Raw genomic sequence first — 46,985 nt, forward strand, 5'->3', positions numbered from 1 at the left:
GTCAAAATGATATTGCTTAGCCATACGTAATCCCTCCAAATTATTCCATTTATAATGTCAGAATAACGAATAACTTTATGGTTTTTAAAATATCCTGCTTAACTTGACGGCTATGGGCCTTGCCCGCGGAAAACGATTATAGTTTCACGGTGCGGCGTGATAACATGATTATTCGTATTTTGAGTAAAGAAGTTGTGTTTTGTCCTAACCTCTTTCTTTATCTAAAATTCCTTTGTATCGACCTTTGAAAAGGTGAATAAAGCTTTCCTTTATTTAATAATGTCCTCTGGGGAAATAAACAGATTAAGAATTCCTTCAGGACTCGATAGACGAAACATTCCTTTGTTATAATCTAACCTCATCTTTTTCGCAAAAAATATGGCTTGTTGGTTTTCAACATATACCGTAAAATCTTTGTTTTTTATTTGTTGATAGTTGGTTTTCTGTTGATCTGTAAAGCGTAACGTCGGAATTCCGTTCACACCACAGCCACAGCCTTCTATATCATACCAAAATAACAAATAAGGATCGTGTTGCTTCTCTAACTCTGCTAATTTGTCTTTTGCTTTTTTAGATATATTAAGCTCAATTTCATTGTTCTTCATCTTTACGTCAACCCTCAATTATTTTTTGGCAAACTGCTTTTTTAATACTCGTTCCATAGGTCCAGGAAGCACCTGATATAATCTGCTTCCTGCATCCATCCACCATGGTAAATTGATTTCTCGTTTCTTTACAAACAAATAACGAATGATTTTTTGTGCCACCTGATCTGGATCAAGCATATATTTTTGAACGTTCTTTTGATAGGTTCCATCGGGATCTGCAGAAAGAAAAAAATTAGTTTGAACAGGTCCTAAATTTACGGCAGTTACTTCTATTTTACTATCCGTTAATTCTTGTCGAAGCCCATTAGTAAAACCCAATACTGCATGCTTGGTTGCACTATAGATCGCTGCCTTTGGCGTAGCAAGCTTTCCAGCTTGTGAAGCGATATTAATGATGTGCGCTTCTCCTTCAAGTGTAGCAAAATAAGGAAGTATCTGCTTCGTTATTTGGATTAGCGCATGAACATTTAATTGAAACATTCGCTCAATATCTTCTTCATTCATGTGCATGACATCTTCAAAAATTCCTATTCCCGCATTATTTATTAGACCTTGGATTTTTTGATGTTCAGTTAAGATATTGGCTATCACTTGTGTACGGTCTTTACGATGCTCTAAGTCCACCTTATAAACATAGCATTCTACAGAAAATTGTTTCTCTATCTGCTCCTTGATCTTTTCTAATTTATTTATAGAACGAGCCAATATAATTGGTATACCACCATTTTTCGCAATGTGCCATGTTAGCCTCTCTCCAATGCCACTTGAAGCTCCAGTAATGATAATCTTTTTACCTGATATCTTAGTTTGCATAATAAATAAGCTTTCCATCCTCCGTTTTTTTAGTAATACGTCCCTCGTTCTCTAAATAATCTAATTGGCCAATTGTTTCAGACATCGTGAGATCGATTTGATTTTTGAATTGCCTTGGAAATATTTGTGTGCATAATTGAAACGGTGTTTGCGGCTGAGTTATTAATAAATCAAAGACCTTATCTGCTCTTTCCTGCTGTTTTTTTAGTCTGTTTTCGATTAAGCTCTTAGGTTTTTGTACCACCTGACCATGTCCTGGTAACACACAGTCCACTCGCAAATCAATACATTTTTGTAAATTACGGCGATATTGAAGCATAGGCTTTGGTCTAAATTCGATCGACTCGCCCGGTGATGGTGGTTCCATAAGTGGGTTAGAAGAAATATGCTCTAATATATGATCTCCCCCAACTAGTAGCCGATCGGTTTTACGTAAAAAAGAAAGATGACTTTGCGCATGACCTTTCGTATCAATCACTTGCCAACCTGGATGACCAGGAAGTTCATCTCCTTCATCTATAAAACGGGTTAGTTCACCTTTTCCTACATAATTTAATGGCGCACTCAATTTATTTAAATACGGAAGAAATGTTTCTGGAATGCCAGAAAGCGAAAAATACTTCTCAAAAAATTGCTTATAATGCTGAAGATATAATTCATCACGTTGGATCCATGGATCCACATTAGCATGTGCAATTATACGCTCTGCTCTGGGAAACTGATCAATTAATCCTATATGATCAGGATGATGGTGCGTTAAAATCACTTGTTCAATGTCTTTTGGAAAATAACCCATTCGCTTTAGTTGTTCTTTGAGTGTCTCCCAAGCTTCCTTTGTCTTTACACCTGCATCTATGATAGAAAGCAAATCGCCTTTTAACAGATAGATATGAACATCACCTACTGCAAAAGGGGTGGGTACCGTTATTTGACTAATCGTTTTATCCATTACTTTCATACTTACATTCCTCCGAAATGAATGATCATTCATTTTTAATCTATTTTACCTTGTCACACCCACATTGTCGATTAATTACACTATCATTTTGGATAAACTCTTTCGGTACCTCGACGGATTGATCATACGCATCTCAATTTATTCAGTTACAAAACAAACGATGTATTGCTCTTTCTACTATTTTCGGCAAATACTCAAAACTATACGTGATCTCTAGTCGCTCTGTCCATTGATGAGGATCTTTTCCTAACGGACCTATATTTAAAACAGGCATCGTTAATTGTTCCATGACATCTTCCGGAATTTCAAAACCATTATTTTGTAATGGCATATTAGACGTATAGTTTTTTAAACTTCCTAGCGTTGAAGGAGGTCCAACGAAGCTTAAATCTGACAGACCAGTAAAAAACTCCGATACAGTTAAGTTAATTTGATATTTCTCTTTCGTATACGTCGTAATTTCCTTCATCACTTGCTGAATGTATGGATCTGTTCCTGAAGAAACTGCTGGGTAAAACGGTGGACAATAGAATAAAATGATCATTGGAGCTAAATCTTTACACATAGATGCTAAATCCTGGACAAGTAATGTAGAAAAATCCCTATCTCCCTCTGTGCGTTGACTAACCAATAAATTCTGCCTACGATTAATCTCTGCTTGTCCATAACGTTTGACAGCTTCCTGATATAATTCTTCATACATCATTACATTAACTTTAATTGGCGGCATGGTAAAATCGGTGGCAATTTCAGAGAAATGATCCGCTTTTTCCTGGATATAGTGCTCTATATTTTGGGCAGCGTCCATCGCACCTTGAAGCAATTTTAAATTTATATCATGTAAGGATTGTTTCATATATAAGACATTATACATGGCAATTGCTGATTGAGGGGTCTTTACGGAATAATTCTCTTTTAAATCTCGTTGCATCAGACTAACTGGTGGAGGCGTTACTTCATCACCAATTCTTTCTATAAAAGCTTCATCAAGCTCTAGCTGTTGTGACAAGAAACTAATCATTAAATTAGGATTAACGCCTGAAAAAGGTTCTCCCACATGCGACTCTTTACCGTAACAATAAAATCCCGGTAATATTTTTCCAATTGAACCAGTATATACATAATAAGCTTCATCGCCAGGATATTTGCTAAACATTGGCTCACCGTTTAAACATGCCAGATATGTTAGCTTCTGCTTTTCCTTCCATTCATGGAGTATAGGTAAAGCTGTTAACATTCCTTTTGAATTGACTTCTTCATCCGGAACAGTAAGTAATAGTATATTACCATCAAACTCACCGTCAATTGCTTTCTCGAGCATAGAAAGGTGTACTGTTAAACCTGCCTTCATATCCATTGTGCCTCTTCCAAACAACCAGTTTCCAGTCTCCATATCTTGCTGAACCGCTTTAGATAATCGTTCCTTTTGTTTATACAATTCTTTTGTCAATGCTTTTGGATGAAATGCAAGGTTTTGTAGTGATCCAAAATCTTCAACATCCACAACATCAAAGTGACTTAACAAGATTATCGTTTTGTCAGTTTCATTTTTACTCTTAACAAAGGCCGTCAGTAACCTTCTGCCATCATCCAAACCATGAAGCTTTAAATACGAAGGATTTGTTTGAAAATATTGGTTTTGTTCTAACAAATGATACATATACTCTGCTAAAGCAATCTCTGCTGAAGATCCAGTTACACTTTGATAATTGACGAGTGAGCATAACAGATTCGTAAGTTCTTCCTTTGTTTGCCATGTTTTCAAGCGTATCCCTCCAGTATTTAGTATAATTTACAAACTTTATAAGACATTGACTTTTACATGAAAATCAAACACAATGATTAAAAGTAAAGCACGATCGAATGAGAGCATTGCTCAACAGGACTTTGTGTGATGTCAAATGCAACTAAAGAGGTGGATAAGATTGAAAACCAACATATTTGCACATCGTGGTGCTAGCAAATATGCACCTGAGAATACAATGCCTGCTTTTCAGAAAGCGTATCATATGAATGCAGATGGGATTGAAACTGATGTACAGTTAACAAAAGATAATATCCCTGTACTTATACATGATGAAAATGTAAAACGTACAACCAATTCGGTAGGTCTTGTAAGTAAATTATCCTATCAAGAATTAAAAGAATTGGATGCAGGTAGCTGGTTTTCACCTGAATTTAAGGGAATTAAGATACCTACACTTGATGAGTTTCTCAATTGGATTAAAGATAAGCCTTTATATTTAAATATTGAACTAAAAAATAATAAAATAGATTATACAGATATAGAATCTATTGTTTATCAAGCAATCTCTAACTATCAGTTATTAAATCGTACCACAATTTCGACTTTTAATCCAAATAGCGTTAAGAGGTTGAAAGAATATTCTAATTCTCTTGAGGTCGCTTTTCTAACGTCCAAACGATATAAAAGTCCTATCCGTGTAGCTAAAGAGCTTGGAGCTAATGCACTCCATCTGAAATATCGACTCTTACACCGTGAATTAGTCGAAAATATTCATAAAGAAAATATGAAATTAAGAATCTATACCGTAAATAAACCAGTAAGAATTATGCGATCGTTCAACCATCAGGTTGATGGAATTTTCACAGATGTACCTGATCTGGCATTTCATTATCGAGAATCAGTAACCGATTAATTAATATAGGAGGCCAAAAATGAGCAAGTCATCACAACTATTTTCACCAATTGAACTAAAAGATGTATCATTAAAGAATCGAATTGTTATGTCTCCAATGTGTATGTATTCGTGTATACAGGAAGATGGAATGCTTACGTCATTTCATAAAACACATTATATTTCTCGTGCCGTTGGTCAAATTGGGTTAATTATGCTCGAAGCATCAGCAGTCCAAATGGAAGGTAGGATCTCCGCACAAGATTTAGGCATATGGAGTGATGACCATGTTTTAGGATTAAAACAACTGAATGAAGAACTACATAGTTACGGAGCTAAGACGGCTATACAGCTTGCCCATGCAGGAAGAAAAGCTGAACTATCTTCTGCTATTTATGCACCGTCTGCTATCGCATTTAATGATACTTTCCAAGAGCCGCTAGAAATGTCACAAAATGATATTGACGATACAATTAATGCATTCAAAGACGGTGCGAGACGTGCCGCTGAAGCTTCGTTCGATGTTATAGAAATACATGGAGCACATGGATATTTAATTAATCAATTTTTATCACCATTGACTAATCACCGTACGGATGCATATGGAGGAAGTAAAGAGAATCGATACCGCTTTTTAAAAGAGATTATTGCTTCGATCAAAACTGTTTGGAATGCGCCAATTTTTGTACGAATTTCCACAGATGAGTACGATAACAACGGAAATAGCCTAGAAGATATACTCTACTTTTGTTCTCAGTTAAAAGAGGACGGTGTCGACTTAATTGATTGCAGCTCTGGTGGAGTCGTCCCTGCAACGATCAATACTTACCCGGGTTACCAACTTAGACGCTGTGAAACAATTAAACAAGATGTCTCTATTGCTACTGGAGCAGTTGGTTTAATTACCTCAGGAAAACAAGCTGAAGAGATTATTCAAAACAAACGAGCAGACTTAGTCTTTATCGGTAGGTCATTACTGAAAAATCCTTATTGGGCTAAAGAAGCAGCTGCTGAATTAAACTATGACTTAAAGGCACCTAAGCAATATATCAGAGGCTGGAAATAATACTGGAGGTTATACGATGGAGTTGATTTTTCTTGGAACAGGAGCAGGTGTACCCTCCAAACAAAGAAACGTGTCATCCGTAGCACTTTCCATGCTACAAGAATTAAATAGTGTTTGGTTATTTGACTGTGGAGAAGCAACCCAACATCAAATTCTCCATACATCAATTAAGCCAAGAAAAATTAATAAAATTTTTATCACTCATTTGCATGGTGACCATATCTTTGGTCTACCTGGCTTCTTAAGTAGTCGATCTTTTCAAGGTGGTGAAGATCCGTTAACTATTTATGGTCCTAAGGGAATTCAGCAATTTGTTGAAACGAGTTTAGGTGTAAGTGATACTCATCTTAATTATTCATTATTGTTTGTGGAAATTGAGAATAATATGGTAGTGAAAGATAGTCACTTTTCAGTCCATATACAAGCGTTAGATCACGCAATTCCTAGTTTTGGATTTCGTATTATGGAGCAGGATAAACCTGGAGAATTACTAGTAAATAAATTAAAAGACATAGGGATTAAACCTGGACCTATTTACAAACAAATAAAAGAAAATGAAGTTGTGGTAACGGAAGCTGGTAGGAAAATTTATCGAAAAGATGTTATTGGACAGGATAAAAAAGGGAGAGTAGTAGCTATATTAGGTGATACAAGGTATTCAACAAATTACATATCTTTGGTTAAAGATGCTGACGTTCTAGTTCATGAAGCCACATTTAGCCATGATAAGTCTATTCTTGCTAAGCGATATTTCCACTCAACAACGACGCAAGCTGCAGAACTTGCCAAAAAAGGCAACTGCAAGCGCCTAATACTTACTCATATCTCATCAAGATACCAAAAGGAAGAAAATGAGCAACTTTTACAGGAGGCCCAAATGATCTTCCCACATACAGAAATTGCATATGACTTCTCTAGTTTTTTGATTAATTAAAGGAGGGCTTTCTATGTCACAAATTGAATCGATTATTGCTGACCAACGAGCATTTTTCTTAAATGGCAATACGATGAATTTTAATAGCCGCAAAGAACAACTTCAGAAACTTAAAAGTATGCTAAAGGAAAATGAACCTGCTATATATAAAGCATTAAAAACAGATCTAAATAAATCCAAACATGAAACACTAACAACTGAATTAGGATTTTTAATAACCGAATTAGATCATACACTGAAGCATTTAAGAGATTGGATGGAACCTATTAAGGTTTCTGCTCCAATCACCCATAAAGGAACAAAAAACTTTATTATGAAGGAGCCTTACGGAGTTTGTCTGATCATGGCACCTTGGAATTATCCTTTACAGTTAGCGCTCGCACCAGTAATTGGTGCACTAGCTGCAGGTAATTGTGCTGTAATTAAACCTTCTGAAGATGCACCAGCTACTTCAGCATTATTGCGTGAAATGATTAGGGAATACTTTGATCCATCTTATTTAACAGTCATTGAAGGCGCAAAAGAAATTGCTCAGGAGCTTTTACAACAGCGTTTTGATTATATCTTCTTTACTGGTAGTACCCAGACTGGGAAAATTATTATGAGAGAAGCAAGTAATCACTTAACTCCTGTAACACTTGAATTGGGAGGTAAAAGCCCCGTTATCGTTGATAAAGATGCTAATATTAATCTAGCAGCAAAGCGTATTGTCTGGGGTAAATTTACGAATGCTGGCCAAACTTGTGTTGCTCCAGATTACTTATATGTACACGAAAAGGTTAAATTTAAATTATTAAAAGCCATGAAGAAATATATGAAGAGCTTCTATGGTAAAAGCCCTTTATCAAATAAAGACTATATCCGAATCATCAACGAAAAGCATTTCGATCGGTTACATACTTATTTATCTACAGGAACTATTCTACATGGCGGTGAATCGAATCGAAACCTATTAAAAATTGAACCTACGATTCTTGACAAAATCACGTGGGACGATCCAATTATGCAGGAAGAAATATTTGGACCAATCCTTCCGGTACTTACGTTTAAGGATATAGAAGATGCAGTTGGAGTAGTTAAAATGCAAGAAAAACCTCTAGCTTTATATTACTTTGGAGAAAATGAAAATACGCAACAACAAATTATGCAGTACTTATCATTCGGTGGTGGTAGTATAAATGATACACTTTACCATCTAGCTAATCCACATCTTCCGTTTGGTGGTGTTGGTGCAAGTGGCATGGGAGCATATCATGGAAAATATAGCTTTAATACGTTTTCTCATAAGAAGAGCATCTTAAAACAAACAACAAAATTTGATATTCCATTCCGTTATCCCGGTGGAAAACTGTCACAAACAATTATAAATAAAATTATGAAATAATGACAATGTAAAAATCTCGAGTAATATACATTAAAGAAAAAGCCGAACTTAAATTCGAAACACACTGGTGCGGGCCCTGGTAGTTAGAGTAAAAATCTAACATCTAGGGATAATCACCACTGGAGAAATCGAATTAGTTCGGCTTTTAATTGGATCATCTTGTATATTATTCATTATTCAACTATACTATTTAAATCAGCAATCTGTGTAGAAATATTGAAATATAGCTGATTTCCACTACATTGTTAATTTCATCATTTCATATAAAATGGTGCTTTCTATAGCCTACTATCTTGTTAAGACAAGTATTTAGCTCAATATGTACCTGCCTCATTTTAACGCTTAAAATCATCCAAGAAATCTTTTTGAAAGCTCGTACTTGGACTTTGATTATCCGTATTGGTAGTATTCCATGAGATAAACGGATTTTTTCCGTATTTCTCAGATAGCTCATTAATCGTTTTATATAACTTTTCTTTTCCCGCCACTTTTTCATATGAAAATAGATCGAGTTGCTGTGCAATATTTTGCTTCTCTTCTACATCCTGTACAGTAATTCCCAATAGTCTAATTGGTTCTAGATTCCAATGCTTTTGCAATAATTCATTTGCGATTATTAAGATATCTTCTTTTGACTCAATATAGTTTCTTAATTTTTTGCTTCGTGTAATAGTCTTCCGATCATGATAGCGAATCATTACTTGTATGCTACGTCCAACTGCTTGTTTTCGCTTTAATCGACGTGCTACATTTTCGGCGAGGTAATGCATCAATGCTCTAATTTCTGTTTCATCTGTAGTATCCTGCGGTAGTGTTTTTGAGTTACCAATACTTTTAAATTCATAGACAGCATCAGGATCTACAGGACGTTGATCCACACCATTTGCTCGATTTTTTAGTCGTTCACCATTAATTCCAAGTATTTGTTTTAATTCGTAGACATTCCCACGCGCAAGATCACCTATTGTCTCTATCCCTATTCCTTTTAATTTAGTGGCTGTTTTCCCTCCTACTCCATACATTTCTTCAATTGGTAACGGCCACAGCATTGAGGGCATCTCACGCTTTCTTAATACTGTAATTCCCATTGGCTTCTTCATGTCGGATGCCATTTTTGCAAGAAATTTATTTGGTGCTATCCCAATACTGCATGGCAAATCGAGCTCTCTAGCTATTCTTTTCTGTAAATTGGCTGCTATATCTAAAGGTGTACCCATTCCTTTACTTTCCGTTACATCCATATAGCCTTCATCGATAGATACGGGTTGTACAAATGGAGTTATTTCTGAAAGCATTTTGAAAATCTCTCTAGAGGCTGTTCGATAGCGTTCAAAATTAGGGCGTAGGACAATTAATTCAGGACATAGTTTTTTAGCCTCCCATAGATTCATTGTCGTTTTTACCCCTTTAGCCCTTGCTTCATAACTGCTTGTTACAACAATTCCTCGTCTCTCTTCAGGATTACCAGCAATGGCTACAGGCCTGCCCTTAAGTTTCGGGTTATACGCCATCTCAACTGAAGCATAGAAGCAATTCATATCAATATGGAAGATAACTCTTCGCTTCGTAGCTTGATTCGTCATACATATACTGCTCCTTAATACGGACAATTTAATATCACTTTTAATCCATTATAACATACCAAAGAAAAAACCCTTTAAGCGTTGCACTTAAAGGGTTTACTTTGTTAATTTTTTGCTGCTTCCTGGATAATTGCTGTAACTAACTCTGTTACTTTAACCAAATCTTCTACTTTGATCCGTTCATTTGTTGTGTGGATTTCTTCATAACCAACAGCAAGATTGACAGTCGGGATTCCGTGACCTGCTATAACATTTGCATCACTACCCCCACCACTTTTTAGCAATTTACTTTCTCGACCAATGGCCTTGGCAGCATTACGTGCAACTTCAACTACTAAATCGCCTTCCTGTTGTTTATATCCAGGATACATGACCTTAACCGATACTTCAGCGGTACCACCAAATTCTTTAGCAGTATTTTCAAAAGCATCCTTCATTTTTTTAACTTGTACTTCCATTTTTTTCGGATCCAATGACCGGGCCTCAGCTAAGATCTCGACATGATCTACAACGATATTCGTTTGCTTACCGCCTTCAAATCGACCAATATTAGCTGTTGTTTCATCATCAATTCTTCCGAGTGGCATTTTAGCTATTGCCTTCGCAGCTAAGGTTATAGCTGACACTCCTTTTTCAGGAGCTACGCCAGCATGAGCTGTTTTTCCTTTAATTACGGCAAATACCTTTGCTTGGGTAGGTGCGGCTACAACGATATCACCTACATCTCCATTACTGTCTATTGCATAACCGTATTTTGCATGGAGCATGGATGGATCCAGTGCCTTCGCTCCTACTAAACCAGATTCTTCACCTACAGTTATTACAAATTGAACATCACCATGCTCTAAATTATTTTCATTAACTGTACGGATAGTCTCTAGAATTGCGGCCAAACCCGCTTTATCGTCCGCACCTAAAATGGTGGTTCCATCCGAAATAATGTAACCATCTTTAATACTAGGGTTAATGGCTTTACCAGGAACTACAGTATCCATATGTGAGGTAAAGTAGATTGGGTCTACACTATCTTTGGTGCCTTTCCAATTACAAATTAAGTTACCAGCACCATGCCCTGTTGTTGATTTACTGGCATCCTCTATAACCTCTAATCCTAAATTAGAGAACTTCTCCTTTAACACTTTTGCTATTTCTGTTTCTTGTCCTGTCTCAGAATCAATTTTAACTAGTTCAAAAAATTCTTCTAAAAGACGTTCTTCATTAATTAGCAAAACAAATCCTCCTATACATCAATTATAATGGGATATTACCGTGTTTCTTACTAGGACGATCCTCTGTTTTATTTTGGAGCATTTCCAAAGCTTCAATTAGCTTTAATCTGGTGTCACGAGGATCAATAATATCATCCACCATTCCTAAACTAGCAGCCTCATAAGGATTTGCAAAACGTTGCAGATATGTACGTATTTTTTCTGCTTGTAACTGATCCGGATCATGACTCGTATCAACTTCGTTAGCAAACATAATAGGGACAGCTCCCTCGGCCCCCATAACAGCGATTTCTGCATTCGGCCATGCATAGACAATGTCTGCTCCAAGTGATTTACTATTTAATGCCACAAAGGCACCACCATATGCTTTTCGCAGAATCACTGTTACTTTTGGAACCGTTGCTTCTGCATATGCGTAAAGTAGCTTAGCGCCATGACGTATAATTCCATCATGTTCCTGTTTAATACCTGGGATAAATCCAGTAACGTCTTCTATGGTTACCAAGGCTATATCAAATGCATCACAAAAACGAATAAACCGAGCCGCTTTATCACTTGAATTGATATCTAATCCACCAGCTAAATACTTTGGTTGATTACAAATCATCCCAACCGTTTGCCCATTAATTTTTGCAAATCCAACAACAATATTTTTAGCAAAATGTTGATGCACCTCAAAGAAACTACCTGAATCAACTATATTGTTTATTACTTTTTTTACATCATAAGGTGATCTGCTATCAAAAGGAACTATCTCTATTAAATCACTTCCATTGGATAATTCACAGTAATTTGCAATATCTTCTGCTTTTTCTTGATCAAAAGCAGGCAAATAATGAATTAATTGACGAACGGTTTCCAATGCTTCTTCTTCCGTATTTGTTTGAAAGTGAGCATTTCCACTCTGTTTATTGTGGATGGAAGCTCCCCCCAGTTCCTCTCCTGCTATTTGCTCTCCAGTAGCTTTCTCTATTACTTTCGGACCCGTAATAAACATTTGTGATGTTTGTTTAACCATTATAATGAAATCAGTAAGCGCTGGTGAATAAACTGCTCCACCTGCACTTGGTCCCATAATTACCGATATTTGAGGTATTAAACCAGAATACTTAACATTTCTGTAAAAAACTTGACCATATCCATCTAAAGAAGATACACCTTCCTGTATACGAGCACCACCAGAATCAATTAATCCTACAATCGGAATTCTATTTTTTGCAGCTAAGTCCATAACAGCAGTAATCTTCTTCGCGTGCATTTCTCCTAGTGCTCCACCATAAACGGTAAAATCTTGAGCAAATAGGTAAATAGATCTACCATTAACTTTTCCGTAGCCAGTTACGACACCCTCACCATTACTATCAACGGCTATGCTGTTACACGAAGAACAAACTCTCTGTTTCATGAAAGGATTTATTTCTACAAAAGATTGCTTATCTAGTAACACTTTAATTCTTTCCCTTGCTGTTAATTTCCCTTTTTCATGTTGTTTACGAATCCGCTCTTCTCCACCACCAAGCTTTATTTGCTTTCTCTTTTCATATAATTCCGTGATTTTATCATACATATCCACGATGTTCACTTCTCCTGACATAATTCAAATAATACACCATTTGCTACACTTGGATGAAGAAATGCTATTTGTTGCCCATCAGCTCCTATTTGTATTTCTTCATCTATTGCCTGAATACCTTTCTGCTTCAAAAGGTCTACCCGTTGCTGGATATCGTCGACTGCTAGTGCAATATGGTGCAAGCCTTCTCCTCGTTTGTTAATAAATTCAGCTACTGTAGAAGTTGTGGTGATTGGTTCGATTAATTCTAAATAAGCTTCTCCCACTTTTAAAAAGGCCACTCTAATGGATTGCGAATCGATTGTTTCCATTTGTGTCAACTTAAGACCTAAACACATCATGTAAAAAGGCAAAGATTCCTCTATATTCTTAACTGCTATTCCAATATGCGTAATGTGATTGACAGCTTTCGTATCAGACGAATTCATTTTCAGCCCCCTATTTGTATGTTTATATAAAGTGAAACTTCCATCCAGCTTTTACTAAAACAAATACGTACAAAGGCTTAAATCGCCACGTCCTGTGGCAACGCCTTTGTGACCTACTTCCATGTAGGCCCGAACCAATCGGACATTTACTGGCAGTCGTTTCCTCACTTATCATTAGTGATTTCATTTTATTGCTTGATGTGAGGGTTTTACGACAAGTTACATGTGAAATACATTCGTATGTTGATTCATCAATAAGCAATCACCTATACTAGCTTATTGATCATTTTCACGAGAAAGAACATTGGAGCTGAAAAACGCTTAAATAGTGAGATAAATGTTTATTACCACTTGTCCAAAAGTAGTTTTCAAGGTAAAATAAACGTAGTATTTTAGGAGTGAAGGAGGATTTGTATGTCCCAAAAATCAAAGCGTGCTCGAAGAACGAAAATTATTGTATATATTATGATAATTGCAATGCTCCTATCCACTTTGACAGCAGGTCTAGCATTGTTTATATAAGAATATTAACTATGGGATATCATTAAGAAGGACACTAGCTCAGAATTTCCTGAACTTATACCGCTTACTAATGTTTGTCCATAACGAATTACGTCATAAAATGAACAAAAGCGCAAGCGCCCGAATAGAAACGTAGCGACTGGAGCGAGTCAGCGGAGTTAAAGGAATCACGGTGATTTTGCGAACCGCTGATGACTTAGATTAGGACGATTCGTGAAGTCGGCTAGATTCTGGGCGCTGGAGCTAGTCGCGGCTCAACGCGCTCATATTTATCTACACGGTTTTCCTAGACTATTAAAAAAGACTGTACCACACATGGGTCCAGTCTTTATGCTTCTTTGCTTGTTCTTCTCTTAGGTCTAACATCACTTTCTTTAAACCTTTTTTTCAATAATAGATAGTCTTCAATATCATGTAATAATCGAAAAAGGTTTGCTCTCGTTTCAAATTCTTCTCTCGAACATGGAAGGTCCTCTCTATCGAAATCCTTTCGCAATTGCTCTAATTCCTCTAGGTAGATAATTGCTGTATTCCCAGGATGTACAGCTTTCGATAGCCCTTCAAAGAAGGAGGCAATTTTTTCCGTTATCGAGTCTTTTTTGGGCAATTTAGTTACAAGTGGAAGCATTCGCTGTAATAATTCAAATTGTCTTGATCGCATACGAAAATAATCACGATATGGGTGCTTATTGCGTAATATATGATTTTCTTTATCACGCTCTACTAAGTCCGCTGCTTCGACCAGTAGCTGTTCAATTCTTGTTATTTCATTTCCATCCCATACAATATTCCTATTGCGTACATATAATGCGATTTCATATAGCACGGACTGAAAATTTTCTTCCAATTCTCGTTGCTTTTCTTTTAACTTTTTATCTAGGCTTGGCATATATAAGTTTAGTAATAATCCAGTTCCAATACCAATGATTATTAATAGAAATTGATCAACTAAGAAATCATAATCTAAATAATGTGCACCGTATAAATTTAAAATAATAACTGAGCTTGTTGCAATACCCTGTGTAATATTTAAATACACCGTTATTGGGATAAAGATTGCTAGTAATAAGCCAACCACTGCTGGATGATAGCCTATATAATGAAAAAATAGAATGGACAGAATAGATGCAATAATACATGCTAAAAAGCGATTCCATGCACTTAAAAAAGATTGTTTTCGTGATGGTTGGATACATAAAATGGTAAGAATACCAGCTGATACAAAATTTGTTACTCCTAATAATTGAGCTATCCAAATAGCAATAGGTGTTCCTATAGCTGTTTTAATAGTTCGATAGCCTATCTTCACGTTCCATTCTCCTTTACCGTTCCACTCAGGTTACCGGAAAAAAAGGCTGACCTACGATAACATAGAGACAGCCCTCATTTCATATCTAATCAAACAATTTTTAGACTTCTTCACAATGCTTATCAAATATCGTTTGAAGCTTACTTATGACATCCATAGCACTATGTCCTTCAATATCATGTCGTTCTAACATGGTTACTATTTTACCATCTTTCAAAAAGGCAAATGAAGGTGAAGAAGGTGGATAACCTTCAAAATATTGTCTTGCTTTTTCTGTTGCTTCTTTATCTTGGCCAGCAAATACTGTCACTAATTGATCTGGGCGTTTATCATAATGTATGGAATTAGCAGCAGCTGGTCTTGCGATTCCACCAGCACATCCACATACTGAATTAACCATTACTAACGTTGTACCCTCTTTAGTAAGTGCTTGATCCACTTCTTCAGGTGTTGTTAGTTCTTGATAACCAGCCTCTCTAATATCCTTACGCGCAGCATCTACAACATCATTCATAAATATGTTAAAATCCATTAAAAATCAAACCCCTCACTTGAAGTAACTTTTATACTATAGATAGGATACCAGCATCAGTTTGATATTTCAATTAAATACGTTCTCCGAACAAGGAATTATATTGTTCTAATACACATTAATTGTATTTTCATTCATATTCTCTAAAATTTCTTTCACACGTGCGAGGAAGTTGCCGCAAACAAGACCATCCAATATACGATGATCTAAAGATAAGGATAAATTAACCATGTCACGAGCTGCAAACATATCATTAACGATCATTGGTCGCTTCACAATAGATTCAACCTGCAAAATTGCTGCCTGTGGATGATTGATAACGCCCATGGAGTGGATAGAACCAAAGGAACCAGTATTATTAACGGTAAATGTACCGCCCTTCATATCATCGCCAGTTAATTTGTTAGTTCTTGCCTTTATTGCTAGTTCATGAATTTGCTTAGCAATTCCTTTTATACTTTTATCGTCTGCATGATGAATCACAGGCACGAATAATTCTTCGTCTTTCGCTACCGCGATCGATAAATTAATATCCTTACGCTGAATAATCTTATCTTCTGCCCATGTACTATTTAGTTGTGGGAATTCTTTTAAGCTTTGAGCTACAGCTTTCACAAAAAATGCAAAAAATGTTAATCCGTAGCCTTCTTTTTGCTTGAACGAATCCTTTATTTTATTTCTGTATGTAACAAGATCTGTTACATCTACTTCAACAGTCATCCAAGCATGAGGAATTTCTTGTTTAGATCGAACCATATTTTGGGCGATCGCTTTACGCACTCCTGTAACTGGGATTTCGATATCACCTGTTTGCATAGTCGGCTGTGGTTTCGACGGAGATTCTTTTGCTTGTTTATTTTCAACAGTTGGTGTTACAGCTTTATTGTCATGTTCTGTAGGAGCTGGTATCTTACCAGAAGAAATTAGCTTTTCGATATCCTTTCTAGTAATTCTACCTGCTTTACCTGTGCCTTCTACCTGTTCAAGATCTATATTATTTTCTTGCGCCATTCGTAATACAGCTGGAGAATAACGTTTTTTCATAGACTGATCTTTTGCATCATTAGAGCTGTCCATATCGGTTTGCTGCTTATTCTCCTTGCTCGGTTCTGAACCTTTTGCGGCACCAGCACTACTTGCTTCCGTATCGATATAACACATTAAATCTCCAACTGCAATGGTGTCCCCTTCTTGAGCAACTAATTCCTTAATTGTTCCAGTAAAGGAGGATGGCACTTCTGCATTTACTTTATCTGTCATTACTTCAGCAATAGGATCATACTTATTCACTTTATCTCCAACATTAACGAGCCAAGAACTAATCGTCCCCTCTGTAACACTCTCACCCAATTGTGGCATATTAATTTTTTCTTTCGCCATTTGTGGTCTACCTCCTTTAATTAAAATTCTGCAAGTTCCCGCATTGCTTTTTCCACTTTGTCTGGATTAATCATAAAATATTTTTCCATTGTTGGCGCATATGGCATTGCTGGTACGTCCGGTCCAGCAAGTCGTTGAACTGGCGCATCCAAATCAAACAGGCAATTTTCTGCTATAATTGCTGCTACCTCACCGATAATACTACCTTCTTTATTATCCTCGGTTATAAGTAAAACCTTGCCTGTCTTTTTAGCAGCTTCAATAATGGCTTCTTTATCCAGTGGGTATACTGTCCTTAAATCTAGAATATGAGCATCAATACCCTCTTCCGCTAGCTTTTCAGCCGCTTGAAGCGCAAAATGAACACATAACCCATACGTAATAATGGTAATATCTGAGCCTTCACGTTTCACATCAGCTTTACCAATCGGTAATACATAGTCATCCTCGGGTACTTCTCCTTTTAATAAACGATATGCACGTTTGTGTTCAAAGAACAATACTGGATCGTTATCACGAATAGAAGCCTTTAATAATCCTTTAGCATCATATGGTGTTGATGGCATCACTATTTTTAGCCCAGGCTGATTGGCAAATACCGATTCAACTGATTGGGAATGGTATAATGCTCCATGCACGCCGCCTCCATAGGGAGCACGAATCGTCATTGGTACATTCCAATCATTATTTGAGCGATAGCGAATTTTAGCTGCCTCTGATATTATTTGGTTTACAGCTGGCATGATAAAATCAGCAAATTGCATTTCAGCTACAGGCCTCATCCCGTACATTGCAGCACCAATTCCAACACCTGCAATAGCAGATTCCGCTAATGGTGTATCTAAAACACGTTCCTCTCCAAATTCTTCAAATAGTCCATCAGTAGCACGAAATACGCCACCTTTTTTACCTACATCTTCACCTAAAACAAATACATTTTCATCTCGTTTCATTTCTTCTTTCAAAGCAGTTGTTACTGCCTGGATATATGACATTACTGGCATGACAATTTCCCCCTTTCTACTCTTCGTACACGTATTTTAAAGCATCTTCGGCAGGCGCATAGTCCGCATTCTCAGCATAATCTGTAGCCTCATTAACCTCCGCATTAATTGCATCATTTATTTGTTTTTCTACTTCCTCTGTTAATATGCCCTCATCTTTCAAATACTTAGCAAAGGTAATAACAGAATCTTTCTTTCTTGCTTCATCTACTTCTTCACTTTCACGATATAATCTATCATCATCATCACTTGAATGTGCAGTTAACCGATAGGACACCGCTTCAATTAACGTTGGACCTTCTCCAGCTAAAGCCCTGTCCCGTGCAGCTTTCACAGCCTCATAAACAGCAAGTGGATCATTACCATCTACAGTATATCCAGGCATTCCATAGCCTTGTGCCCGGTCAGCTACATTTTTACTTGCGATTTGTTTTTCAATCGGAACCGAAATAGCATATTTATTATTTTCTACCATTGTAATAACAGGTAAGTCGTGAACTCCTGCGAAATTTAAACCTTCATGGAAATCCCCCTGGTTAGATGAGCCTTCTCCTAGTGTAACAAATGAAACAATCGGTTCTTTTTTCATTTTAGCAGCAAGGGCTACGCCAACTGCATGGGGAAGTTGAGTCGTAACAGGAGACGAGCCTGTCAGAATTCGATTTTTCTTCTGCCCAAAATGACCTGGCATTTGACGACCACCAGAATTGGGATCTTCAGCCTTGGCAAACCCAGATAGCATCAATTCCTTCGTTGTCATCCCAAAGGCCAATACAACGCCCATATCACGATAATAAGGTGCAACATAATCACTTTTCCGATCTAATGCAAAAGAAGCCCCTACTTGTGCTGCCTCTTGTCCCTGACATGATATAACAAATGGGATTTTACCGGCTCGATTTAACAACCACATTCTTTCATCAATTTTCCTTGCTAAGAGCATTGTTTTATACATTTCTAATACCATTTCATCTGTAAGCCCTAAAGCTTTGTGGCGATTTTGTGCCATCACTTAGTCCCTCCTTTTATAAATTAACCATGTATTTGTTTACCATCTACTGCAAGTGCAGCTTCACCAATCACTTCTGCTAAAGTTGGATGTGGATGGATGGTGTGTCCCACTTCCCAAGGTGTAGCGTCCAGCACTTTAGCAAGGCCAGCTTCTGAAATCATATCAGTCACATGAGGACCTACCATATGTACACCTAAAATATCATCCGTTTGCTTATCTGCAATTATCTTTACAAAGCCATCAGCTTCACCATAAACCAGTGCTTTACCAACTGCCTGGAAAGGAAATTTGCCTATTTTAACTTCATATCCATTTTCTTTTGCTTGTTTCTCAGTTAAACCTACACTTGCTGCTTCTGGACTAGAATAGATACATGACGCTACCTGTGAATAATCAATTGGCATTGGGTTCTGATCAGCCATATGCTCCACAGCGACAATTCCCTCATGGGAAGCAACATGCGCTAGCTGCATACCACCAATCACATCACCAATTGCGTAAATATGTGCTTCCTTTGTTTGATAGAATGAATTCGTTTGGACAAATCCGTTCTCTACAATAATATCTGTATTTTCCAAGCCAATGTTATTTGTATTTGCTTTCCTACCTACAGAAACAAGCATTTTCTCTGCATGAAAGCGTTGATGTTTTTCATTGATTTCTGCTTCAATTTGAACTCCATCTTCTTTTAAAAGTGTATCAGCTAGTACTTTTGCACCTTTGACAAAATTAATTCCTTTTTTCTTCAATAATCTTTCTACTTCTTTGGCAACAGCAGTGTCCTCAGAAGGTAGAATATCTTCTAAGTATTCAATGACAGTTACTTCCACATCAAAATCCGCCAGCATCGACGCCCATTCTATGCCAATAACGCCTCCACCAACAATAATAATTGATTTTGGTAGCTCTTCTAACTGTAATGCGTCATCAGAGTTTAATACCGTTTTATGATCAATATCTAAACCAGGCAACGTTTTTGGAGTAGATCCAGTTGCAATCAAAACATTTTTTGGAACTAGCATGGTGTTCTCATCACCATTCGCATATTCAATAGAAATCGTTCCGGGCATCGGAGAAAATATACTTGGTCCTAGTATTCTTCCGTATCCATTATAAACATCAATCTTCCCCTTCTTCATTAACCCTTGGACACCCTGATGAAGCTGATCGACAATAGCTCCTTTTCTTTTTTGAACTCTCGTGAAATCAAGCTTTGTGTCCTTCGTTTCCACACCGAATTCATAAGCGTTTTTAGTTTGTTTATAGACTTCAGCACTTCGCAATAATGATTTTGACGGAATACAACCACGATGGAGACATGTACCACCCAATTCTCCCTTTTCAACAACTGCTACTTGCATCCCTAGCTGAGAGGCTCTTATGGCTGCTACATAGCCGCCAGTACCACCTCCAAGTATTACCAAATCGTAATCCTTAGCCATTTTTCAACACTCCTCTATCAAATTCTAATTAGGGTACGTTTTTGCTATTTCTTCCCCTCTGAGTATCCGAAGAACACCAGCATTTAAAGCTTGTAGCTCATCTTCGCCTGGGTAGACAACCGTATCAGCTATCCAATTGATCCGTCGAATAATCGACTCAGTAAACGATTTTCCATGTGCAAGGCCTCCAGTTAAAACAATTCGATCAACGTCCCCTGATAACACTGCACTCATGGAACCTATTTCCTTAGCTACCTGATAAGCCATTGCTTCATATATTTCCTTTGCCTTTTCATCGCCTGAAGCAATCCGTCGTTCTACCTCGATGGCATCACTTGTATGAAGATAACCCATCATTCCACCTTGCCCTACAATCTTTTTCATTACTTCTTCTCTATAATATTGCCCTGAAAAACAAAGTGCAATTAAATCCCCTGCTGGTACAGTACCTGCGCGTTCCGGTGAAAATGGTCCCTCTCCGTGTAACCCATTATTTACATCAACTACTTTCCCACGTTGATGTGCTCCGACAGTTATGCCACCACCCATATGCGTTACTATGAAATTCAAATCCTCATATTGTTTATTCATATCATTTGCGACTTTTCTAGCAACTGCCTTCTGATTTAAAGCATGGAAAATACTCTTTCTTGGTATTTCAGAAAAACCAGAATACCTAGCAATTTCCGCAAGTTCATCGACTACGACTGGATCAACAATATATGCAGGAATATTAAGGTTTAGAGCAATTTCATTTGCTATGATGCCCCCTAAATTGGAGGCATGTTCACCATTATAGCCAATTCGCAAATCAGTTAGCATTTGCTCGTTCACTTCATATGTTCCACCCTCGATCGGCTGAAGTAATCCGCCGCGAGCACAGACAGCACTTAATTTAGATATATTTATCCCTTCATAATCAAGCTGATTAAGAATGATATGTTTTCGATACATATGCTGTTCGATAATGGATGGAAATTGGTTTAATTCATCGGATTGATGACGAATTGTTTTTTCAAAAATACATGTTTCATTATCAAAAACCCCTATCTTTGTAGAAGTAGAGCCAGGGTTTATCACAAGATTTCTAAACTTAGCTAGCAATACATTTTACCTCCGTTGTCTAAGTTGTACCTTATCTTCTACTAAGAATATGATGTCCATTCAGCAAGAATTGACTTCTAGAATTACGTTCAGACTCAATTCTCTCCTCAGCCATCCGATCAGCCGCTACATAGGTTGGAATGTTATCTCTTTTGGAAATAGCAAATACTTTTTGTAGACTGTCGTAAATGGTTTCCACTTTTTTCATTGCGCGATCATGATTATAACCATGTAATTCATCCGCTACATTTATTACACCACCAGAATTAATGACATAATCAGGAGCATAAACGATTCCTTGTTCATGAATAATATCTCCATGCTTTGAAGACTTTAATTGGTTATTGGCTGAGCCTGCAATGACTTTCGCTTTTAATCTAGAGATTGTATCATCATTAATTGTAGCTCCTAATGCACATGGAGCGTAAATATCACAGTCAACATCATAGATATCGTCCGGATCAACAGCTGTTGCGTCGAAAGCTTCAACAGCTCGATTAATTGCTTCTTTATTTATATCTGTAACAATTAATTGAGCCCCTTCTTCATGTAAAAATTCGCAAAGTGCATAAGCTACATTACCAATTCCTTGGATTGCAATGGTTTTACCTTCTAAAGAATCATCACCATATGCCTCTTTTGCAGCAGCTTTCATTCCTTTGTAAACACCATACGCTGTTACCGGAGATGGATTACCAGATGAACCTGATTCTGGAGAAATACCTGTTACAAAATCTGTTTCCATATGAATTAAATCCATGTCATGAACAGTAGTTCCTACATCTTCCGCCGTAATATATCTTCCATTTAATCCTTGAATATATCTTCCAAATGCCCGAAACATTTCTGGATTCTTATCTTTTTTTGGATCACCAATAATTACTGTTTTTCCACCGCCCAAATTTAATCCAGCTGCAGCATTTTTATATGTCATACCTTTAGCTAAGCGTAATGCATCTTCAATCGCTTCTTCTTCCGATTTATATGTCCACATTCTTGTTCCACCAAGAGCTGGCCCTAAAGTTGTATCATGAATAGCGATAATAGCCTTTAAACCAGAATTTTTATCTTGACAAAATACTAATTGTTCATAATCATATTTTTCCATATAAGTAAATAGTTCCATGTTTATTCCTCCTAAAATGTATGAGCTGATACAAGAGCTAAAGAAAGTGAATATACTTTACTTTCAGCTGAATCTGCTCGTGATGTAAGTATAATCGGTGCTTTTGCACCACTGATAATAGCTGCCACTTTTGCATTAGCATAATAAACAAAAGACTTGTATAGTGCATTTCCCGCTTCTATAGATGGTGCTAATAGTATATCTGCATTACCAGCTACCTCTGATTTGATCCCTTTTTGCTGAGCTGCTTGATACGACACTGCATTATCAAAAGCTAATGGACCGTCAATCAGACATCCTTTTATTTGGCCTCTTTGTTGCATTTGGGTTAATACAGCAGCATCCATCGTCGACTGCATAGCCTCGTTTACCACCTCAACAGGAGTGATAGCAGCAACTTTCGGGACATTAATACCAACAGCGCTAGCAACTTGAACTGCGTTTTGAATAATCTCAACCTTTTGTTGTAAATCTGGCGCAATATTCATAGCTGCATCTGTTAGAAACACTACTTTTTGCTGATTAGGGATTTCAAAAAGCGCGACATGAGATAATACTTTTCCTGCACGAAGGCCATATGCTTTATTTAATACAGCTTTCAAGATATCTTTTGTAGCTATTTTCCCCTTCATAAGGATATCTGATGCCTTATCATTTATAGAGAGAACTGCTTGCTTAGCAGCCTCATGATTATTTTCTACATGACGAATAGTCATGTCGCTATTCCATTGACTAGGTATTAAACCTATATCAGTTGCTAATTCGGTTATTTTCGATTCATCCCCAAATAGCAAGAAAGTACATAAATCTTCTTCGAGTGCTTTTTTCACTGCCAGAAGCACTTCCTTATCAGCCGCATTTACCACCGATACGGTTCGCTTTCTTCCTTTTTTTACTTTAGCTTTTAATTCGTTTAACGATTCCATACATACCTCCTATCTCTGCCCCAAATATAATTAAGCAAAAACCGTGCCAACCTACAAACAATGAAAACGCTTCAATTTGTAGTGCAACCACCTTGCAAATTATTGCAACAATGCAAATTATTGCAGGTTATTTCTTTCAATTTTATACTTATCCATTTTATAGTATAAATTTCTTATCGAAATATGGAGATCTTTTGCTGTTTTCGTTTTATTGTAATGATTTTTTTCAAAAACGTGTTGTATATATTGTTTTTCATAATGTTCAACAGCTTTTTGTAACGGTAAATCAGTCGTAAGCTGTTCGCTATGATGGGAAATACTCTCCGTCTTTGTTGCTAATTCTGGAAGGTGCTTTAGCTTAATGATTTCTTCATTCATATCCATGTATATCATTGCTCGTCCAAGCACATTCTCGAGCTCTCGGATATTACCTGGCCAATGGTATCTCTTTAATTCAGCTAATACTTCATCTGAGACAAACCGAACATTTCTCCCATAATCTTGATTAATCTTCAAAATAATATGCTCCGTTAAGACCGGTAAATCAGACAATCTTTCCTCTAAGGAGGGAATGAAAATGGGTAATCGATTTAAGCGATAATAAAGATCCTCACGAAATGTTTTCGCCATGATCGCTTTCTCTAAATTTACATTTGTGGCGGTAATTATTCTAACGTTAATTGATATTGGTTGTGTGCCACCTACTCTTACAATTTCATTTTCTTGAAGTACTCGTAATAATTTTGCTTGCATATTTAAAGAAAGTTCGCCAATCTCATCTAGGAATATACTTCCATAATTCGCTTCCTCAAATAAGCCTTTTTTGCCACCATGCTTAGCTCCTGAAAAAGCCCCTTCTTCATATCCAAATAATTCACTTTCTAAAATGGATTCTGCAATGGCGGCACAATTGACTCTTATAAATTTATGGTGCTTGCGGTCACTCTCATTATGTATAGCATGGGCAAATAACTCTTTACCTGTTCCTGATTCACCACGAAGTAAAACAGTTGCTGGTGTTTTTGCCCCTACTTTAGCTTGCTCTAGGGCTAACTTCATTTCAGAAGAGGTTCCGATAATATCATCAAAGGTATATTTCGCTTCCAAATTCCGAATAATTTGTCTTGCTCGCTTTAACTCAGTTGTCAGTGCGTGTATTTCGGAAACATCATGAAGTACACCAACGCTACCTTTCATTTTTCCATCCACAATAATTGGAGCTACATTCACATATACCTCTTTCTTTTTAGGGCCAACTTTCATCGTAGCACCTCGGACAGCTCTTCGAGTCTGAAGTACTCTCATATGCATGCTTTCTCCCTCAGAAATATCTGTAGTAGCTGGTTTGCCTATAACATCTGATTCTTCTAATCCAGTGATTCTTGTATATGCTGGATTGATCATAATCCCAAAGCCATTTTCATCTACTACACTAATTGCCTCATCAGAAGAATGAATAATCGCCTCCAACATCGTTTTAATTTCTTTTAGGTCTGTGTTTTCTTCAGCCAAATTCATGACTTCCGTAATATCTTTAAATACTGCAAAAGCACCAACTAATAAGTCATCTGCATTAATAATCGGTATTCGCGTTGTAATAACTTGTTTTTTATTTTCCAGCGTTAATTTTTGATTAACCTCTCTACGTCGATTACGTAATACCTTCGGCAACCTTGTATTTGCAATTACACTCTCGATCGACTTACCTTCAAATTCTCGTTTCTCTTTCCCTACAATTTTTTCAGCGCCTTTGTTGACAAACGTAACGATTCCTTCATTATTAATAACAATCATGCCGTCTCTTATATTATTTAAAATGAGTGCTTGATTACGCATCTGAAGCTTCACTTTCTCCAACAATGTTTCCTTCTCATCAAATAATTCGGAAATAATATATGCGACACTTCCAGGAATAACTACCGTTTTTCGATTTCGTAGCTCAATTAATTTGTCTAATACCTGATCGTCACCAGTTGCTTCAATTATTATATCAATATCCTGATGAATCCAACTTGTCCACTCCACGCCTACTGGGATGTTATATTTTCTAGCTAACTTTAAGCCAGGCGCATCTTTGTTTGTATCAATTACTGCTACTATTTTCATTGTCTGTGTAGCATATAAGATATTTAGAAGGATACTCCCACCTTTACCAGCACCAACAATTAGTACCCGCTTCATTTCATCCCACCTTGCATTTTTTTGCATAGTACTATGATACGTCAGTCTGCACGATTTAGCAAACCGATTCTCTCCACTAATTCCTTTTTATATAATCTTCTGCTATACTTAAGAAAGAGCATACATAAGGGGAAATATAATGATTAGAATCATCGCCGCACTCACATTATTCATTCCTGGAGTCATATCTGCAATCGGAATAAAGCTTATGCGAGATGCATTATTTGATTCCTTTTATCCGATTTTCATTTATACAGGTGTGCAATTTTTTGTTGGATTTATTTTATTTCTTGCTGGAATTGCCTTTATCGGCGGATTTATTATACATCGAGACCGTAAAAGGCAACGCTTAAAGCAAGAGCAGAAAAAAATAATAGAGGATGAATAAGTAACATGAGATGGGATATTTTTCCCATCTTTTATTTTTTCATCCTAAATAAACAAATTCTTTCACCTTTCGCAATGTGCAAAAAAAACTGAATTTATGTTATGATTTTAATTAAAAATATCATCGGGAGGAATTAGCGTGAAAGTAGCAAAATTTGGGGGGAGTTCTGTAGCAAATGCAGAACAATTAAGGAAAGTAGGGAATATTATAAAAGCTGATCCTCAAAGAAGATTTATTGTAGTGTCAGCTCCAGGAAAAAGATTCAAATCAGATAGGAAGATAACTGACATGCTGATTGAATTAGGTGAAGTGCATTGTAATAATGGACAAACAGATGAATATGTCTACCCTATCATGCAACGCTTCAATGAAATTGTCGAGGAATTAAATATATCAGGAGAAATTCTTGAAAGTATTTCTCAGTCCATCCAATCTATTTTGCATAGTAAAAATTCAGACCCAGAAAAAATGGATGCATTGAAATCGATAGGTGAAGATAGTTCGGCAAAAATTTTAAGTGCTTACCTTAATCATATTGGTATTTCAGCTAAATATGTAAACCCCCAAGATGCAGGTATCTTAGTAAGTAATGAACCAGGAAATGCAAAAATATTACCTGAAAGTTATGAAAAAATTTACAATCTTAGAGACAGCGAAGAAGTTTTAGTAATACCAGGTTTCTTCGGGTATACGAAAAATGGAAAATTAATAACCTTCTCTCGTGGAGGTTCAGATATAACTGGATCCATTGTAGCTGCAGGAGTCAAAGCGGGTCTTTATGAAAATTTTACTGATGTTGATTCTGTATTTTCCGTCAATCCGGCGTTCGTGAAAGATCCTCAAAAGATCACTACATTAACTTATAAAGAAATGCGTGAGTTAAGCTATGCTGGCTTTTCTGTTTTCCATGATGAAGCATTAATTCCTGCATACAAAGATGAAATACCTGTATGTATAAAAAATACGAATAACCCAGAAGCACCTGGTACATATATTGTTTCTGAAAAGAAACCAAGCGAGAAGTGTGTTGTTGGAATTGCTAGTGATACAGGCTTCTGTAGTATTTATATTAGCAAGTATTTGATGAACAGAGAAATTGGCTTTGGTAGAAAGCTTTTTCATATTCTTGAGGATGAGGGTATCTCTTTTGAACATGCACCTTCAGGTATTGATGATATGTCTATCATTCTTCGTGAAAGTGGGCTGCCAATTGCAAAAGAAAAAAAAATATTACAAAGAATTCAAGCAGACTTACATCCAGATTTAATTTCCATTCATCGAAACTTAGCTATGATTATGATTGTTGGAGAGGGTCTTGTTAGAACCATTGGCCTTGCACAAAAAGCAACAACAGCTATTGCAAGTGCTAATGTAAATATCGAAATGATTAACCAGGGTTCATCTGAGGTATCGATGATGTTCGGTATCAAAGCTGAAGACTTAGATAAAGCTGTAAAGTCACTGTACCATGTCTTTTTTGAATAAAAACACTAACAAAAGAATGGGTCGAAAGCATTTTTAGCGATATAAAACCCGAACTTTATAGATAAAGTTCGGGTTTTTGGTTTGTGGATTTTGTGGTGACAGATAGTTCATTCATCCCTCGTCAACATGCTTCGCTTTCCGCGAGAATGACCCATAGCCTCCTCAGTTAGCAATTTCTTTCGGACTCGTACTGTCTCTCTGGATAGGAAAGCCTTCAGCAACAATACTTCGCACGTAAAAAACACTCTTCTGCCTAAAGGAGTCTACGGTTATTTTGGACTACCCTAAAGTATGCTTACAATTTATTATAATAAATCGTTCAACTGGCTTTATGCTCAAGTCGTAAGTGATCGGCAACCATCGCAATAAACTCAGAATTGGTAGGTTTTGCCTTTGTAATACTTATGGTATAACCAAATAGAGCGGAAATGGAATCAATATTCCCACGACTCCAAGCCACTTCGATAGCATGGCGAATAGCTCGTTCTACTCGGGATGCTGTTGTATTATATTTTTTTGCAATATCAGGGTATAGTACCTTGGTAATTGAACCTAATAATTCAATATCATTATACACCATCGTTATCGCTTCTCGTAAATACATGTAGCCTTTTATGTGAGCAGGGACACCAATTTCATGAATAATATTGGTAATACTTGCTTCTAAATCCTGTTTTTTCTTCTCTTTACGATTCACTTTTGACACACCAGTAGATATTGCATTATGACCTTGTACTTGCCTGATTTGCTCTGATAAATTATCTAGATCAAATGGCTTTAAAATGAAATAAGATGCTCCTAAGTCTACGGCTTTCTTCATTACCTCTTCCTGTCCAAACGCTGTAAGCATAATAACATGAGGTACTTTTCCAGATGAAGAACGTATCGTATTTAATACAGCAAGACCATCTACATGTGGCATAATAATATCTAACACTAATACATCCGGTTCTAATTCCTCTAGCATTGTTAGACAGTCTCTCCCATTATATGCCGTTCCGATCACCTCAATATCTCCCTGTTCTTCGAAATAATCCTCCATTAATTGAATTAATTCCCGATTGTCGTCGACCAAACATACTGAAATTTTTTCCACAAAAGCTCCTCCTTTTATGTAGTACAAAACTTTTCACTATTTTACATATTCTACACAATTGCTAAATATCCTTTTTTTATTTAAAAAACTTTGGTTTTTTTAATATTTTCTTTAATTTACTCATGTTTTCTCCTTTTTACGATATGATTCGATATTTATAGACACTCATGTCGAAAAATATTTACCTAATTATACCACATTTAATAAAGATTGGACAAAAGTTTTCGGATTATTAGAAATAATATTGCTATATGTTAAGACAAAAAAGAAAAAGACTTGTAATGGAATACTCCATACAAGTCAAGCCTTTAACTAGCTTTATTTGTTTGTTTTTCTTTTTTATAAATATCAATACCCGCATCTTGTAACATCCACTCAAGATGAACACCATAACCAGATGTAGGGTCATTTACGAAAACATGGGTAACAGCACCGATAATTTTTCCGTTTTGAATGATTGGACTTCCGCTCATCCCTTGTACTATTCCCCCAGTTTCATTAAGCAATTCTTCATCTGTAATTTGTATAACCATTCCTTTGGTTGCAGGAAATTTTTGCGGCACGCTACTTACAATTTCAATGTCATACTCTTGGACCTGTTCACCCTCAACAACAGTCAAGATTTTTGCAGGGCCTTCTTTTACTTCATGAGATAAAGCAACAGGCATAGGCTCATCCCACTTTCCATTAGACATTTCATCGTTTAATTTGCCAAATATTCCAAAAGGGCTATTCTTTGTAATCGACCCGATTTTATGATCTTCCGCAGAAAATTTTGCTTGTTTTTCTCCCGGAATTCCGTTATTTCCTTTTTCAATCGACGTTACTGATGAACGAACGATAGAACCATTATAGATCTCAATCGGTTTTTTTGTATCCATATCTGAAATCACATGTCCTAATGCACCGTATTTTTTTGATTTAGGTTCATAAAACGTCATTGTTCCAATACCTGCTGCCGAATCTCGAATATAGAGCCCGATTTTATAGTCGTTTTCCATACTATCTAGCGTAGGCTTTAGCTTTGTTGTTATCGTTTCTTTTCCTCTTTTTAACTTGATATCAAGTGAATTGCTTTCTTCACCTGCTTTTTCTACATATGGTTTAACATCCTTCATCTTTTTTATCTCATTTCCATTTATCTCTAAGATAACGTCCCCTACTTTTATATTTGCATTTTCTCCTGGGGAAGTTTCTCCTTGCTTACCATTAACTAAATGGTGTCCAACAACTAAAACACCCTTTGTGTGTAGCTGTACACCTATGGATTGTCCACCAGGAATAACCTTTAAATCGTCTAAAACATTTACATCAACATTCTTTATTGGTAAACCTGCAAATTCATAAAATGCTTGACTTTTCTCGTAATCATTGGCATAAACTTTATTTGAATTTGTAGTTTGTATTGTTTTTGTTGAGCCTTTTAGGTCGACATTTTCTCCTAGCGTCGGCAACGTAATTGGAGCATTATTATTTAGCGTGATAATCTCGCTAGGGATCGATAAATACTTCTGAATCGGGGCAAAAAAAGGAAATGCAAACACAATAATAAGGAGCACAAAACCTATCCAAAATCGAAATTTTCTTGTCTGTTTCCCGTTCAAATTATTTCACTCTCCTCGTTCCAACCCAAAACCACTTGTGTTTTTCTGTACTCCTAATTTGACCTACTAGCATTTGTTTTAAACTGGTGAAACATAAGTGTGCTACCTAACATTACCTTTGTTTAAGAAGTTTTCGTATGTATATGTAGACTTCTTGCGGAGGGTAACAAAAATACATGTATGATATTACTAACGATGGAATAAAGTAAATACCAATGCATATAAAAAAGCCAGATATTCTATTTTCTGGCTTTATCCTTCATATTATGCTTCTTTTTTGATTTATAATTCACAGCCATTTCCAACATTTCACGTGCATGCTCTACGGCTGTATCTGTAAGTTTGGTTCCCGTAATCATTCTTGCTAATTCATTTATTTGATAATCGATTGATAATTCACTAACCATCGTATGCGTTCGATCGTTCTGTGTCTGCTTTTCAATTAATTTATGCGTATCAGCCATTGCAGCTACTTGTGGGAGATGTGTGATACAAAGCACCTGTGATTCCTTAGAAATATGATGAATTTTCTCTGCTATAGCTTGTGCTACTCTGCCACTCACACCTGTATCTACCTCATCAAATATAACACTCGTAACACCTTGATTTCTAGCGAATATCTTTTTAAGTGCTAACATAATTCGTGACAGTTCGCCACCAGAAGCAACTTTACTTAGTTCTTTTAATGGCTCGCCCGGATTCGTAGAAATCATGAATTTAACCTGATCATATCCTTTTTGATGGAGATTTATTGCATGATATTCATCACTACGGATATATTGATCCATGTTTTCATGTTCGAATGATACAGAAAATGCAGCTTTATCTAAATATAGTCCTTTTAATTCATCATGAATTTCTTTCGTTAAAGCATTCGCTGCCTTTAAACGAAGCGCGTGTAATTCTTCCGCTTCTAAATAAGCATCCTTTGCTTTTTCATTTATTTGTTTTTCTAATTTTGATAAATGGGAATCCTTATTTTTTATTTCTTCCATTTCCTCTTCAATTTTAGCCATGTACTCTAATATTTCATCAACGCTTGAGCCATACTTTTTCTTTAAGCGGTTAATTTCGCTAAGTCGAGCTTCTATTTCATTTAACCGCTCTGGATCATACTGCATAGACTCTAGATAATTTCCTAAATCATGGGTTAGCTCTTCTAAGCCAAAGAAATAATTCCCAATTTCCTCTGCTTTTCCAGCAATAAATGTGTCGTACCTACCATTATCCTGTAAAGCTGTTTGTGCAGTTGTAACCCATTCAAGCCCTTTTTGATCACCATATAGAGCGTTATAGGCTATTTGTAACGCAGCGTAAATGCGTTCATAATTGGCTAAAGAGCTTCTTTCCTCTTCTAACCTTTGATCCTCGTTAGGCTCCAAATCCGCAGATGCCAGTTCCGTCATTTGAAATTCAAGCAAGTCAAGCCGCTGTGCTGTTTCTTGCTCGTTTTCGCTTAGTTTGCGATAACGAGTTTTTAAATTACTTAATTCCTCATATAAGCGAATATACTCTTCTTTAGCTCGTCCTATTTGTGCAGCATTATACTGATCCAATAAATCAATATGATTATCTGGGTCCATTAGTGATTGTGTTTCATGCTGGCTATGAATATCAATTAGCGCTTTTCCAAATTCACGTAGTATTGCCAATGTAACTAGCTTGCTATTTACGCGACAAATACTCTTCCCATTCGCAGTTATCGTACGCCGAAGAACAATTTGCTCATCTTGAATTTCAATACCATACTGTCTTCCGATTTCATAAATAGCATGCGACTTATCATCTATTGTAAACAAACCTTCAATATCAGCTTTTTTCGTTCCATACCTGACAAACTCAACGGAACCTCTTCCACCCGCAAGTAATTGCACTGCATCTATAATAATGGATTTCCCAGCACCTGTCTCTCCGGTTAATACAGTGAGACCATCATGGAAGGTAATTGAAATTTTATTAATTATAGCAAAATCCTGTATAGATAACTCTGTTAGCACGCCATCACTCACCTCATCCCAACTCTACAGCATCTCTATAAAACGTTCTTTAATAATTTCCGAGTCTGCTTCTGTTCTGCAAATGATTAAACATGTATCGTCTCCACAAATTGTCCCCATGATCTCTTCCCAATCCAAATTATCAATTAACACACCAACAGCATGGGCATTTCCAGGCAACGTTTTTAACACAATAAAATGGCTAGCATGTTCAATTTTCACAAATGCATCCATAATTAATCGCTTTAACTTATCTAACGGATTAAATCTTTGATCAGCAGGTAAGCTATACTTGTATTTCCCGTTCGTTGCTGGAACCTTTACTAAGTGCAATTCTTTTATGTCACGTGAAACAGTCGCCTGTGTAATATTATAACCTAAGCGTTTTAAGTGATCGACAAGTTCATCCTGTGTCTCTATTTCATTTTCTGTAATTAATGCACGAATCTTTATATGACGTTGTACCTTACTCATAGGGCGCCCCCATTTCCCATTTCAAGCTCATTTACTTTCTCTCTGCTTTTTGTAGTTCAGCATGTGCCTTTTTAACTACATCTTCTATTTCGACATCCGTAACTGTAATTCCTTTTTTTTCTTTTTGCCAGCCAAAGTGTGCCAGAAATTCTATGTTGCCATCACCGCCAGTAATCGGTGAGTGAGTTATATCAAATAGATCATATGATTCACTCATAGCAAAATCAACAATGGTTGACAATACAGACTGATGTACATTTTCATCTCGAACAATACCTTTTTTTCCTACTTGTTCTTTCCCAGCTTCAAATTGAGGTTTAATTAAAGCAACAATATCACTGTTTTCAGTAAGTAATCGTTTTAAGACTGGTAAAATAAGCTTTAAGGATATGAATGAAACATCAATTGTAGCAAAATTTGGTTTACCCTGTGTTAACATTTCAGGGGTGACATATCGAAAGTTTGTACGTTCCATAACTACTACACGATCATCATTTCGTAACTTCCAATCGAGCTGATTATAACCAACATCAATGGCATAACATAGTTGTGCCCCATTTTGCAAAGCACAATCAGTAAATCCTCCGGTTGATGAACCAACATCCACCATAATTTTATTTTCAGTAGAGATATCAAATGTTTGCAATGCTTTTTCTAGCTTCAGTCCTCCCCTACCAACGTACGGTAGTAATTTACCCTTAACGGTTAACGGAGTTTCTTCATCAATCTTCATTCCTGGCTTGTCCAATCGTTCATGTTCATTAAATACAAGGCCAGCCATGATCATACGTTTTGCTCGTTCTCTCGATTCCACTAAGTTTTTTTCTACTAATAATACATCTAATCGTTTTTTTTTACTCATTAGTCGTTTCCTTTATTACTAATTTTTGGGTAGTATTCTTATTTTTAATTTATTTTCTATAACAGATATTACTTTTCCAGCGAAGAAAATAATCGAGGTTGAGGCATTTATCGCAAAAAATTTGCCTAGCGCCTTACCTCCAACAGTAATAGCAGCAACTACACTTGTCAGTAGAACAGAAATCGTTATTTGAACGGTCGATCCTTCTCCATGACCTAATAAATTTGCCATTTGTAATACAACAATGGCTGAAGCTGTTCCACTCACTATACCTGAAATATCTCCTATCACATCATTACAAAAGCTAGCAAACCTATCAGCATTTCGGATAATGATAACCGCTTCTTTAGCGCCTGTTACTTTTTCTGCGGCCATTGCATGAAACGGTGCCTCATCAGCAGCTGTAGAAGCAATACCTAACATATCAAATACAACGCCGACAAATACTATCATAAATACAAGAAGTAAACCAATTATCCAAATAACTCCACTCAATATAGATGACGAGATAATTGAAAAAATAGCCGCTAACACAAAAGTGATAACGGCAATAGTTAGACTAAATTTAATCGATCGTTTTACGTGTGATTTCATTTCATACCTCTATTATATAAGATATTCATTCTTTTTATGTAAGAGAAGGAATGGTCATGTAAAAGGTAAAAACTGTGGCTTAGGTCCAGTAGGTTTTCCCAGTTGATTACCCCGTGTTGCCACGAAAGGCGGTTCCCCTTTAAAATCAACTTAGCTTCGTCGCCAAAAGCTAGACTGGATTACCACTTAGTCCACACTATAATCCCTTTTATATGTCATACGAACAGTCTAGGAGATTTCCTCAACAGTTCTTAACCGCTCCCTAGCCTCTTTTGCAGTGCTGATTTCATAGAGATGAAAATAAGCAAACTAGTGGCCATCTAATTTGTTATTTTAAGACTCTAATCCCCTCAGGCACCACTCAAGGCAGGCTACGCTGCATATTAGGTGTCCCTTACCATATCTGCAGGTTCATACCCCATTCCATAATGATAACTAGGCTTAGCTATCACTACAGAGATGGGCCTCCGCGGTAATCGGGTCAACGCCCACATGCCTTTGTGGATCGCCCGAAAACCTTAACTCCCAGCATAGACCCAAGGCTGGGCGCCTCAAGCCTACACAAGGAACTTCATCGATGTGCCCTTTGGCGGATTTTTAGGCCCGCCTTCAGGTACGGAGAACTGACTAGAATACTGCACCATTCCTTTGTTAGTTTAATTATAGCATATTTAAAAGGAAAGTTCTATTTCTGATTTTAATGGTCTCGTTGACTAAAATACTCCGTTAAATCCATTAACACCGATTCTTGTGCATTAGCTTTTTGTAATGCCGCTTTAGCCTTATCTACATACCACGTTTTCTTTTCGATAGCACCTTCAAGCCCTAGCAATTTTGGATAGGTACTTTTCTGATTTGATTCATCACTACCAACAGGTTTACCAAGCTTTGCTTCATCTCCCATTATATCTAGAATATCATCCTGAACTTGAAAAATTAATCCCAAATAATAAGAGAATTCTTTTAGATGCATGAGCTCTGTCCTTGATGCTCCTCCAAGAAATGCCCCAGCATAGACCGCAAACCGTAATAGTTCACCTGTTTTATGTGCATGAATTTGTTCAAGCTCCTCTAGGGTTACCGGTTGATTCTCTGCTTGCATATCTAAAATTTGCCCAGCTACCATACCTTTAGGCCCACTTGCTTCTGTTAATACCTGGAGTATTTCTACCTTTTGATCAGCAGTCAATTGAGAATCATTAGCTATTAGTTCGAAGCTGTATGTAAGCAATGCATCACCAGCTAAAATTGCTGTTGCCTCATCAAAAGCTTTATGATTTGTCAACATTCCTCGTCGATAGTCATCATCATCCATCGCGGGTAGATCGTCATGAATGAGTGAATAAGTGTGGATCATCTCTAAAGCTGCCGCAGTTGTCAGTGTAATAGCCGTTTTCTTTCCATAAACCTCATAGCTTGCTAATAATAAAATTGGTCTTAATCGTTTTCCGCCAGCTTTAACAGAATAAATCATGGATTGTTTTAACGTTTCAGGAATTTGGATGGTATCCAATTTTTCCAGAAGGGTTTTATCAATCAATTGTCTGTATTCCTGTAAATAATCTTTCATATTACGCAACACTGTCATTCTTCCTCCTGGATATGAAAAGGTTCAAGTTCCCCTTGCTCATTCATAATCTTTGTCATCTTTTCTTCTACGTGGATTAGCTTATCATTACATAGTTTAGATAGCTTCATTCCATCTTGATAGTAATCAATCGCTTTTTCTAAAGGTACGTCCCCTGTTTCCAGCTTTTCTACTATTTTCTCCAGCTGTGCCATTGCTTCCTCAAAGGAAAGTTCATTGTCCGACATTTTTATTATTCCTCCTCTACCCTTACAACATCACAAGTAATATCTCCATCCATCATCTTTACAGTAACTCGATCAGCTTTCTTTACCTGACTTACTGATTTAATAATAGTTCCATCTTCAGAATAAGAAATGGAAAAACCTCTTTTCATAATTTCTAAAGGATTTAGTAAACTTAACTTATCCAGATTATTTGCTAATCTTTCTGATTTTTGTGTGATAGTCTGTTGCATTATGTTTTGCTGTTGCTTCATTAGTTGTTTTAATTGCTGTTTGGATCTCTCCAACTGCTTGACTGGCTGTTGATAAATAAAACGTATATACAAATGCTGGTAGTTCTGATGACCCTCTCCTAAATGATTAGTCATTGATTTATTCAATTGATCCGTTCTTGTATCCAATTCCTGTTCTTTTTGTTTGAGCAATTGCACTGGATATCGAAAAGCATATGACTGTCGAAGTCTACTTAGATGTTGCTTATGTTGCTTTAACTGCTGATTTAAGTCTTTGATGAGCATTCGCTTTAATGTGGAAACCTTATCCTTTAATTCTTGTCTTGACGGAACCGCTAACTCTGCAGCACCTGTAGGAGTGGGAGCTCGCAGATCTGCAACAAAGTCACTAATCGTTACATCTGTTTCATGACCGACTGCCGAAATAATTGGAATTGTAGAGTTAAAAATCGCTTTAGCCACTATCTCCTCGTTAAAACTCCATAGTTCTTCAATGGATCCCCCACCTCTACCAATGATTAGTACATCGAATAGAGATTTTGTGTTAGCTACCTCTATAGCTTGACTAATGGACACTGGAGATTCCGTACCTTGGACAAGAACTGGTAAAACAGTAACTTCAGCGATTGGAAATCGCCGTTTAATGGTAGTAATAATATCTCGAACCGCTGCTCCTGTAGGCGAAGTAATAACACCAATATGAGTAGGTATCTCAGGTATTGGTTTCTTGTGGTGTTCATTAAAATATCCTTGTTTCTGTAGCTTTTCCTTTAGCTGCTCAAACGCTACGTATAAAGCTCCGATCCCATCAGGTTCCATTTGCTGAATATATAACTGATACTGTCCGTAGGCTTCAAACACACTAATTTCGCCTTTAATTAAAACGTTCATTCCATTTTCTGGAGTGAATTTCAACCTTCGATTATTCCCAGCAAACATAACAGCTTGTATTCTCGATTGATCATCCTTGATGGTTAAATACATATGTCCTCTTGAATGATGCTTAAAATTAGAAATTTCCCCGCGCAGCCAAACATCACTTAAATGCGGATCAGTGTCTATTTTTCGCTTTATATACTTTGTAAGCGCAGTAACTGTTAAATACTTATCATTCACAATTTCTCTAATCCTTCAGCTGCTTTTATTGTATTTTTTAAAAGCATTGTAATTGTCATTGGACCTACACCTCTGGGAACAGGAGTGATGAATGCCGCTTTTTCTTTTGCGCTTTCGAAATCTACATCTCCAGTTAATGAGCCATCCTCCAACCGATTTATACCGACATCGATGACCGTCGCACCTTCCTTTATATCGTTTGCATGAATAGCATTTGGCTTTCCAACAGCAACAATCAAGATATCCGCTTGTTTTGTAAACTGCTGTAAATCCTTCGTTCGAGAATGACAATATGTAACAGTAGCATTTTCATTTAATAATAACTGACCGACAGGCTTACCAACAATATTACTTCTTCCAATAATAACAGCATGTTTTCCTTCCATTGGAATATGTTTTGATTGGAGCATTGTCACTATTCCAAATGGGGTGCAAGGTAAAAATGTATTCATACCAGCCATCATTCTTCCAATACTTATAGGATGAAATCCATCTACGTCTTTATTAGGGTGTATTGTCTCAATAATTTGTTGTTCACGGATATGAGTGGGAAGTGGTAGCTGAACAAGGATACCATGTACCGCCGAATCTTGATTGAGCCTTTCAATCAGTGCTAGTAATTCTTCCTCAGTAATAGAAGTTGGCAACTCAATTAAATCCGAGGATATCCCTGTTTCCCTACAAGCTTTTTCTTTTCCGTTAACATATGATTTAGAAGCTGGATTATCACCAACTAATACAACGGTTAAATGTGGATATATTCCTTGCTTTTTTAGCTCTTCTACCTCTACTTTCATTTCATTTCGGAGTTCATCGGCTAACGCTTTTCCATTGATTATTTCTGCAGTCATTCACGACATCCCCTTCGTTTATTGAACAAATTTTGATAGAACACCATTTATAAATTTTCCTGAGTTATCATCTCCATATGTATTTCCTAGCTCAATTGCTTCGTTAATGGAAACATTATCAGGTATGTCCTCTACATAGCTGATTTCAAAGATAGCAATACGTAATATTGTTTTTTCAACAGACGCTATTCGATCTATCGACCAATTTTCTAGCTTCTCTGAAAGCATTTTATCAATTTCTTCCTTATTTCTTGCCACACCTTCTACGAGCATGGTTAAAAAGGCATCTTTCGTCTCATTTTCAAGAAAGTGCTCCATAGCCTCGGCTGGTTTATTGTCATTTACATCTAACTGAAACAATATTTGAAATGCCTTTTCTCTTGCTGTATGTCTGTTCATTGCTTATAGCTCCTTTTAACATATCTCTTACAAATCATAACATGATTATATCACCAATGCTAGAATCAACATTAAGACTGAATACCATGCTAATTATCAAAAAAAAGAGGTCAAAAAAGGATCTAATATTCCTTTTGACCTCTCTTCTTATTCATCTACATCGTCTGTTCCTTCCATTTGTATCCCTACAACATGAACGTTAATTTCATCAATTTCTAAAGCTGTCATATTTTTCAGCGTCTGTCTAATATTCGTTTGTAGCATTTGTGCAACCTGGGGGATAGATACACCAAAGTTTAAAATAACAAATAAGTCGATTAAAATTCCATTATCTGTTAATTCCACCTTTACCCCTTTACTATGCGCTTTCTTACCAAATCTTTCAGCCACTCCAGAGGCAAAATTACCACGCATCGCGTATAAACCATCTACTTCAGTAGCCGCTATACCTGCAATAACTTCAATAACTTCGGGAGCAATTTCTACTTTTCCTAAACGATCATCACTCACATTTAGTAATGGTTGTTCACTCATTTGCTCACTCCTTTTAGTCTATGTTTATTCCGTTTTGTCTTGTACTATTGGATTTTCTTCTAAGAACTTTGTATTAAAGTCCCCGTTGATGAATACTTCATGATCCATAATTAAACGATGAAATGGAATAGTCGTATAAACACCTTCCACAACAAATTCATCTAGCGCCCGTTTCATTCGTTTAACTGCTTCCTCTCTTGTTTTTCCATAGGTAATTAATTTCGCAACCATAGAATCATAATACGGAGGAATTCGATAATCAGAGTATACAGCAGAGTCTACTCTCACTCCTAATCCACCTGGAGGTAAATACATTTCAATAGTTCCTGCTGACGGCATAAAGTTTTTAAATGGATTTTCTGCATTAATTCGACATTCAATTGCCCAGCCTTCTAGTGTTACATCGGATTGCTTTATGGATAGCTCTTCATTATTAGCGACTTTAATCTGCTCTTTTATTAAATCAACTCCAGTGACCATTTCGGTAACCGGATGCTCTACTTGAATACGTGTATTCATTTCCATAAAATAAAAGGCATTACTTGTCCGATCAAAAATGTATTCAATAGTTCCCGCACCTTCATAACCTACAGCACGTGCAGCTTTCACAGAAGCTTCTCCCATCTTCTTCCTTATTTCAGGTGTTAACGCAGGAGAAGGTGATTCTTCAACTAACTTTTGCAATCTTCGTTGGATTGTACAATCTCTCTCTCCTAAATGAATAACATTTCCGTGTCTATCTGCTAGTACTTGTATTTCCACATGGCGAAAGTCTTCAATATATTTCTCAATGTATACACCAGCATTACCGAAAGAAGTTTCTGCCTCTTTCTGTGTAACCTCAATACCTATTAGTAATTCCTCTTCCGATCTTGCTACTCGAATACCTTTACCACCACCACCAGCAGTGGCTTTAATAATGACGGGATAGCCAATTTCATTGGCAACCACTTTTGCTTCTTCTTCATTTTCAATAATACCATTAGAACCAGGTACAATTGGAACGTTTGCTTCGTCCATTGTTTTTCTAGCTACGTCCTTAATACCCATCTTTTGTATTGCTTCGGGAGTTGGTCCTACAAACGTAATATTGCATGCTCGGCAGATCTCAGCAAAGTCTGCATTTTCAGCTAAGAAACCATATCCAGGGTGGATAGCATCCACTTCTGTTAATATCGCAACACTCATTATATTGGTGAAATTAAGATAGCTGTCTTTACTTTGCTTCGGTCCGATGCAATATGCTTCATCTGCTAATTGAACATGTAGTGCTTCACTATCTGCTTCGGAATAAACCGCTACCGTTTCAATATCTAATTCTTTGCAGGCTCGAATAATCCGGACCGCTATTTCTCCTCTGTTAGCAATTAACAGTTTTTTAATCACTCTTTACATCCCCTTACTTAGTGTTTACACGGAATAATGGCTGACCATACTCAACTAGCTCACCATTTTCAACCAATATTTCAACGATTTCTCCTGAAACTTCTGCTTCGATTTCATTAAATAATTTCATGGCTTCAACAATACAAACAACCGTTGACTCATCTACTTTACTTCCTTTTGATACAAACGCATCTTTTTCAGGAGATGGGGCAGTGTAAAAAGTACCCACCATCGGAGATACAATTTCATGATCATAAGCTACAGCTTGACTTTGTTCTGATGTAACTTCGTTTTCAACTGGTTCATTCTTAATATTTGCCTTTACATCTGATTGTTGTACGTTCTCTACCTTAGTAGTCGGCTGTATTTGATTATCCTGAACGGATACAGGATTTTTTTGACTAGATTTTTTCAAAGAAACCGTCGTACCGTTCGTTTCATACGTAAATTCTTCTATTGATGATTGATCAATTAACTTTATAATTTCTTGTATTTCTTGTACGTTTAACATTACTGCTGGCACCCTTTCGTCTTCAAGCTTATTATTAGGTACTAATAACTCCTCTTAATATTTTACGACAAGTCCAATATAAACTTCAAGGTTTAACCTTAAAAGACAGATGTAAAAATGACCTTCCGATATCTTCTCTATTATAGCAATACTCAATAATTAAAGCGAATACAAGGGTGCTTCGTCCATGACAAAAGCAAAGAATCCGAGCAATGGTTTATTGCCCGGATCTCTTCGCTTACTTACTCTTGATCTTCTTTACTTTCCTTATTCTCATCTGCATTTTCTTCAGTTGCTTGGCTATTCTCAGACGGAACAAATGATACATCTACGTCTTCATAGCCTATTTCATCTCGAACCATTTGCATAATAGAAACTGCTTGTGATTTAGGCAACTTTTCCTCAACCTTCAATTGAACGACAACTTTCTCATCGTCTTCCATCGTTCTTACTAAGACATCCTCATAGTTAGCGGAAGCTAAAATACTATCCTCTAAAATTTTTTCTTTTGAAGACAAATTTTCTAATACATCAATTTCTTCAAGAGCCTGTTCCTTTTCTGTAGGCGTAGATGAGCTGGAAGCTACAATATCTGTTAACCGCTCTTTCTGTGCACTTCGATTATCTTCTAATTCCATTCGTAGTGAAGTGAAAAGTTGATCTTCTCCCAAATTCGATATTTCATCTACTTTGGCATCCCCTTCCGTTTCATTAGAATCTGTTGGAACAGCTTCCTCATCATTGTCTTGTCCATTATTGACATATGCTATATCCTCGCTGTCTGGTGATGTCATATAATACACACTTAATACAATCATCAGACTTAACATCGTAAGTAACCAAACTGTTTGTTTTTTTAACATAAAATAATTCCTCCTTTAATTCTTTGGCATTACGGATACTCTGTGTGTCGGTACATCAAGTACTCTAGAAACTGCCTCTACAATCCATTTTTTAACGCTTGCATGGTCAGCACCCTTAGCTACAACAAAAACACCACGTACTTCTGGTTTTTTTGTTTGTATTAGTAACGGAACTTCTTTTTCACCTTGCCTTACCAGTACAGTTTGTGCCTCTTCGGTCGAGTCTTCTACTTCTCTTGTACCGCCATTTTTATCAGATTCCTTTGTTGTTTGTTGCCCTTTCACGAGGTTTTTCTCATAGACTTTAATATTCGTAGATTCTAAATTAACCATGACCTCTGCTTCCGATACGCCTTTTATTTTGTTTAACAGCTCCTGTAGGTCCTTTGTATAAATCGTTTCCAGTTCTTCCATGTCAGAGGTAGTAGCTAGTTTGTTTGAAGCAGTTTCTTTGGCAGGTTGTTCCATTGGTTGTTCTATTTGCTGTTCCAATTGCTGTTCCTCAGCCGTTTCTGGTGAAGAAGAAAATATATTTCCAACGATGAGCAACAAGATACCTGCTAAAGCTAAAATAATAATGTATCCCAATTTTTTTGGTGGGTGCTTTTTTGTGCCGTCTGATTTTTGGAATAATTTTTCTATTTTTTCTTTCAAGGTGCCCCTCCCTCCCATTGCAACGTTACTTTTTTGTTATCGAGCTCCCATACCTCTCTTAACAATGCTTGTATTTGTTCCAACTGCTCATCTTCGTTTGTGTTATCAGGGTTGTCCGTATCAATTACAACATCATCAACTATACTCACTGCTCCCTCCCCATCTTTTGATTCTCTTAGATAAACAATGACTTCATCCAAGTTTTTGAAGGTCATCTCCTGTTGGTTACCAAATTGGAACTTAATATCCGTTATCTCTACTTGATATTCTTCCTGAAGTGGTTGTTCAGCATATTCTTTTAATTGGACAGCCATTTGTTCTAAAATATATGCATCTTGTGCGTCTTCTATTTCATTTTTTTGTGATTCAATTAAATTTTCCATTGATTTTCCTTCCGTAGTTTCCTGTTCAAACTGTGCTACAGAGGCTTCTAACGCCTGATTAATATCAATCTGAAATATATAAAAAATTGGTTTTAATAAAATTAAAATTAAGATTAAACCAACTACTAATTTAATATATTTTTTCATGGAATTAGAGGGAACTAGTAAATCAATAATAGCCGCTAAGAGTAAAAACAAAATTATTTGTGTTACCCATTGGATTAATACCTGCATGTTCGTCCCCCTATCGTAAAAGCAATGTCAAATTACTTGCTACCACAATAATTACAATTGCTAGAAAAAACATAAATGATACAGCTAGCAAACACGCTAAGATAAATACAATGTATTTACTTATTGTGTTTAAGGTAGTGATGACTGGTCCATCTCCAATTGGTTGTAATACTGCTGCAGCTATCTTATATATAATCGCAATTGCAAAAATTTTTAAGGCAGGGAATAGTGCAATAAATAATATAATTAAAACACCTACGATGCCAATCGCATTTTTTAATAGTAAGGACGCACTTAATATCGTATCTGCAGCATCTGTGAAGGTACGTCCTACTACAGGTATAAAATTTCCTGTAATAAACTTCGCTGTTTTCATAGCGACACCATCTTGTATAGCACTGGCCGCTCCTTGTACAGACATGACACTTAAAAAGATGGTTAAAAAGATACCAAGTGCACCTAAACTTACCGTTTTGAATAAGTTTGCCAAATGGGTAACCTTATAATTTTCATTCAGACTGCTTACAATAATTAATAGTGCTGATAGAAATAATAAAGGCAATATAAATGTTGAAATTAATAATCCGCATGCGTGAATTAAAAAGATAATAATTGGATGAAAAAATGATACGGCAACCACATTTCCAAAAGTTGCCATCAAACCTAAAACTAGTGGTAAAAGTGCAATCATAAAGCTACTCATTGTATCAATAGCATCTTTTGCATAAGATACTGCGGAATAAAAGCTATTTAACGCTAAAAAAATTAACACGATATAGACGACAAAATACGCTATTTTACTCACCGTACTCTTTTCAAATGCATTATGCATGGTTTGCAACATGATAGAAAAGAGTGTAAGCATGAATAGAGAACCGAGTAATTTACCATTAAGTAGCAATTCATGAAAGAGAAATTCTACGAGTCCTATTAATGTATTTTTTAGCGAAAACGAACCCTGGTCTTTAATAAATTCGTAAACACTAGTTTTCTCTAATTCAGGAAGATAACCACCGTAATCTTGTACTAGTTCCCCCCAATATTTCTGTACGCCTTCCAATGAGATGTCATCTAGCATTCCGTCTTGAACATCATGAATATTCGGATTCGCTGAAATAGTAGCTTGTCCCAGAAAGAAAAAGAACAAAGCAAATAGAAGGATACGGAATTTTTTATGATGTTTCATCCACCATGAATACTCCTTTCTGGGTTATGTTAGGTTGCTGGTAAAAAGCGTAATATAGCCTCAATTACAGCTGTAATTATTGGAACAGCAAGCAATAGAATAAATATTTTACCTGCAAGTTCAATTTTGGAAGCGACAGATTCGAGTCCGGCATCTTTGGTGATACTTGCACCAAGCTCAGCAATATAAGCTATCCCGATAATTTTCAAAATTGTTTCTAAATACATTCCATCCACTTGAGCTTTCGTACCTAGTGTTTGAATTAATTGAAAGATAGAACCGATTTGTTGAATAATGGATAAAAAAATGATGACACCAGTGATGACAATTACAAAGAATGCAAATGTTCGATTAATATCCTTTAAAATAATATAGAGAATACTAGCTACTATGCCCAATGTTACAATTTGTAAAATATCCATATGATGTTACCCTTGGTAAAGAAATACGGATTTGATCTGCTGAAAAAGATCAGACAAACCGTTTATTACTAAAACTAGTACGATAATGAAACCAATTAGCGTTGCAAATTGAGCAATTTCCTCTTTTCCCATTTGTTTCAATATCGTATGGATTAGGGCTACAATTATCCCTATTCCCGCTATTTGAAATAAGATAGAAGCATCTGTAAACATCGGGTTAACTCCTTTCAACTATAGAAGCAGTAATACAACAAATATGCCACATAATACACCTAGGCTTTTAGTCATTTTTCCGTATTTTTGATAGTAATCCCTTGCATTTTCTAGCTCGCGATCTAAATGATTAGCTGCTAGCTGAATATGCTTTTGCTGTTGAAGAAAATCATGCTGACCTAATGTTTGGCCAAATTGTAATAATATTTCTTTTTCGTTATTTCCTAGACTGGAAATGTCCATTAAATCGTCTAAGGATTTCTGCCAAACAACATAAAAATCCTTACTATCTTTATTCATATTTTTATACAATTGGTCAAAAAACGAATGAATTGGAAAAGGTGTTTGTTTTTTTATGGATTCAAATGCATCTTGTAAAGGTAATTGACTGTACATCATTTCTGCCTCTAATATTTGTAGTGCATTTTTAACTTGTCTTATATGCTTTGGCCGATTTGCTAGTCGATTACTCCATTCAAATCCAATCCAAGTAGTTGTTCCTATAAATAGAAGTGCCCCTATCCATTGCATAATTACCCTCCCATTTTCTTTCTTAATATGCTATTTCCATAAGCATCATATATATGCTGAAAACTTCCTGGAGAGGAGGTACGGTCCAGCAAGATAATTCTTTGAAATATTTCTTGCTGTAAAAGCGCTTGAATAGAAGGACGACGGTTTAATTCGTCAAGTGTTTGTCCATGAATACTACATATCACTACTACCCCTGCATTAATTGCTTCTAGTAAAGCATCCACATCCCTCTTACCGCCAATTTCATCAACAACTAGTATTTGTGGTGACATCGAACGTATCATCATCATCATACCCTCTGCTTTTGGGCATGCGTCCATCACATCAGTTCGTGGTCCTATATTATGTTGCGGCACTCCTTTAATCGAAGCGGCTATTTCTGAACGCTCATCTACAACACCTACTTTTTGTGGAGGAATATGCGTCCAGCCTGACGAGATAATGCGTGTAATATCACGAATAAGTGTTGTCTTTCCAGTTTGTGGAGCTCCAACAATAAGTGTATTTAAGTAACCTTGTTGATAGAGGTATGGGACTACCTCTGAAGCTGCACCTATCTTTTCTTTGGCAATTCTGATATTTAAAAAGGTGATATACTGAATTGCTTTAACCGAGCCATTTATTGTATTAACTCTGCCTGCTAATCCAACCCGATGTCCACCTTCTATCGTCATATAACCTTCTCTTAGTTCATCTTCCATTCGATATAAAGAAAATTCACTTAGTTGATTAATCATGTGAACAAAATCACCTTTAGTTGGAATTGGATGATAGACTGTTTTATGCGTTGCATGAAATATAAGCTCTACAGGTTTATTCAGCCGTAAGCGAATTTCTTCTAATTCATCCCACCTTCTCCCAACTTTTCTACTGACTTCATTTCTTATTTGTTCCGGGAATAAACGCAATACTTCCTCCATCATCTTCCCTCACTTTTCTATATTGCTTACTAGTAAATGTATGCGCTATTGGACAAATTATGACCTATTTAAAAGTAGTTCAATAAGGGTTAAGGTAGTAGGTTCTAGTAAAACTATTAAGCATTCCGCTACGTCGATCTTTTTAACTTTAATAGTTGTATCTATTGAGGACAAACAAATCTTAACTTTTTCATTCAAGAACAAAAAGGCAAGCGCCCGATTAGAAACGTAGCGACTGGAGCGAGTCAACGGAGATAAAGGAAACACGGTGAGCTTGCAAGCCAACGATGACTTAGATGAGGACGATTTATGAATTAGCCTCGTTTCTAGGTGCTGGCTCAACACGTCCATAATTATACACATGGGCAAATTGTATAGTTTCCTAAACTATTATAAAAAACTGAGCAAAATTCGCTCAGTCCTTATCACTAAATGCTCAGATTTACGCTTTCTCTAGTAGCTATTATGGAATAATAGCTAC

General features: G+C 36.5%; 47 protein-coding genes. 7 read left to right on the forward strand and 40 right to left on the reverse strand.

The features are described from left to right. Positions 1-269 precede the first annotated feature (269 nt). From Q1A47_RS06785 to Q1A47_RS06800, 4 genes are all read right to left on the reverse strand, one after another. Positions 270-605, reverse strand: a complete 336-nt coding sequence (locus Q1A47_RS06785; RefSeq protein WP_246484743.1) for an iron-sulfur cluster biosynthesis family protein — start codon at positions 603-605, stop codon at positions 270-272. Positions 606-623: 18 nt separating this feature from the next. Further along, on the reverse strand, positions 624-1,421 hold the full coding sequence (locus tag Q1A47_RS06790; protein WP_166530489.1) for an SDR family oxidoreductase: 798 nt from the start codon (positions 1,419-1,421) through the stop codon (positions 624-626). Continuing rightward, entirely contained in the window at positions 1,411-2,379 is a 969-nt protein-coding gene (locus Q1A47_RS06795; protein WP_026681081.1) for an MBL fold metallo-hydrolase, read from the reverse strand. Before Q1A47_RS06795 ends, Q1A47_RS06790 begins: the two co-directional genes overlap by 11 nt. Positions 2,380-2,521: 142 nt before the next feature. After that, the gene (locus tag Q1A47_RS06800) at positions 2,522-4,144 is read right to left on the reverse strand and encodes a M20/M25/M40 family metallo-hydrolase (RefSeq protein WP_166530483.1); all 1,623 of its coding nucleotides are present in this window, start codon (positions 4,142-4,144) and stop codon (positions 2,522-2,524) included. 160 nt (positions 4,145-4,304) lie between these two features. On the opposite strand from Q1A47_RS06800, the gene Q1A47_RS06805 reads away from it, so the two are divergent. From Q1A47_RS06805 to Q1A47_RS06820, 4 genes are read left to right on the forward strand one after another with little or no spacing between them, the layout of a single operon-like run. Beyond that, on the forward strand, positions 4,305-5,039 hold the full coding sequence (locus Q1A47_RS06805) for a glycerophosphodiester phosphodiesterase (RefSeq protein WP_026681083.1): 735 nt from the start codon (positions 4,305-4,307) through the stop codon (positions 5,037-5,039). Positions 5,040-5,058: 19 nt separating this feature from the next. After that, the gene (gene namA, locus Q1A47_RS06810) at positions 5,059-6,084 is read left to right on the forward strand and encodes an NADPH dehydrogenase NamA (protein ID WP_166530484.1); all 1,026 of its coding nucleotides are present in this window, start codon (positions 5,059-5,061) and stop codon (positions 6,082-6,084) included. A gap of 16 nt (positions 6,085-6,100) precedes the next feature. Then, the gene (rnz, locus tag Q1A47_RS06815) at positions 6,101-7,018 is read left to right on the forward strand and encodes a ribonuclease Z (RefSeq protein ID WP_026681085.1); all 918 of its coding nucleotides are present in this window, start codon (positions 6,101-6,103) and stop codon (positions 7,016-7,018) included. 13 nt (positions 7,019-7,031) lie between these two features. Then, the gene (locus tag Q1A47_RS06820) at positions 7,032-8,402 is read left to right on the forward strand and encodes an aldehyde dehydrogenase (RefSeq protein WP_026681086.1); all 1,371 of its coding nucleotides are present in this window, start codon (positions 7,032-7,034) and stop codon (positions 8,400-8,402) included. A 335-nt stretch (positions 8,403-8,737) separates the two neighbouring features. On the opposite strand, the gene Q1A47_RS06825 is transcribed toward Q1A47_RS06820, so the two are convergent. The 4 genes from Q1A47_RS06825 to mce all read right to left on the reverse strand — a co-directional run bounded on the left by Q1A47_RS06825 (position 8,738) and on the right by mce (position 13,215). Continuing rightward, positions 8,738-9,985 (reverse strand): DNA polymerase IV, encoded by a 1,248-nt coding sequence (locus tag Q1A47_RS06825; RefSeq protein WP_121605071.1) that lies wholly within the window; start codon positions 9,983-9,985, stop codon positions 8,738-8,740. A 104-nt stretch (positions 9,986-10,089) separates the two neighbouring features. Then, positions 10,090-11,214: a M20/M25/M40 family metallo-hydrolase gene (locus Q1A47_RS06830; RefSeq protein WP_026681088.1), complete on the reverse strand. Its 1,125-nt coding sequence runs from the start codon at positions 11,212-11,214 to the stop codon at positions 10,090-10,092. 22 nt (positions 11,215-11,236) lie between these two features. Next, positions 11,237-12,787 carry an acyl-CoA carboxylase subunit beta gene (locus tag Q1A47_RS06835; RefSeq protein WP_121605069.1) on the reverse strand — a complete coding sequence of 517 codons (1,551 nt, stop codon included), beginning with the start codon at positions 12,785-12,787 and terminating at the stop codon, positions 11,237-11,239. Positions 12,788-12,792: 5 nt separating this feature from the next. Further along, a complete protein-coding gene (mce, locus tag Q1A47_RS06840; protein WP_026681090.1) occupies positions 12,793-13,215 on the reverse strand; it encodes a methylmalonyl-CoA epimerase in 423 nt (140 codons plus the stop codon). A gap of 414 nt (positions 13,216-13,629) precedes the next feature. Between mce and prli42 the strand changes: the two genes are divergently transcribed. After that, positions 13,630-13,737: a stressosome-associated protein Prli42 gene (prli42, locus tag Q1A47_RS06845; RefSeq protein WP_121605068.1), complete on the forward strand. Its 108-nt coding sequence runs from the start codon at positions 13,630-13,632 to the stop codon at positions 13,735-13,737. Between the two features lie 328 nt (positions 13,738-14,065). Here the strand turns inward: prli42 and Q1A47_RS06850 are convergent, their stop codons facing one another. From Q1A47_RS06850 to Q1A47_RS06895, 10 genes are all read right to left on the reverse strand, one after another. Further along, a complete protein-coding gene (locus tag Q1A47_RS06850) occupies positions 14,066-15,046 on the reverse strand; it encodes an aromatic acid exporter family protein (RefSeq protein WP_026681091.1) in 981 nt (326 codons plus the stop codon). A gap of 100 nt (positions 15,047-15,146) precedes the next feature. After that, positions 15,147-15,578 carry a BrxA/BrxB family bacilliredoxin gene (locus Q1A47_RS06855; protein ID WP_026681092.1) on the reverse strand — a complete coding sequence of 144 codons (432 nt, stop codon included), beginning with the start codon at positions 15,576-15,578 and terminating at the stop codon, positions 15,147-15,149. Positions 15,579-15,686: 108 nt separating this feature from the next. Continuing rightward, on the reverse strand, positions 15,687-16,958 hold the full coding sequence (locus Q1A47_RS06860) for a dihydrolipoamide acetyltransferase family protein (RefSeq protein ID WP_026681093.1): 1,272 nt from the start codon (positions 16,956-16,958) through the stop codon (positions 15,687-15,689). 20 nt (positions 16,959-16,978) lie between these two features. Next, entirely contained in the window at positions 16,979-17,962 is a 984-nt protein-coding gene (locus tag Q1A47_RS06865; RefSeq protein WP_026681094.1) for an alpha-ketoacid dehydrogenase subunit beta, read from the reverse strand. Positions 17,963-17,978: 16 nt separating this feature from the next. Beyond that, complete coding sequence (locus Q1A47_RS06870) at positions 17,979-18,971, reverse strand: thiamine pyrophosphate-dependent dehydrogenase E1 component subunit alpha (RefSeq protein WP_026681095.1); 993 nt, start codon at positions 18,969-18,971, stop codon at positions 17,979-17,981. 23 nt (positions 18,972-18,994) lie between these two features. Beyond that, complete coding sequence (gene lpdA / locus Q1A47_RS06875; protein ID WP_026681096.1) at positions 18,995-20,416, reverse strand: dihydrolipoyl dehydrogenase; 1,422 nt, start codon at positions 20,414-20,416, stop codon at positions 18,995-18,997. 24 nt (positions 20,417-20,440) lie between these two features. Then, positions 20,441-21,520, reverse strand: coding sequence for a butyrate kinase (buk, locus tag Q1A47_RS06880; RefSeq protein ID WP_026681097.1), 1,080 nt, complete (start codon positions 21,518-21,520; stop codon positions 20,441-20,443). A 31-nt stretch (positions 21,521-21,551) separates the two neighbouring features. After that, positions 21,552-22,646 carry a branched-chain amino acid dehydrogenase gene (gene bcd / locus Q1A47_RS06885; protein ID WP_026681098.1) on the reverse strand — a complete coding sequence of 365 codons (1,095 nt, stop codon included), beginning with the start codon at positions 22,644-22,646 and terminating at the stop codon, positions 21,552-21,554. 11 nt (positions 22,647-22,657) lie between these two features. Beyond that, on the reverse strand, positions 22,658-23,572 hold the full coding sequence (gene yqiS / locus Q1A47_RS06890) for a phosphate butyryltransferase (protein WP_026681099.1): 915 nt from the start codon (positions 23,570-23,572) through the stop codon (positions 22,658-22,660). A 117-nt stretch (positions 23,573-23,689) separates the two neighbouring features. Next, entirely contained in the window at positions 23,690-25,753 is a 2,064-nt protein-coding gene (locus Q1A47_RS06895; protein ID WP_026681100.1) for a sigma-54-dependent Fis family transcriptional regulator, read from the reverse strand. 139 nt (positions 25,754-25,892) lie between these two features. Here Q1A47_RS06895 and Q1A47_RS06900 point away from each other — a divergent pair, with 139 nt between their 5' ends. Together Q1A47_RS06900 and Q1A47_RS06905 are read left to right on the forward strand one after the other, a co-directional pair. Next, entirely contained in the window at positions 25,893-26,141 is a 249-nt protein-coding gene (locus Q1A47_RS06900; RefSeq protein ID WP_026681101.1) for a DUF2627 domain-containing protein, read from the forward strand. 138 nt (positions 26,142-26,279) lie between these two features. After that, the gene (locus tag Q1A47_RS06905) at positions 26,280-27,626 is read left to right on the forward strand and encodes an aspartate kinase (protein ID WP_026681102.1); all 1,347 of its coding nucleotides are present in this window, start codon (positions 26,280-26,282) and stop codon (positions 27,624-27,626) included. A gap of 319 nt (positions 27,627-27,945) precedes the next feature. Here the strand turns inward: Q1A47_RS06905 and spo0A are convergent, their stop codons facing one another. From spo0A to spoIIIAA, 22 genes are all read right to left on the reverse strand, one after another. Beyond that, positions 27,946-28,722 carry a sporulation transcription factor Spo0A gene (gene spo0A, locus Q1A47_RS06910; protein WP_026681103.1) on the reverse strand — a complete coding sequence of 259 codons (777 nt, stop codon included), beginning with the start codon at positions 28,720-28,722 and terminating at the stop codon, positions 27,946-27,948. Between the two features lie 308 nt (positions 28,723-29,030). Then, positions 29,031-30,326 carry a SpoIVB peptidase gene (gene spoIVB, locus Q1A47_RS06915; protein WP_051388309.1) on the reverse strand — a complete coding sequence of 432 codons (1,296 nt, stop codon included), beginning with the start codon at positions 30,324-30,326 and terminating at the stop codon, positions 29,031-29,033. 239 nt (positions 30,327-30,565) lie between these two features. Then, on the reverse strand, positions 30,566-32,323 hold the full coding sequence (recN, locus tag Q1A47_RS06920; RefSeq protein WP_121605067.1) for a DNA repair protein RecN: 1,758 nt from the start codon (positions 32,321-32,323) through the stop codon (positions 30,566-30,568). Between the two features lie 24 nt (positions 32,324-32,347). After that, positions 32,348-32,797: a transcriptional regulator AhrC/ArgR gene (argR, locus tag Q1A47_RS06925; protein ID WP_026681106.1), complete on the reverse strand. Its 450-nt coding sequence runs from the start codon at positions 32,795-32,797 to the stop codon at positions 32,348-32,350. A 31-nt stretch (positions 32,798-32,828) separates the two neighbouring features. Further along, complete coding sequence (locus Q1A47_RS06930; RefSeq protein ID WP_121605066.1) at positions 32,829-33,659, reverse strand: TlyA family RNA methyltransferase; 831 nt, start codon at positions 33,657-33,659, stop codon at positions 32,829-32,831. An 18-nt stretch (positions 33,660-33,677) separates the two neighbouring features. Continuing rightward, on the reverse strand, positions 33,678-34,253 hold the full coding sequence (locus tag Q1A47_RS06935) for a hypothetical protein (RefSeq protein ID WP_121605065.1): 576 nt from the start codon (positions 34,251-34,253) through the stop codon (positions 33,678-33,680). Between the two features lie 697 nt (positions 34,254-34,950). Next, the gene (locus Q1A47_RS06940) at positions 34,951-35,835 is read right to left on the reverse strand and encodes a polyprenyl synthetase family protein (protein ID WP_121605889.1); all 885 of its coding nucleotides are present in this window, start codon (positions 35,833-35,835) and stop codon (positions 34,951-34,953) included. A 2-nt stretch (positions 35,836-35,837) separates the two neighbouring features. Beyond that, positions 35,838-36,068, reverse strand: coding sequence for an exodeoxyribonuclease VII small subunit (locus tag Q1A47_RS06945; RefSeq protein ID WP_026681110.1), 231 nt, complete (start codon positions 36,066-36,068; stop codon positions 35,838-35,840). 5 nt (positions 36,069-36,073) lie between these two features. Next, positions 36,074-37,414: an exodeoxyribonuclease VII large subunit gene (gene xseA, locus Q1A47_RS06950; protein WP_026681111.1), complete on the reverse strand. Its 1,341-nt coding sequence runs from the start codon at positions 37,412-37,414 to the stop codon at positions 36,074-36,076. Next, positions 37,411-38,265 (reverse strand): bifunctional methylenetetrahydrofolate dehydrogenase/methenyltetrahydrofolate cyclohydrolase FolD, encoded by an 855-nt coding sequence (gene folD, locus Q1A47_RS06955; RefSeq protein WP_166530485.1) that lies wholly within the window; start codon positions 38,263-38,265, stop codon positions 37,411-37,413. The genes xseA and folD overlap by 4 nt, the downstream gene beginning before the upstream one ends. Before the next feature lie 18 nt (positions 38,266-38,283). Next, complete coding sequence (nusB, locus tag Q1A47_RS06960) at positions 38,284-38,664, reverse strand: transcription antitermination factor NusB (RefSeq protein WP_026681113.1); 381 nt, start codon at positions 38,662-38,664, stop codon at positions 38,284-38,286. 147 nt (positions 38,665-38,811) lie between these two features. Further along, on the reverse strand, positions 38,812-39,198 hold the full coding sequence (locus tag Q1A47_RS06965) for an Asp23/Gls24 family envelope stress response protein (RefSeq protein ID WP_026681114.1): 387 nt from the start codon (positions 39,196-39,198) through the stop codon (positions 38,812-38,814). A gap of 24 nt (positions 39,199-39,222) precedes the next feature. Beyond that, positions 39,223-40,584 carry an acetyl-CoA carboxylase biotin carboxylase subunit gene (gene accC, locus Q1A47_RS06970; protein WP_166530486.1) on the reverse strand — a complete coding sequence of 454 codons (1,362 nt, stop codon included), beginning with the start codon at positions 40,582-40,584 and terminating at the stop codon, positions 39,223-39,225. A gap of 13 nt (positions 40,585-40,597) precedes the next feature. Then, entirely contained in the window at positions 40,598-41,095 is a 498-nt protein-coding gene (gene accB, locus Q1A47_RS06975; protein ID WP_026681116.1) for an acetyl-CoA carboxylase biotin carboxyl carrier protein, read from the reverse strand. A gap of 242 nt (positions 41,096-41,337) precedes the next feature. Then, complete coding sequence (locus Q1A47_RS06980; RefSeq protein WP_080668668.1) at positions 41,338-41,958, reverse strand: SpoIIIAH-like family protein; 621 nt, start codon at positions 41,956-41,958, stop codon at positions 41,338-41,340. Between the two features lie 15 nt (positions 41,959-41,973). Next, positions 41,974-42,612, reverse strand: coding sequence for a stage III sporulation protein AG (gene spoIIIAG, locus Q1A47_RS06985; protein ID WP_166530487.1), 639 nt, complete (start codon positions 42,610-42,612; stop codon positions 41,974-41,976). Then, positions 42,609-43,229 (reverse strand): stage III sporulation protein AF, encoded by a 621-nt coding sequence (gene spoIIIAF / locus Q1A47_RS06990; protein WP_026681118.1) that lies wholly within the window; start codon positions 43,227-43,229, stop codon positions 42,609-42,611. The genes spoIIIAG and spoIIIAF overlap by 4 nt, the downstream gene beginning before the upstream one ends. Positions 43,230-43,239: 10 nt before the next feature. Further along, the gene (gene spoIIIAE, locus Q1A47_RS06995; RefSeq protein WP_026681119.1) at positions 43,240-44,415 is read right to left on the reverse strand and encodes a stage III sporulation protein AE; all 1,176 of its coding nucleotides are present in this window, start codon (positions 44,413-44,415) and stop codon (positions 43,240-43,242) included. Between the two features lie 29 nt (positions 44,416-44,444). Beyond that, the gene (spoIIIAD, locus tag Q1A47_RS07000) at positions 44,445-44,837 is read right to left on the reverse strand and encodes a stage III sporulation protein AD (protein WP_026681120.1); all 393 of its coding nucleotides are present in this window, start codon (positions 44,835-44,837) and stop codon (positions 44,445-44,447) included. 6 nt (positions 44,838-44,843) lie between these two features. Next, complete coding sequence (gene spoIIIAC, locus Q1A47_RS07005) at positions 44,844-45,050, reverse strand: stage III sporulation protein AC (RefSeq protein ID WP_026681121.1); 207 nt, start codon at positions 45,048-45,050, stop codon at positions 44,844-44,846. 18 nt (positions 45,051-45,068) lie between these two features. After that, positions 45,069-45,581, reverse strand: coding sequence for a stage III sporulation protein SpoIIIAB (spoIIIAB, locus tag Q1A47_RS07010; RefSeq protein WP_026681122.1), 513 nt, complete (start codon positions 45,579-45,581; stop codon positions 45,069-45,071). Positions 45,582-45,583: 2 nt separating this feature from the next. Beyond that, positions 45,584-46,504: a stage III sporulation protein AA gene (gene spoIIIAA / locus Q1A47_RS07015; RefSeq protein ID WP_026681123.1), complete on the reverse strand. Its 921-nt coding sequence runs from the start codon at positions 46,502-46,504 to the stop codon at positions 45,584-45,586. Positions 46,505-46,985 lie beyond the last annotated feature (481 nt).

It is taken from the genome of uncultured Virgibacillus sp. (assembly GCF_947495635.1).
Classification (GTDB): Bacteria; Bacillota; Bacilli; order Bacillales; family Amphibacillaceae; genus Virgibacillus; species Virgibacillus salarius.

Excerpts from the sequence above, each read along its gene's own strand:
- Q1A47_RS06895 (WP_026681100.1), bottom strand. The coding sequence starts at position 25,753 with ATGAAGCGGGTACTAATTGTTGGTGCTGGTAAAGGTGGGAGTATCCTT.
- Q1A47_RS06860 (WP_026681093.1), bottom strand. The coding sequence starts at position 16,958 with ATGGCGAAAGAAAAAATTAATATGCCACAATTGGGTGAGAGTGTTACA.
- rnz (WP_026681085.1), top strand. The coding sequence starts at position 6,101 with ATGGAGTTGATTTTTCTTGGAACAGGAGCAGGTGTACCCTCCAAACAA.
- Q1A47_RS06965 (WP_026681114.1), bottom strand. The coding sequence starts at position 39,198 with ATGAGTGAACAACCATTACTAAATGTGAGTGATGATCGTTTAGGAAAA.
- spoIIIAD (WP_026681120.1), bottom strand. The coding sequence starts at position 44,837 with ATGGATATTTTACAAATTGTAACATTGGGCATAGTAGCTAGTATTCTC.
- yqiS (WP_026681099.1), bottom strand. The coding sequence starts at position 23,572 with ATGGAATCGTTAAACGAATTAAAAGCTAAAGTAAAAAAAGGAAGAAAG.
- Q1A47_RS06900 (WP_026681101.1), top strand. The coding sequence starts at position 25,893 with ATGATTAGAATCATCGCCGCACTCACATTATTCATTCCTGGAGTCATA.
- Q1A47_RS06870 (WP_026681095.1), bottom strand. The coding sequence starts at position 18,971 with ATGGCACAAAATCGCCACAAAGCTTTAGGGCTTACAGATGAAATGGTA.
- accB (WP_026681116.1), bottom strand. The coding sequence starts at position 41,095 with ATGTTAAACGTACAAGAAATACAAGAAATTATAAAGTTAATTGATCAA.
- Q1A47_RS06930 (WP_121605066.1), bottom strand. The coding sequence starts at position 33,659 with ATGAGTAAAAAAAAACGATTAGATGTATTATTAGTAGAAAAAAACTTA.
- spoIIIAF (WP_026681118.1), bottom strand. The coding sequence starts at position 43,229 with ATGCAGGTATTAATCCAATGGGTAACACAAATAATTTTGTTTTTACTC.
- Q1A47_RS06795 (WP_026681081.1), bottom strand. The coding sequence starts at position 2,379 with ATGAAAGTAATGGATAAAACGATTAGTCAAATAACGGTACCCACCCCT.
- Q1A47_RS06790 (WP_166530489.1), bottom strand. The coding sequence starts at position 1,421 with ATGCAAACTAAGATATCAGGTAAAAAGATTATCATTACTGGAGCTTCA.
- nusB (WP_026681113.1), bottom strand. The coding sequence starts at position 38,664 with ATGAACAGACATACAGCAAGAGAAAAGGCATTTCAAATATTGTTTCAG.
- Q1A47_RS06865 (WP_026681094.1), bottom strand. The coding sequence starts at position 17,962 with ATGCCAGTAATGTCATATATCCAGGCAGTAACAACTGCTTTGAAAGAA.
- spoIIIAA (WP_026681123.1), bottom strand. The coding sequence starts at position 46,504 with ATGGAGGAAGTATTGCGTTTATTCCCGGAACAAATAAGAAATGAAGTC.
- Q1A47_RS06785 (WP_246484743.1), bottom strand. The coding sequence starts at position 605 with ATGAAGAACAATGAAATTGAGCTTAATATATCTAAAAAAGCAAAAGAC.
- spoIIIAB (WP_026681122.1), bottom strand. The coding sequence starts at position 45,581 with ATGCAATGGATAGGGGCACTTCTATTTATAGGAACAACTACTTGGATT.
- Q1A47_RS06855 (WP_026681092.1), bottom strand. The coding sequence starts at position 15,578 with ATGGATTTTAACATATTTATGAATGATGTTGTAGATGCTGCGCGTAAG.
- namA (WP_166530484.1), top strand. The coding sequence starts at position 5,059 with ATGAGCAAGTCATCACAACTATTTTCACCAATTGAACTAAAAGATGTA.
- Q1A47_RS06825 (WP_121605071.1), bottom strand. The coding sequence starts at position 9,985 with ATGACGAATCAAGCTACGAAGCGAAGAGTTATCTTCCATATTGATATG.
- Q1A47_RS06935 (WP_121605065.1), bottom strand. The coding sequence starts at position 34,253 with ATGAAATCACACGTAAAACGATCGATTAAATTTAGTCTAACTATTGCC.
- Q1A47_RS06820 (WP_026681086.1), top strand. The coding sequence starts at position 7,032 with ATGTCACAAATTGAATCGATTATTGCTGACCAACGAGCATTTTTCTTA.
- argR (WP_026681106.1), bottom strand. The coding sequence starts at position 32,797 with ATGAGTAAGGTACAACGTCATATAAAGATTCGTGCATTAATTACAGAA.
- Q1A47_RS06980 (WP_080668668.1), bottom strand. The coding sequence starts at position 41,958 with ATGTTAAAAAAACAAACAGTTTGGTTACTTACGATGTTAAGTCTGATG.
- spoIIIAC (WP_026681121.1), bottom strand. The coding sequence starts at position 45,050 with ATGTTTACAGATGCTTCTATCTTATTTCAAATAGCGGGAATAGGGATA.
- folD (WP_166530485.1), bottom strand. The coding sequence starts at position 38,265 with ATGACTGCAGAAATAATCAATGGAAAAGCGTTAGCCGATGAACTCCGA.
- Q1A47_RS06945 (WP_026681110.1), bottom strand. The coding sequence starts at position 36,068 with ATGTCGGACAATGAACTTTCCTTTGAGGAAGCAATGGCACAGCTGGAG.
- bcd (WP_026681098.1), bottom strand. The coding sequence starts at position 22,646 with ATGGAACTATTTACTTATATGGAAAAATATGATTATGAACAATTAGTA.
- prli42 (WP_121605068.1), top strand. The coding sequence starts at position 13,630 with ATGTCCCAAAAATCAAAGCGTGCTCGAAGAACGAAAATTATTGTATAT.
- lpdA (WP_026681096.1), bottom strand. The coding sequence starts at position 20,416 with ATGGCTAAGGATTACGATTTGGTAATACTTGGAGGTGGTACTGGCGGC.
- mce (WP_026681090.1), bottom strand. The coding sequence starts at position 13,215 with ATGAATTCGTCTGATACGAAAGCTGTCAATCACATTACGCATATTGGA.
- spoIIIAE (WP_026681119.1), bottom strand. The coding sequence starts at position 44,415 with ATGAAACATCATAAAAAATTCCGTATCCTTCTATTTGCTTTGTTCTTT.